The organism is Parachlamydia acanthamoebae, from assembly GCF_000875975.1.
Lineage (GTDB): Bacteria > Chlamydiota > Chlamydiia > Chlamydiales > Parachlamydiaceae > Parachlamydia > Parachlamydia acanthamoebae.
On the sequence record NZ_BAWW01000007.1, the window covers coordinates 57,672 to 115,342 of the forward strand.

Below are 57,671 nucleotides of genomic sequence, written 5' to 3' on the forward strand. Positions count from 1 at the left end.
CATCAGATAACATAACATTTTGATAATCACCTGCGGTAAAAAGCGTGAAGATACGTATCACTGATCAACAAAAAGTTCTCAAACTTCCCAAAACCTCTATCAAAAAAATTGTTCAAGAGGTTATACACCTGGAAAATGAGCTGTGCCACGAAGTCATCATCCACTTCATTTCAGACAAAAAAATGCGTGAATTGCATGCACAATATTTCAATGACCCCTCTCCAACGGACTGCATCTCCTTTCCCCTCGACGGCCCCGAAGAAACTCATTACAGAGTTTTGGGAGAAATTTTTGTCTGCCCAGAAACAGCCGTCAAATACACTGAACAGCATGGGGGAGATCCGTATACCGAAACAGCTCTGTATACAATCCACGGCCTTTTGCACCTTATGGGATATGACGACATAAAAAAAACGGACCAAAAAGCAATGAGAGCCGCAGAAAAAAAACATCTCGAGCATCTTGCTGCACTAGGCTTACTGTTAACATCTATTCAAAAGTGATTTCTTAGGAGGAATCTTGTCCATTGCCATTACTTTAACTCTCTCGTTGATTTTTTTAGCCGGAGCTTTTTTTTTAACCGCTTTAAATAGCGCATTGAGACGCATTCACAAAAGTAATAGCGAGTTCGAAGCCATCTCTTCTCATTTTTTCTATCAACGCTTCCATGAATATGCGTTTCCTAAACAACATGAAGATGCGTTGTTTTTTGCTGTGACAAGCGCTCAAAATCTATGCCGCTTTTGCTATGCTTTTTCAATCCTCCTTTTCATTTTGGAAGCGTTCCCACAAAGCTTTCTCTCTTTATTTACCGGAAACTTTTCTCTTTTTGCACTTGCTTGGATTATTCCTCTTGTTTTTTTGTTTTTGTTTTTTTCCTTTCTGATCACAGATTATCTTCCACGCATATTAGGCAACCGCTTCCCTCACTCTATGTTTCATCTTAGCGCTTTTGTATCTTCGATTTTTCTCTTTCTCGCATTCCCCATTTCATATGTCTTTTTAAAATTTTCTGAGAGACTATCCCGCACGGTGTATTTTAATCATTTACAAGAGCCCGCCACCAAAGCAAAACAAGAAATCATTCAACTCATTGAAGAATCACAAGTGAGCCCCTCTCTCGATTTAGAAGATAAAAAATTGATTGAATCTGTTTTAGAATTTAAGGAACGCATCGCCAGAGAAGTCATGGTGCCACGTGTTAATATTTTTAGCCTGCCCGTTGACACCACCATTAAAGATGCCATTAAGCTTTTGGAAAAAGAAGGATACAGCCGCATCCCCGTCTATCGCAATACAGTGGATAACATTGTAGGAGTCCTCATGTATAAAGACTTAATGGCTAAATATATGGAGTATGAACAAAACAACAAAAATCAAAATATCCTTGACGCTCCTATTGAAACCATTCAAAAAAATGTCCTATACTCACCGGAAACAAAAAAAATCTCTGCGCTATTACAAGAATTTCGAAAAAAACAAGTCCACTTAGCCATTATCGTTGACGAATACGGCGGAACAGAGGGAATTGTCACCATTGAGGATATTCTTGAAGAGATCGTGGGTGATATTGCCGATGAATACGACGATGAAGAAGAGCTATTCATCCCCCAGCCAGATGGATCCTGGATTATCGACGCGCGCATGAGCATCCTTGACATTGATGAGCAATTAGATATTAAAATTCCTCAAGAAGGAGAATACGATACGATCGGTGGCTATATTTTTCATTGCGCCGGATCTATTCCTTCAAAAGGATTTATCATTCATCGCGATAATTTTGAAATTGAGATTCTGCAATCCAATGATCGATGCGTCGAAAAAGTCAAATTGCGTCCTATCCCTCATTTTAAAGATATTTCCTCTACTACATAAACATCATGACTTGGCGTTACAGGCTTGCCGAAAAACTCACTTTATTAGAGAATACCCATAAGTTCTTTGAAAATATGTATAAAAGGCCCGTCATATGACGTTTGACTCTCCCTTATTCGTGGCGTCGTCCCTTTTTGCTTTTGGGATATGCCTGGGTGCTCTAATTGTTTATTGCATCCATCGCATAAAATCAGGAAATTACAAGCAAATCGCTCAAAATATTCTCCACCAGGCCCAGCAAGAAGCAATCAACCTAAAAAAACATGCAGAACTCTCGATTAAACAAATGCAACTAGAGCATCAGCGCGAACAAGAACAGACTTGGCAACAAGAAAGAAAAAAAATTCAACGCGAAGAAGATCGTTTAAAATCCAGAGAAGATAAACTGGAGACCCGCTTGAATTTGGTTGAAAAGAAGCTAACTGACATTGAAAAACGAGAAGCTGTTTTAATTGGAAGAAAAGCCCAATTAGAAGAAGAAAAAAAACAGCTGAGCGAAACCCATCAAAAACTCATACATGAACTAGAGCAGCTCTCCGGCTTTACTTTGAATGAAGCAAAAGAACTGCTTATGAAAAAGATTGATCATGAGGTCAAAACAGATGCAGCCAATCTGATTCGTCGCTTAAAAAAAGAAGCGGAAGAAAATGCAGAACAAGAAGCAAGGCGCATCATTGCAACAGCCATCCAACGCCTAATTGTTCCTTGCACCTCCGAAACAACCGTCAGCACCATTTCAATCCCAAATGAAGAGATGAAAGGAAGAATCATTGGACGCGAAGGGAGAAATATCCGCGCCCTTGAAAGCGCAACAGGAGTCAATGTCATTATCGATGACACCCCCAAGGCAATTGTCCTATCGGGCTTTGATCCAATTCGCCTTCAAATTGCCAAAATAGCCTTGTCCGATTTAATTGCCGATGGACGAATCCACCCAACACGCATCGAAGAGGCTGTTGAACAAGCTACCCTAGCCATACAAAAGAAAATTAAACAACACGGGGAAGATGCCGCCCTTCGAGCGGGAGCGATCTCTCTTCATCCTGAACTAATTTTACTTCTAGGCAAATTAAAATATCGCTATAGCTATGGGCAAAACGTTTTAGATCATTCCTTAGAAGTCTCCCATTTAATGGGCATGATGGCTGCAGAACTCGGACTGGATATCCGTTTAGCTAAAAGGATTGGACTTTTACATGATATTGGCAAAGCTGTTTCCCACGAATACGAAGGCACACATGCCCTCATTGGACGTGACTTTGCATTAAAATATGGAGAGAGCCAAGAAGTTGCCAATGGAATTGGTTGCCACCACTTCGAAATTGACCCTATCACAATTGAAGGAAGCCTTTGCAGCGCGGCTGATACAATCTCTGCTTCCCGGCCAGGTGCCAGAATTGAAGCGGTAGAAGAATACATGAAACGGTTAAAAAAATTAGAGGAGATTGCGGCTGAATTTCCAGGTGTTGAAAAAGCTTACGCTTTACAGGCTGGCAAAGAAATTCGCGTAGTCGTTCTTCCAGACATCATCGATGATGATGCCCTTCTGAATTTGGCCAGAGATCTTACAAAGAGAATTGAAAAAGAACTAACTTACCCCGGGAAAATTAAAGTCACCCTCATTCGTGAAAAAAGAATTATCGAATACGCAGCGTAATAAGATTTTTAATTTTTCTTTAAAGAGATTCTTGTCCCTTGAAAAAGAAACAAGAATAAGGCAAACTGCTGACTCACTCATTTATAATGGAGTTCCCTGACATGCGTCGATCTATTTGTTATTGCGACCCTCATCATGCTTTTGCTGGGGAAGTCAATACTTGGAAGTTTATTTACACAACGTCTGTAGCGTTACCAAAAAAAACCCGTCTTAAATTTGATTTGATGAGCGAAGGACGTGACATCGACTGGGAAGTCCCCTCAGCAAATTTAAAGAAAGGGAAAAATGTGATCTATGCAGAGCTTGAAAATGGAAAGCTCTTAACAGCCACAGAAATTGAAACTCCCGAAAGATTTACACCACAATTTGAATTCACTCTGCCTGATAAAGTTGAAGCAGGTTCCAATATTACGATTATCGTCGGATCCCCAAAATTAGATGACGATTCTCGTTATAAAAAAGGCACCCGCACCCAAACAACAGCGCAAAGACGACGCTCTTTCCTCCTTTATGTCGATGCAAGTGGCAAAGGCCATTACGAAGATCCAGAAATTTTCTCCATGGATATTCGAGGAAACGTGCTAAGTACGCTAAAAGTCATCACCCCTTCATTCGTTACCCGAAATAAACGCTTTGATGTCATTGCCCGTTTTGAAGACCAGTTTGGCAATTTAACAAGCAATGCCCCTGAAGACACCCTGATTGAGCTTTCTTACGAGCAACTACGAGAAAACCTAACATGGAAACTCTTTGTTCCTGAAACTGGCTTTATCACACTTCCTAACCTCTATTTCAATGAACCTGGCATCTATACAATTCAGCTCTTGAACACAAAAACCAAAGAAGTTTTCAAATCTTCACCCATCAAGTGTTTCTCTGAAAGTAACCAAAGCCTTTTTTGGGGATTACTTCATGGTGAATCAGAAAGAATTGATTCAACAGAAAATATTGAAAACTGCTTACGCCATATTCGCGATGAAAAAGCTTTCAACTTTTTTGGAACATCCTCCTTCGAAAACATCGAAGAAACTTCAAATGAAGTATGGAAACTGATCACACAAAATATTGCCGAATTTGATGAAGCCGATCGCTTTACTACTTTTGTGGGCTTTCAATGGCAAGGAGAGCCAGGCGAAGAGGGCATTAGACAAATTGTTTACGCAAAAGAAGGCAAGCAAATCCTTCGTAAAAAAGATGTTAAATATAGCTCTTTGAAAAAAATCTATAAAAGCTTTTCTCCGAAAGAGTTAATTTCTATTCCTTGTTTCACAATGGCAAAGGGATTCGAATTTAATTTTAAAGAATTTGATCCAGAGTTTGAACGTGTTGTGGAAATATACAATGCCTGGGGATCTTCCGAATGTACGAAGAAAGAAGGAAACCCCCGACCTATTCAATGTCAGGGAAAAGCTGGCGTTCAAGAAACGGCAGAAGGATCTATCCAAAAAGCCCTGCAAAACAACCATCGTTTTGGATTTGTAGCAGGCGGACTAGATGACAGAGGTGCCTATTCAGATTTTTTCCGTGGCGACCAAATGCAATACTCTCCTGGTTTGACAGGGATTATTGCGCAAGAGCACTCGCGCAATGCCTTAATTGAAGCCTTGTATAAGCGTTCTTGCTATGCCACAACAGGGGAACGGATCATTGTCGGACTCTACCTGGCTGGTATGCCCATGGGGAGTGAAATGGACACATCCGAAAAACACGGTCTGATTGTGAACCGACATATCTCTGGCTATGTCGCAGGAACAGCGCCTTTAAAATCGGTTGAAATCATTCGGAATGGAACTGTCATTCATACATTGAAATCTGACACCTATTATCTCAATTTCACTTATGACGACATGACAACTTTAAGCAAGGTGTGCTTCACTCCTAAAGATAAAAAGCCCCCATTTGTTTATTACTACTTACGTGTGATTCAAGAAGATGGAAACATCGCATGGAGTTCCCCGATTTGGGTTGATCTCGTGCCACTGAAACCTTCTCCTAAGAAGAATTCAAAAGCTCTAGTCAAACCATCTAAAAAACCCATCATCATTGAAGATGACTTAGATGAAGAAGATGAGGATGATTTCGACGATTTTGATGACGAAACAGAAGAGTAACAAAAAAACAATAAGAGGAAACAGATGTCTGATTTTACCACCACTTTAATCATCGCATTTTTTGCAATCATCGTCGCCCTCCTCTTATTGGGTTTAGGATGGCTTCTGACAGGAAAATCAAAAATTAAACCAGGATCCTGCGGAAGAGACCCCACACAAAAGAAAGATAATGAGTGTGGGGACCAATTCAGCTGCACACTTTGCGACAAAAATGATGAGAAGAAATCATGAGCAAATATACCAAAGAGAATCCTGAAAGTATTCAGAAAATGTTTGGAAGCATCGCTCAAAATTACGATAAAACCAATGCAATTCTCTCATTTCAAATGCATAAAAAATGGAATCAGGAATTAGTGCGCCATGTAGGCGGCTATGACGAATCAGAAGTCCTGCTCGATCTTTGCTGTGGAACTGGCGATATCGCGTTTACCTGCCTAGCGCAGTCGAAAAAAAAGCGCAAGGCCTATTTGCTCGATTTCTGCCAAGAAATGCTTGATTGCGCAAAGGAAAAATCTTTAGTGAAAGGTTTTCAGCGACATCAAATTTCTTACCTGCGAGCAGATGCACAAAAAATTCCTCTAGAGTCTGAAACAGTGTCTTTGGCTACTTTGGCCTACGGCATTCGAAACATTCAGCAACCTCAAGAATGTTTTAGGGAGACTTATCGCGTGCTCGCTCCAGGAGGAAGATTTGGGATTTTAGAATTGACAAAACCTCAGAATCGCTTGCTACGATTTGGGCACCAAATCTATCTAAAAACGATTCTTCCACTTCTCGGAAAATGGCTAACCAATAATCGTGAAGCCTATCAATACCTTTGCTCTAGTATTCACAATTTTGTTCCACCGAGTGAGATTTCACGCATGCTTAAAGAGGAAGGTTTTCAGCAAGTTACTTTGTCTCCTCTATTTGGAGGCATTGCAACCTTATTTATTTGCCAAAAACCCTTTCTTCACACAGAATCCCAATAATTGCTTATTTCCGCTCGCTCTTCGCACTCTTCAAAAGAGCTTTAATGGAAGAATGCGTGCGATATTCAGCCAGCTCTTGGGGGGTGAATGGCCCTCTTTCAGGATCAGCTAATAAATAAAGAGCCTGTGCTCTTTCCTTCAAAAGCGTTTCCATTTTATCACTGAGAAAACCAGGCAATCTGTCATTAATTGAACTAATCATTTGCCCCACTTGTATCGGAGTTAAATGAGAGCGAAGATCATTCAAAAGCTCAGAATCATATGCATAACCCGATATTTGAAAATTACGCCATTTATATTGATTTCTCGCTGCAACTTTGATCCCAAATATATTTTTTTCCGGAAAGCTATTTACATTGTCAATGGCTTTAATATCATTAACCTTTCCCTCTTCATCCAGCTTTACCAGCCAATTCTCATGATGTCGATCGAGATTCCCAATCAAGTAATCAAAAAGTGTCATTTGTTGAAATTGTTTCCAGCCTTGCGGTGTGAAATTGTCCTGATTTTGCAATAAATAGCTAACCTGCTCTGCTTCTTGATAACCATTTAAAAATCGCTGCATGGTTCCTGTTTTATCCCCTAGCTTAACGACTCTAGCCCCTGGTGATATGGGAAAATCCAAAAATTTTGAAACTTCAAAAGCAGCAGCTTCCGATTTTGATTGAGCTAGCTTCTTTGTATTTAAGTAGTAAAGTTGACCAAAGAACAGTTGCTTAAATTTGTTTTTGATACGAATTGATAAAGAGGTCTCTTTATTGCTCAGCTTAAAAATCCCAATTTTTTTAAACTCTCCCTTTCCATCCTTTGAAACCCATTCCACAAAGTGAGCACCAGTTTTTCCTTTGCCAACATTGGTAACAAGACCAAATTTTGCCGCTAATTTCGCCTTTTCAATTTGCCTTGTTAGCTTCTGTGATTCTTCTTCTCCTGTCAGCTTAGGCAGCTCAAAGCTAGAGTCTTCTGATAGGTCTGAATCTTCTCCAAGTTCTTCTTTGAGGAGATTCTTTTGCTGACGTAATTCTTTTAATTTAGGATTTAAAAAATTATGTAATTCTTTATTCGCTAACAAAGAACGCAATTTCGGGTTGTTTTTGACAAACGGCTTTAATTTTTCCTCGAACAGCTCCTGCATATCATTCTCGAATTGTCGGATCTGCTTGACTTGTTCTCTTGAATAGCCCTTATCCTCAAGTTCTTGATCTGTAAGGATTTTATCTCGATTCTCTCTCTGCCAGCCTTCTATCGCTTGGACACTAACTTTTACAATATATGCAACACGGGCATTCACTTCTTTTTTGCTTTTTGCACTGGAGAATCCCCAAAAATTTGATTTTGCTAAATTTCCTTTTGAAAGGGTCAGTCGGGAAGGATCTGAATTTAACAGAGCCTTAAAATCTGCATTCTTATTCAACAGATCTATTTGTGGAATAATTCCATTCGAAAATCCAGTGTCTAAAAAATCGCGCAACTTGGCATTATTTAATAAAACCTGTAATTCAACATCATTTTTTACTAGAGGAGTTAACTTCTTCTCGAAAATCTCCTTTACATTTTTTTCGAACTGCCGAATCTCTTTAATTTGCTCTTTTGAATAACCTCTACGAACTTCAAGCTCTCGATCCGTAAGTTTCAGGTCTCCATTTTCTTCTTTCCATTTTTCTATCGTAGAAATACAAACCTTTACAATATTTCTAACCCGTAGATTAACTTCACGATCTCTTTTTTTACGCGAAAATATCCCAGAATTCGATTTAGTTAAATTACCACTTTTAGATAAAGCCAATTTTGAGGCATTTTCTACACTTAAAAGAGCTTTAAAATCATCGGAATTATTTAAATCCCCAATTCTTGGAATAATCCCAGCCATACAACCTCTGCTTATAATGATTAATTATATATATAATTATATTATATTAAGTTTTTACTTTAAATCCGAAACCCACAATTAATTGATTAAATTAAAATATTTTATGAGCTTTCAATAATATTAACTAGATTTCCTCGTAAAAGTTTACCTGTGGCCGAACGAGGCAGAAATGGAAGGCAATGAACTTTTCGAATTTTTTCATAAGGCAAAACAGAAATATTATATATTTCTACTAATTGTCTAACCTGCTGATATTCCGCATCTGTCACAAAATGAATGACATGACCTAACCGCTCGTCAGGGAATGGAATAAGAGCGACATCAAAGCAAATTTGAAGCCGCATCTTCACTTGTTCTAGGATTTTTTCTAGATTTGCAAAATCAACACTTTCTCCACCAATTTTGAAGAAATTTTGATCTCTTCCGAATATTTCTAATGTTTGGCCAACGATCGCCCCGCGATCTTCTGTTTGAAAAAGGCCATCACGCTTGGGATCTATAATCCGAATATCTCCCCTACTCGATTCAAGATAGGCTGTCAATAATGAGGGGCTTTTTAAAGCAATTCTATCCGCATAGATCGACGCTTCAACATGTGATAAAAGTGAAAGAGAAGGATAATGCATGGACTTTAAACTATCTAAACCTGCTGTGGCTACTTGAGAAGCACATTCTGTTAACCCATAGCTAGGTAAAACACACCAACCCAGACTACGGGCTTGCAGATAAAGTGATTCCGTCAGTTTTCCTCCACCGACCACTATGGCACGTAAGCTTGGTGGGGCCGAAAGCTTATGCATAACAAGATCAAAGATTTGCGTTGGAACTAGAGCCGTAAGTGTTCCCGCATGCTTCACAACACATTCATAAAAAGCAAAAGGATTCCATTTTTCTTGAAATATGTGCACGCGCGCTTTTGATAGCAGGCTTCTGGCCCAAATACCCAAGCCTCCTACATGAAAATCAGGTAAAGCATGGATCCATCGATCACTTTGATTCGCTTCTAGATGGAAGTTCACGGCTTGCGCAGAAATCAGCACACTTTCCTTAGCCAGCAAAACCATTTTGGGAAATTCACAGACCTGTGCAGTTGAACCCGAAGTAGCCACACAAATGTGACTCTCTAAATGGACGTTATTCTGAAGGGCTGCCGCAATTTTCTCGTGTATCAATTTAGAATATTTAGGATTAATAAGAATTTCATTCTGAGGAGAAAACCAATCAACCAACATACTTATCTACAAAAACTTTATATTAAAAGGCTTATTTATCATGATGAAGTTTCGGTTTAGAATCAAGAAGTGTATTGGATTTTTTGCTTTGCTTCTGTTAATTTGAGTATATACACCCGGAGCATCCCCATGATTACGAAGACTAAGGTCATTTGTACAATAGGCCCTTCTGTTAATTCCTTAGAAAAAATACAGGCACTCATCCAAGCTGGCATGAATGTGGCGCGTTTAAATTTTAGTCACCAAACGCATAAAGAGCATTTAGAAACCATTCAATTGCTCAAACAAGCACGCACAAATCTCAATACACCTCTCGCCATCATGCTGGACACAAAGGGCCCTGAAATACGACTTGGACGTATTAAAGATCAAGAACGCCTCTTAAAACCAGGTCAAAAATGGCTTCTTGTTAAAGAAATCATCGAGGGTGATAGCAATCAAGTCACCATCACACCGCCCGAAATCATTGATCAATTAACTGTTGGCATGCAGGTTCTTTTTGATGATGGCTATATTTCTTCACGCGTTGTTGAAGTGACTTCCAATGGCGTCTTGGTTGAAATTTTTAACGGAGGACTCATTCGCTCTGGCAAAGGGGTCAATATCCCTAATACCTCGCTAAACCTCCCGGCTTTAACAGACCATGACATTGCGGATATTCGATTCGGATGTGAACAGGATATTGATATCATTGCAGCCTCCTTCATCCGATCTGCTGAGCATGTTTTAACCATTAAAAGATTGCTTGAGCAAGAAAAAAAATCATCCATTCTTATTATAGCCAAAATTGAAAATAGTGAGGGGGTTCAAAACTTTGACAGCATTGTGAAAGTAGCTGATGGAATCATGATCGCACGCGGTGATTTAGGTGTGGAAGTCCCTTTAAGTCTAGTCCCTAAATTGCAGAAAATGATGATTAGGAAATGCTATATTGCTGGAAAGCCCTCTGTAACAGCCACACAAATGCTTGAATCTATGATTCATAATCCCCGTCCTACGCGCGCGGAGGTATCCGATGTTGCGAATGCAATATATGACAGCACCTCGGCAGTCATGCTATCGGGAGAAACCGCAATTGGACATTACCCGATCGAAGCTGTCACCATGATGAAAGAAATCATTAAAGAAACAGAAGAAGATTTTGACCACTACCATCACTTTAGCATGCAGACACCTTACATCAGCAATGATGTCCCAACAGCTGTTTCCTTGGCTACAGTGAAGATTTCTCATACTGCCAATGCAAAAGCTATCTTCACGTTTACAAACAGCGGAGGCACCGCTAGATTGCTTTCACGCTTAAGACCTCCCATGCCAATCATCGCACTGACTCCCAATGAAAAATGCTATAATCAAATGGCCCTTAATTGGGGTGTCATTCCTTGCAAAGAGGCTGAGCCTGTTAAAAACATTCAAGATGCATTTAAACAAATCAGCTCATTTGCCCTAGAAAAAGGACATGTAAATTCTGGAGATCTTGTCCTAGTTACAGCTGGATCTCCCTTTGGATTTACTGGAACGACAAATATGATGATCGTCGAAAGCATCGGCGATGTTCTAGTACGTGGAATGGTTGGATTTGGCCCACGAGTTCACGGAAACATTTGTTTTGCTTTATCAAGCGATTCTAAAGAAGTATACGAGGTTAAAGGTAAGTTGCTCGTTATCACCAACTGTGATGAATCTTATCTCCCATTGATTAAAGAATCTCTCGGTGTCATTTTAGAGAATTTTCCGAACGATAAAACGTCTGAACAGTTTCTTAAAAAAATGATGGAATCCCTTCATAAACCCTATCTGTGCCAAGCAGCCCATGCCACACGGATTTTGAAGGAAGGGGGAATGGTCACTTTAGACCCTGAGAAAAAGATCATCTATAAGGGAATTGTTTTGAATGTGTGATTATGAGCCCCAAAGAAGCCACAAAAAGTCAAGGAATCGCCATTTAATGAAATTAGCAATTCTTGAAAACAGCTTAGCACGACCTACTCACCGCTGATTAAAAGAGTAGTTAGGATTTTCGAAAGCTCTTGGTTCCTTCAGGATGAGGATCCTTTCAAATCTGAAAGGATCCTATAAGCCAATCTACGGATTTCGTTGTGGATTGCGTTGAGGTGGTGGGGGAGGAATATAGTAAGAATGGGGTTCTTCAAACCAACTTTGAAATGGGGGGCTATCTCCCGGAGTAGCGGTCGTAGAACCAGGTGTCACCGTAGTAGATCCCGGCGTGACCATCGTGGAACCTGGAGTTAAATCACCCGCACCCACAGAACGTGAATAACGCCCAACGGAAGGTGAAAATTCTCCTTGGGTTCTCGAATCCCAGCCGGCTTGGGGAGAATCCCATCCTGCATATTTGGACCCCTCTCCAACAGAAGGACTATAATAGCCTTGGATTTGATCGGTTGACCCAGGAGTAATTGTGGTCGATCCAGGTGTAATGGTTGCGGCACCCGGAGTTACCGAATCTTCCCCTGCTGTTTTTGAATTAGCACCAACTGACGGAGCTTCATTGATAATGTATCCTTGTGCAGGATACCTTGTAGGATAAGCAGCTTCACATAGGCAAGATGCACCTAAAAGAAATGCAACGGCCCATTGTCTTCTCATCTTCATGACTTTTTCCTTTGTTTAAAAACTTAAACATGGAGTCGCTGTTGAGTGATTGCACAAAGAGCTGCTATTGCGGCTGTATCGGTTCTTAAAATATGGGGGTGAAGCTTCACCCCTTCAACATCCAATGCTTGAAGTGTTTTTTCTTCTTCATAACTGAATCCACTTTCTGGTCCAACAAAAAAAATAACACCATTCTGAAAGCGCTCTTGCTTAAGCTTTTCAACACAAGAAGGTGCATCTGGTTGAACATTTCCAAAAAGGGCGGGCAAAGGAAGATTCCTTTCCCATTTTTCTAGGGGTGGTTTCATAAGAATCGTAGGCAAATAAAAACTGCCACATTGTTTCATCGCTGCAATTGAAAGGGCACGCATCCGCTCAATTTGATGCTCTGTAAGCTGTTTGCGCTCCCCACGCTGTGAAGGGAAAAGCCAAAATTGTGTCATGCCCAATTCTGTCCCTTTCTCAAGAATAAAATCCAAACGATTAATTTTTGGAATTGCTTGGGCAAGAATAACTTCGAATGCTGGCTTTGGATGTTGAACGGTCTCTTCAACACGAAAGATAGCCCTCTTTTTTTCAAGGTGCTCTAAAACGGCATGCCCAAATCCGCCTTCCCCATTGACAACTTCGACACTTTCCCCAACTTGCGTACGCATCACATGGACCAGATGGTGGAATTCCTGTCCTTCTATAATCAACTCAGATCCTTTCTGAAAAGGTTGAGGAATGTAATATCTTTCGGCTGGCACGCTATTTTCCTATTTGGACTTTAATTTGGTGGTCATCTAAACGACTATCTAGCAATAGTTTACGATCAGGAGTTACATACAAAGCTAAGCGTTGCACATATTCTCTAAAACGTTCTCTTAAAAGAGTTTCTTGCCTTTTTGAAGATAATGCCGAAACGTTTTTGTCTTCAGGTAAAGCACTAAGGGAATAGGCCACATAGGTATCTTCTAATGCATGTGCATCAATAATTTCAATGCTCCACTGCAGAATCTCTCTTTCATCTTTTGGAGCAGCAATCACGACAATCTGCAAATTATCGCGAATAATATCGAGAAATAAACGACTGACATCTTTCACATAAAGTGGAACAGAGAAGATCGAAATCCCATTTTTTTCAATGATCGGACCTTGAAAAGACAAGGAATAGGTATGAGGGTTAATGTCAGAGCTATTTTTAAAAGGATAAAAAACTTGCACAGGAAGTTCTTGTTTTAAAGGCAAAAGCTTTTTTCTCAAAAAGTCTATCCGCAAATTAGCCGCTTCTGGGTCATTAATCTCCTCCATTGCATACTGGCGAAAAGGAATCGCAACCTGCTTCCATTTTTCGGGGACAGGAAAACTAATTTCATCATCATATGTATGTGAGGGATCATTACTTAATTTGTCTAAGTCAGCTGACGCAATTTTATCCAGGTTAAATGTCAGCTTTAAGCCTTTATTTTTTAATCGTTCTATTTCCTCTCGGGGTCCGCTCAAGGTTTGCATGAGTTTTTGCGGCCAAACGTCCAAATATTCATATCCTTCAGGAGGATTTCCTACCGGCGGCATTACTAAAATAGGGATCTTCGCTGTCACAAGCTTCGTCAGCTTAATCACAAATTCAGCGTGATCAACAGCCGTAATGTGTTGTAAAAGGTTAATAGCGGGATTCAAACTAACCAAATTTTTCTTGGATATGCGCACAACCCAGTCGTCGCTATCTGCTGTTGAAGCATCTAAAAGAACTTGAACATCTCCGGGTTCCAAATCTTGAATAACATCCTTCGTCCCAGTCAACGTCAAAGTCATTCGTCTCTCCAAAATTCCATTGGACAACAAGCCAAGCACTGTTTTATCTGGGGCCAGATTGACAATTTTAACGGGAACATTGGGGATGGTTTTCGTTTCAAGAATCGAATGATTCACAAAAAACCAAATGATGATGGCAGAAATGACTGCAACAGCTTTACGGCCCCAATTATGAAAAAAAAAGTCTTTTACTGATTCCATTGTTTAAGCTGTCCTATCAAATCAAAACCTGATTCCACTTTAGTTTTAGGAGGGGTGAATACGCTGCGGATGATTCCTTTAAAACGGTCCATTTTAACTCCTCGAGTCATAATGCCTTCTCGAGCGATGGATACTTTTCCCGTTTCTTCAGAGACAACAATAATAAGCGCATCCGTAATTTGGCTAATTCCAAGACCTGCACGGTGCCTTGTTCCCATCGATTTGGAAAGCTGTGAACTATCATCAGCTAATGGCAAAATAGTTGCGGCTGACAAAATTGTCATTCCTCGAATAATTACGGCGCCATCATGCAAAGGCGTTGTCGTTGTAAAAATGGATTCGAGTAATTCAGGAGAAAACTGGGCATTTAAAACGACGGCTTTATTGGCAAACTCATCTAATGAATCCTGATTTTCAAGCAAAACGAGAGCGCCAATTCGCCTTTCCGACAAGCGATAAATAGTTTGAGCAGTACTGTCGAGAAACTTATCGAATTCGGTAATTTCCCGATATTTCTTTCCCTTAACGCTCATTTTAGAAAGCGCCAGTCGTAACTCTGGTTGAAAAATAATTAAGACGGCAATTACCGCTACGTTGATGAAATACCACATAAGCTTTTGGAGAACAGGAAAGTCAAGCCATTTAGCTCCTGCATAAACAGCAACAAAGGCCAGCAAACCCAAAATCAAATCCATCGCTCGTGTATTCCAAAAAAACGACAGAAGGTTGTACACCATTATAGCAATAATGATGATTTCCAATCCCGGAATCATAAAATGAAATACATTCATCAATCCTGACCTCGTTTAAACAAATCTCTCCATGAGATCTATAACTCCACGATGTTCTTTTACATCATGCACACGAATTATGTCGACACCCTGCTGTAAACCTATGACATTGACAGCGATCGTCTCCGACAAAACATCCGCAGAGGATTTATTCACGATTTTGGAAAGAAAAGACTTGCGTGATGCTCCCAACAAAACACGAAAACCCATCGACTTGAACAAGGATAGATTTTGTATAATTTGAAGATTATCATCAACCGTTTTTCCAAATCCGATGCCAGGATCTAGAATAATTCTTTCTTCTTTTACACCATTTTTTTTTAATTCATTCACACGGTGTTCAAACCAGTGCATCAAATGAGGCACTACGCCCTCTTTATAAGCAGGATTTTGTTGCATCGTGCGAGGCTCACCTTGCATATGCATCACACAAACGTCCACATCAAAAGAGGCTGCAATTTCTCGCATGAGAGGAATGCCAAATCCACCCACATCATTGATAAGAGATGCCCCTGCCTCGATAGCGGCGGCTGCAATCAGAGGTTTCATGGTGTCGATCGACAACACACATTTTGTTTGTAAACGAAGAGCTTGGATAACAGGGACAACGCGAGCTAATTCTTCTTCTTCAGAAACAGATAAAGACCCGGGACGAGTGGATTCTCCTCCAATATCTAAAATATCAGCTCCATCGTGCTCCATTTGCAATCCACGGGCTATGGCTTTCTCTGTATCTTTGTATCTTCCCCCATCAAAAAATGAATCTGGAGTCACATTTAAAATTCCCATTAATTTAGCCTTAGACATCCGTAATTAACCCCAACTCTTTTAAGACAGTGCGTTTTTTTTCACACGTTTGTTCAGCACAAATCGCTTTAATTTTTGATTTTTTAATAGGCAATGGAGTACCTGCAATTAACAGATCTTTGAGAATGACCTTTAAAAAATCAGGATTTGTAGATGGCATATGTTTGATTAATTTGGCTAAAAGAAATGCATCAATATGTGACTTACATAGAGATAGATTACATTTAAAACCGGGCACTTTTGCCGTCTTTACCCTTCTTACACGATAATAAGCTATAAAAGCTTGCTTTTTATACGCATAAAAACTTTCTTTAAAAATCCCCTTTAGGGCCTGCTCCATGTAGCAAGATGCCTCATCCAAAGACAGTATGACAAAAAGAGACATGAAAGAACTTTCGCTACTTTCCTTCTGACTAATCACATGGACTAAGTGACGTGCATAATCCATTTTGCCTTGATTACTTAAAGCGCTGAAGATACTTTTTAACTCTTCGGAGTTTCCAGATTTTATTAGCTCTCGAGTTTTCAATAAGCTAAGATCTATTTTGAGCCAGTCATATTCAGTAAAATCACATTTTTCTAAAACATCGGGGATTCTATTTCCAAAAAGAACCGAAATCTTGTTTAAACGTGCTTCTCTATCCGGAAGGTGTTGAAATTGTTTACAAAGTAGTCTCTCATGATTGTTCAGCACAATGTCATTCTTTAAAAGACCGACTAATTCTCCCAATTGGATATCATTCATCATTAGAGCACTATTTGGAAGGGCTTTAAAAATGTCTCTTAAAGCAAATGGTTCCCTTCCCACTTCTCTAATGAAAAGTCTAGCGCTTATTTGTTTTTTTTCTTTGGGCACAATTTTTGATAAAAAAGCGTTTGCTGAGGAGCTTGCGAGATCTCCACTTTCTAACCCTTCTTCGATTAGCTTTTCCCACACATCCAATCCAATAGAGGAAACAATTTTTTTAGCAATATCCTCTTCAGAAAGAAGGATGGAGTCTAGCAAAGCAAGGGCCTTCGCCAATTCCATGTATTTAAAACACATTGAAATGAGACAATTGGAAGATGGATCGGATTTATCCTGAGCTTTTTCAAAGATTTGATCTATTTCTTCTGTACTTAATTTCTCAAAATACCTTTCCAACTGATCCTGATTGCCATTTTTTACAATCTTGACCACATCATAATAAAATTCATCACCTGGCGGAACTAAAAATGGCTTCTCTTCCACAGCTTCGATAGAAGCGGATATAGATTCTTTTTTAAAAGGATCAATCGCCTCTTTTGCAGGCGTTGTTGGCAACTGATAGGTTTTGAAAAGGTTTGATCGGCACAAAAATGCCACAAGCTTTGGAAGTATTAAATATCGCAAACATCTTAACCATTTAACATTGTGTTTTTCACAGACATTTTGCAAGCGAAATTTTAAAGCCGCGATTTGAAAGTCTTGAATCGTATGATTCACTTGAGACTGATTAAAGAGAGGGATAATTTTATCTAAGGTAAATAAAAAGAGAGGATTTGATTTAGATTCCTTTATTTTTTTTTGCCATGCAGTTTTATCATAAACTTCAAGTTTATACGTATTTTGCTTGTGAGTGACTTGAGTGATGACAAAATAACCAGAATCTACGCATTTCCAATCAACGGAAGTCAAATCTAAAAAAGAATGCATAACACACCACTACCTTCACTCATATTCAGTTTCATTTCACACGAGGCTTTCTTTTCAAATTGGAAAGGCTAAGGTACGCTGTCAACCAATCCAATAAATTCAACCAGTTGGATGAATTTTCCATGAATCTTACTGTAATAAGTTTTTGTTGACAATGCATTCAATTCATTTATGACTTAGCATCCAAGGTTGTAAGAGTAGAGCAGCGAAGCGCAAAATTAAAATTTTTCATCTCATTTCAAAAGAAATAAAAAGTATCTTTCTAAAAAATTCACAAATTCTTTAGAGTGCTTTCTTTAGCTTATTTGTTTTAGGAGATCGCTATCAATGGACGTAGAAATACTCGCCCGCTTTCAATTTGCTCTTACTATCATGTTTCACTATATCTATCCACCTCTTAGCATAGGTGTAGGCTTATTCTTGGTTTGCGTAGAAGCCACTTATCTGAAGACAAAAAATCCTATTTACCTGCAAATTGGAAAGTTCTGGACACGCATTTTTGCATTGACATTTGCGATTGGTGTAGCCACGGGCATTGTCATGGAATTCGAGTTTGGTACAAACTGGGCAACCTATTCACGCTATGTTGGAGATGTATTTGGCAGTGCATTGGCTGCGGAAGGAGTCTTTGCTTTCTTTCTCGAATCCGGTTTTTTAGCAATCATGCTTTTTGGATGGAATCGCGTAAAACCTAAAACACACTTTTTTGCAACCCTCATGGTTTGCTTGGGAGCACATTTTAGTGCCGTGTGGATTGTAGTGGCTAACTCTTGGATGCAAACGCCTGCCGGTTATCATATTGTCGGGGAAGGCCTAAATGCGCGTGCTGAGATAGTTGATTTTTGGGCGATGGTTTTTAATCCGTCATCCGTCGACAGGCTTGCTCATACACTTGTTGGAGCATGGCTTGCGGGAATGTTTCTCGTGATCAGTGTTTCCGCCTACTATTTGCTCAAGAAAAAACACTTTGATTTTGCAAGATGCTCCTTGAAAATCGCCTTAAGTATCGCTTTTGTTTCCTTAATTCTTCAACTTATCTTAGGTGACATGAGTGCCAAAGGGGTTGCACAAAATCAGCCAGCTAAACTTGCGGCTTTTGAAGGACTCTTTGAAACCCAAAGCGAAGCTCCCCTAACTCTTTTTGGAATCGTCAACACCCAGGAAAGGCGTGTTGACTATCAGATTGCGGTTCCGAAACTTTTAAGTTTTCTCTCTTTTGGAGATTCTTCAGCCATCATTCAAGGCCTTGATAAAGTTCCCGAAAAGGATTGGCCAAATGTAAAGGCTGTCTTTCAAGTATACCGCTTAATGATCGCCATGTGGGCGTGCATGTTTCTTTTAACGGTTATCGCCATCTATTTGTGGTGGAAAGGGACTTTATTCACAAATGTATGGGTACTTCGGATCATGACCTTTTCCGTTCTTTTCCCACAGCTTGCCAATGAAGCGGGTTGGGTTGCGGCAGAAATGGGGAGATATCCATGGATTGTACAGGGCTTACTTCGCATATCTGAAGGCTTATCAAAATCGGTGACTGCCAATCAAGTTTTTGGATCCATTGTCATGTTTTCGGTTGTGTACTTCTTCTTATTTGTCATGTTTATTTATTTGCTCAACGAAAAAATCAAGCACGGTCCCACTGACGAAGATCTCACAAGCCCTTATCACAACCTCCTCACCTACGTAAAGGAACTATAACATGATTAATGCTTCTTCTCTCGAATTTATCTGGTTTAGTGCCTTTGTTGCCCTCGTTACAGGATACGCCATTTTAGATGGCTTTGATTTAGGTGTGGGTATGTTACATCTTTTTTCCAAGAAGGATGAAGAACGCCGTTTAATGCTAAACTCTATCGGTCCGGTATGGGATGGAAATGAAGTATGGCTTGTTACAGCTGGAGGAGCTCTATTTGCAGGCTTTCCAGATATCTACGCAACATTGTGCTCTGCTTTTTACGTTCCCCTTATGATTCTTTTAGGAGGACTAATCTTTCGAGCTGTTGCCATCGAATTTCGCAGTAAACGCCCTATGCCTTGGTGGAGATGGATGTGGGACGTGCTGTTTAGCTTAGCAAGTTTGATTATTGCCTTAGCACTGGGCGTTGTTTTGGGAAATCTCATTAGAGGGCTCCCACTTGATGCTCAAAAAGAGTTTACAGGAGACCTATCTTCTCTACTTCATCCTTATGCTCTATTAATCGGAATTATGGCCGTTGCGTTATTCTGCATGCATGGTGGTATTTTCATTTTGATGAAAACAGAAGGAGAATTACATGATAAAATCCGTTCATGGATAAATCCTTTTATCATTTTCTTCATTATCACCTATTCCTTAGTCACTATGGCCACACTCATTTACATGCCACATATGATTAAAACGATCCAGGAACGCCCCATTTTCTTTCTGCTTGCCGTGGGAAATATGCTTTCCATAGCAAACATCCCCCGTGAGATTAACCAAGGAAAGGATTGGCTCGCCTTTGTCTCTTCCTGCTTCAATATTGTGTTCTTAATGCTACTCTATGCTGTCGGAACTTACCCAGAGGTTGTACGTGCGATTAATGATCCAAGCTTAAGTCTGACGATCTATAATTCAGCTTCTTCTGAAAAAACCCTGGAAATTCTGATTATCATCGCCTTGATTGGAATCCCCTTGGTGCTAGCTTATACGACAGCCATTTACTGGATCTTTCATGGAAAAGTAAAATTGGATTCGTCAAGTTACTAGCTCGGAGGTAAAAATTGAAATTAAAATTTCAAGCTAACCAAAAGGATGATTTTTTCACCGTAGTAAAAAAAAGAGTTGAACAGGATTTTGCAATACAGGCCAAATCCTGTCATGCAAACTGGCAGATGTGGTTAAAGACCCTTCTGCTCCTTGTGGCATATGTCACTTGCTATGGAGCTTTAATTTCGAATAGCTTTTCATTTAACGGAGTTCTTCTACTCTATTGCGGACTTGGCATCATCAAGCCCCTTATTGGTTTTAATGTGACTCATGATGCTCTGCATGGAGCTTATAGCCATCATCATAAATTGAATCGCTTTCTGGGCTATTCTTTTGACATCAATGGAACTAGTTCTTACATCTGGAAAATCACACACAATGTGCTCCATCACACCTATACGAACATTCCAGGACACGACTCCGATATTGACAAAGCGATCTGGCTACGTCTTTCCCCGAAAGATGAGGTCTATTGGTTTCATCGATACCAGCCGTACTATGCCCCCTTTTTGTATTGTCTCACCAGCCTCAATTGGATTTTATTTTTTGATCCTGTTTGGTTTTATCGTGGTGCCATTAATGGAAAAGTGCCACCCAAGGACACCGCTATCTTTACCACTCTAAAAATTTTTTCATTATTTTTTTTCATCGGCCTTCCTATGTATCTACTCAGCCTATCTTGGTGGCAAGTACTATTGGGATATTTTTGCATGCAATTTGTGGGAGGATTTATGATAGCGCTCGTCTTTCAACTCGCGCATATTGTAGAAAGTGTGGCATTTCCAGAGCCCGACTCCGTTGGAAGAATGGCGAATAATTGGGCAACCCATGAGCTATTAACGACATCAAATTTTGCAACCCACAATCGCGTGTTGTCCTATTTTTTAGGTGGATTGAATTTTCAGATCGAGCACCATCTTTTTCCTAACGTCTGCCACGTACATTATCCACATATTTCAAAAATTGTCAAAAAAACGACTGAAGAGTTTGGGCTGCCTTACAATGAACAACCCACTTTTTTTCAAGCGATTGGTTCCCATTTTCGTATGCTCGGAAAATTAGGTCGAGGAGAAATCCTTTCTAATCCCGAAGTTCGAGAGGATCTATAGGCTCACTAATTCCTAAAGCCATGCGGGCATCGCGCATGATATAAAAAGTCCCACAAATCAGCACAATTCCCCCGTCTTGAGAAGCATTTTGCATGGCCAATATCACGGCCTGTTGAATACTTAAATGCGAATGAATTTCTTCGGGAAGATGTACAAATGTTCGAATAATCGCTTCAAGCTGACTCACGGGAGCGGCTTTCTCTCCTGTCGAAGAAACCAGATAAATGTGCTTTGCTTCTTGGGCAATTAAATGCAAACATGTTTGCAAGTCTTTATTTCGTGAGAAACCGCAGACGATATGGAAGGGAACTCCTGAATAGTCTTTTCTGGCCCTTTTTAACAACCCTTCTACGCCTGCAGGATTGTGTGCAACATCAAGGAAAATGGGAATATTTGTCTGAATTTTTTCATATCGGCACGGTAAGCATGCCAAAAGACCTTGCTGAATATTTTCTTCCTGTAATTGCAGGTGTTGCAATGCCCTTTCAGCAATCGCACAGTTTTCTTGCTCTGGATTAAAAAAAGTTCCAGAAACTGAGTAAAGAGGGCTTTTTAGTTCGTCAGCAATTGGTTGTATGATTGAATGAGGAACCGAAGGCCCAATTAAAACAGGGACATGCGATTTAATGATCCCTGCTTTTTCTTTCGCGATTTCTTCTAATGTATGACCCAGTATTTCTGTGTGATCAACCGAGATAGACGTAATCACCGAAAGAATCGGATGCACTATATTTGTGGCATCCAAACGTCCACCTAAACCTGTTTCGAGAACGGCAATGTCTGCTTTTTTCCGTGCAAAAAAGCAAAAAGCGAGTAAAGTTGTGAGTTCAAAAAATGTGGGAGATATCTTTTCTCTATCCGCAACTGCAAATAATTCGTTTAAGATTTCGACAACTTCAGCCTCAGAAATCATTTCACCATTAATGCTCATTCGCTCTCGGAATGTCGCGATATGGGGAGAGACATATCTTCCGACACGATAACCCGCCGCCTGCATCCCTGCTGCGATTTTTGCTGTCACAGATCCTTTGCCATTTGTCCCCGCAACGTGAATAGATTTGAATGAATCGCAAGGACGTCCCATGGCATGATGAAGCCGAAGACAATTGGATAAACCGAGCTTCATGCCACGCGTATTTGTTTCTGCAAACAAGCGCTTCACCAACTTGACATAACTCATATATCCTCCCTTAAATTGGCCTGAAAATGGCTATAAAACGGATTAAAAAGTTCCTCATTAACCCAAGAATTTCCTAAAGAAATATTCGGCTTAATCGCTCCATGAAAATCGGATCCACCTGAGATCAGCCAATTTTTGTTACGTGCCATCTCAAGCCATTTTTCATGCACATGTGCAGGAAATTTTCCGTAATAGCATTCAATACCATCGAAATTCATTTCTAAAAGACGTTTTGTGGTAGGAACATGATCGATCAGATGGGGATGGGCAATAACTGCCAATCCTTTCGCCTTGTGAATTACATCTAGGGTTTCCTCTACAGAAAAAGGTTTACCAGAAGCGAAGCAAGATTTTCCATCCCCTAAATACTTTTTAAAAGCTTCTTGTAAGGTCTTTACATATCCATAATTGATCATCGCTAAAGCGATGTGTGGACGGCCAATTGTTCCGAATGGCGATAAATCGATGACATCCTGCTCTTTAATGGGCATCCGATGCATCCGTAAAAGATCCAAGATTTCACGATTTCTTTCCACACGACGAGCCGCATGTTTTTGACAAAATTTAGTTATCACAGGATTTTGAAAAGCAAAAGCGTAGGCAAGGATGTGAACATTGACGGAGTCTTGTTCAGCAGAAAACTCCACACCAGAAAGTAATTTTATTCCAAGTTTTGCAGCGGGTTCCACTGCACTCTGATAAGCTTCTACACTATCATGATCTGTAATTGACAAACCTTTTAAACCACTTTTGAAAGCTATATCAACTAATTCCTCAGGAGAGCATGTCCCATCCGAGCACGTTGAATGGCAATGCATGTCAGCACGGAAATCATCCATGTTTTCTCTTTTTATATGCTTTTTGGAAGGCTGGAGATGTAACGAACTTCACTCTCAAGCTCCACGCCTTGTTGTTTTAAGACTTCCTCTTTGATATGAGCAATCAACTCTAAGACATCTTGTGCACGCGCATTTCCATCATTCACAATAAAATTTGCATGCATACTCGATACCTTAGCACCCCCAATGACTTGTCCTTTAAGCCCAGTCTGCTCAATCAAAGCTCCAGCATGGCCGGATTGAGGGTTTCTAAAAATACAACCAGCAGATTTTTCACCATAAGGTTGCGTTTTTTTGCGATAATCTAAAATTTCAAATTGTTTTTGTCTAGCAGAATCTAAGCGGGATAAAAAAAATGAAGCTGCAACAACAGCTCCTGACATATTTTGAAAGGGAGAAGTTCGATAAGAAAATGGAAGATTTTCTTTTGAAAAAATGTAAAGCTGTCCTGTTTCATCGACATATTCAACTTCGTATAGGGAAGCACAGGTTTCACAACCATTAGCACCCGCATTCATGAACACAGCACCACCTACACTTGCGGGAATTCCAGAGGCAAATTCTAAACCTGACCATCCCTCTCGAGCCGTTTTGACACCTAAAAGAGAAAAGCTGTAGCCAGCTCCTACTCGAAAAAGTTCAGGACGTGGATTTTCAAAGAAATCAATCTTGTTATGAATGACCAAGCCATCGAAGCCCGCATCATCAAATAAACAATTGGATCCTTTTCCTAAAATAAAAAAAGGGATGTCATGTGCGGAACAGAATGCTAGCATCTGTTGCATGGAAGGGATGTCCCGCACTTTGGCATAGTAACGCGCGGGACCTCCGATACCAAAAGTACTCAATCCGCTAAGCAACTTATTTTCTTGGTAAGCAAATGGAAAATCCATTACTCCTCACTATCGTTTTCTTCCTCAATTTCTTCATGAGAAGACGCACGCACAACGTCTCCTCTTTCTGCTGCTTCTAAAAATGCTTGAACAACGACATCATTTTGGGCCAAAACAGCCGCGCTTTTTGCGATCGCCAGATCATCGCTGACTTTGCCCTCTTTGGTCTGATAAATGTGATCAAGCAAAGCATTCACAAATGTTGCGGATTCGGGAGTACTAAATTTCCGCGACAACCGAATGGCTTCTGCAATCGCAACTTTTGGGGGAATGGAGTCATCAAACAGCATCTCGTAAATCCCTAACCGTAAAACGTTTTTTTCTACGGTTTGAATTCTTTCAAAGCGATATTCACGAGATGTGTTTGCAATAAGATCATCAATTTCAGCTTTTTTTTCGAGAACAAGTTCTACTTTTTCCAAAGCAGAATAGGCTGTCTTTTTAGTAACAGCCAATTCTTTCATTACAAGCTCTACAAGCTCTTGTTCACTCACTCGGCCACAATCTTGGCTATAAAGAAGTACGAAAACGACTTCTCGAAATTTTTTTAGGGGAATGGCCATACTTAGGTCCTTTCGGTTAGTTAAGGAAAAGATTATAGCCCTTTTCCTCTTTTCTACCAATAAGAACCAGCCACTCTTTCACTATCAAGCTTTCTAATGCTTTATCCTTGTTTTTACCGCACTATTTACAGCCTATTCTGCTCGTTCCCGATCGTTCAGATATTCTTTCCCTAAACATCCCCTAAAAAATGATTGGCGAACCAAATTGACGCGATTATCTATTTTGATGGTGTCATCATGATATTTTTTTAATATGAAAAAGTAAGTAGATTGATTCAAGACTACCAAAAAAATCACTTGGTACACACTTATAAATCCCCTCAAAATGAATTTAAAAATCGCCAAAAATACGCAGGTTTGTAATATAATGATAATTGAGACTATTTTTTATTGTTAAAACAGAGGAATTAAATATGAGTGGTTCTAATCTAAATCTCTCAAATATTGTTGAGGCTTATAAAGCCTACGAAAATAGGGATGCTGATCGAGAAACTGCACGAGAATTTAAACCACCGACCTATCTTTTTAATGGAAAAACCATTAAATGCATTGGTGTTGATGAAAAAGCAGAGAAAGGATTCAGCAAAATCTCTTCTGCAAAAATTTTGAATGCTATTAATAGTGGAATAGAGAGAAAAGATGCTGCTGTTACTGAAAATATAGATAGATTAAAAGATATTATGAAGCCTATTCGAGAAACTAAATATTCTATATTAGGCAAATGGATTTCAAAAATCAAAAACCTATTCATTAATAAAAGTTTTATCACATCTTCCCAATATGCTGAAATAGTCGACCTTCAATTGGATAAATTTTAATAGAAAGAAATAGTACGATTAATGGATTTTTTAATTACGGATGTGTTTCCAAAATGACTTTCAATGCATGTTGATTGGCAGCGTCAGCAAATACTTCGTATGCTTTTATAACATTTGTTAAATCAAAATGATGGGTAATTAATACACCTGGTTTAAGCATACCAGCAGCAAAGGTTTTTAAAAGAATCGAAATACTGAAAGTATCCACTAAGCCCGTTGTTATGGTGATGTTTTGATTCCAAAGCTTTTCTAAATGCAAACAGACACTTTTCCCATGCACACCCACATTGGCAATGTAACCACCTGGAGCAACAATAGCCTGACAAGTTTCGAATGTTTCTGGTTTTCCTACAGCTTCAATAACGATATCAAAGCCTTTTTGATTAGTCATTTCTAAAACGCGCTCGATTACATCATTACCGTCACCATTAATTGTTACTTTAGCTCCCAGCAGCTTAGCAACTTCCAATCGAAAATTATCTTTATCAACGACAACAATTTCTGAGGGTGAATAGAACTGAGCCGTCAGTAAAACAGCTAAACCAATAGGACCTGCCCCTATAATCGCAACTTTATCTCCTAATTTGATTTTTCCCTTCAAAACCCCTGTTTCATAACCTGTTGGTAAAACATCACTAAATAGACAAATGAGATCTTCGTCAACATTGGAAGGAATGGCGTGAAGACTTGTATCGGCAAATGGAATACGCACATATTCTGCTTGCGTGCCATCGATTTTGTTTCCGAGTAACCACCCTCCAACCTCACATTGCGAGTACATTTGTTTCTTGCAATAAGCACATTTGCCACAGGAGGTAATACAGGAAATTAACACTTTATCATAAACCTGAAAATTTGAAACTGCGTTGCCCACAGCCTCGATGGTTCCCACTCCTTCATGGCCTAAAATACGCCCCTTTGCGACTGTTGGTACTTCGCCTTTTATAATATGAAGATCCGTTCCACAGATTGTCGTTTTTGATATTTTTATAATACAATCCGTGGATTTTTCAATTTGAGGTTTAAGCCTTTCTTCGAGACTAATTTTATTTGGCCCCTTATACACTAAAGCCTTCATAATTTCTCTCTCATGTCTAATTAATTAGAGGACGGCTAAAAGAAAAGGGCAGGCTTTACAGCCTGCCCCATTATTGACATACACACGGTTAACTAAAATTAGTTAACAATTGTGCTTTCTTGCTGAACGATCGGAGTCTTGATAGAATCCGAAGATACTTCAGCAATGATACGTGCATCACCAGATTCTTTTGCTCTCGCGTCGATTCTGAATTTCAATGTTTGTCGAGGTGCGAAGTTAGCTACAGGAGCAAAAGTAACTGTTTGACCAGATACTGTGCCTGCTGAATCGCCAACTGCAGCAGTTGGAGTCACTTCTTTAGGGAAGCGTACGACAACAGCTACATTACTATCTGCTTCAGAGCCTTGGTTTGTGACTGTGATGCAATAGGTTGTTGATTCACCAATGCAAATTGGATCTTCAGTATCTGTGATGCACATGTTGAGTGCAGGACGACCTCTCCAACGAGTTGTTGCTTCTGCGCAAGCTGTGCAATTCTGACAGTTTGTTACAGTCACACGGTTTGTCCAGCATCCTGGTGTGCATGTAGTTAAAGTGATTGGGAGTGTAACCTTCTCACCTGGTTTAAGTTCCTTTAATCTCCAAACAGCTTGATTTCCACGGATTGTTGCACCATTAGCTGAAACAATAGATGTTGAGCTTGGAGCGCAATCTGTGATTGTCACTTCTGTCAGATCTTTATCACCTGGGTTTGTCACAGTGATTTGGTAATCAGCATTTTTGCCGATTGGAACTTCTTTTGGACCCACTTTTGTGATCTCAATGCATTCTTTGCAAACGTTTGTGCACCATTGGCAAGATACTGTATCAGCATTGCATGCTGTTACAACCGCTGTGTTGCACACTTGTCCACGCTTTACAGCTGTAAAGCATAGATTAATTTTTTTCGTTTGGCAAGGTTCTAGCGTTCCTAGCTTATAGCAAAGAGTACGTAGGCAGCTGCTGTGCTCAAGTCCTTCCGGTACATTATCTGTTACAACAACATCTTCTGCTGCGCAGCTTCCGCGGTTTGTTACAGTTATTGTATAGTTGACTTGATCACCTGGGCAAACTTCTTCTGGTCCACACTTATGGCAGGTCAGAATAGGTTTAGCACAGAGCAAAGAACAGAATCTGACTGGAGATGCTGTTGCACAAAAACATGCACAAAGCTCACCTTCACATTCACATTTCACCCATACTTTTGCTGGGACGCACTGCCCTTTTTCCATTGAGCCAATTTCCCATACGAGTTTGTTTCCATCCACTTTCGCTTCTGGAACGCTACGTACAAAAGAAACGCCTTCTGGTAAATGAGTCGTGACAACCACATTGCAAACATCATCGCAAGCTTGAATGTCAAATTCTAAAGGATATTGATCCCCTAGCATACACATTTTAGGATTGCGCGCTGTTACAGTAATCCCATCGTGGCAAACCAATTTATTTTGATTTCCATGACGGCAAGGTGTAATCGTTTTGCAAAGAGGCTCCTCGCAACACGCTGGCTGTGGAGGAACGCAAACAGGCTTGCACACTGGAGCAGGTTGTGGACATGCTTGTCGTGGTGCAGGACATGTTCTTGGTTGCGGACAAGCAGGCTGAGGGCAAGCTTGTCTTGGACGAGAAGACTGCTCGTAAGCAGGTGCGTAAGAACCTTGCGGACCTGGAGCATATGATTGCTCATAGCCTTGACCGTAAGATTGTTGCTCGTCAACGGGATACCCACCACCCCAACCATAATTGTTTGGGCTAGAATGAGCAGCTCCTAGAAAAGCAGTTGCGCACAAAAAAAGCAACGAGGTGATCACTCCTAGTTGTTTTCTCATTATAAAGACTCCTTTTTTAACGTCTTTGGTAGATTTTTCAATCTGTTTGCAGTCATTTTCACTGTCACCTTTGCCGCATTTTGAATTTGCTCTTGGTTGGTGAGAATTTGACCTTAATTTTTGATTAAATTGGGGCTTTGTGTTACTTCCTAGGCGCATCGCCTAAAAAGGAACACAGGCGCCCTATTTAAGCAAAATGAATTTCATCGAAACGATTAATATTCGTAATTGCCTGGATTGCAGCAGCAGTTCTCCCAAATATGAGGACGTGGGCAGCAACCATTTGCTCTTGGCTCAGGACATGGTCTGCAGCTATCGCTAGGGTACGAATCGCAGCATGGATCATAATCACAGCAGCAGCTTGTTAGAGCTATCGCAGCAATTCCTGATGCTAAGAGAGATGTTAATACTTTTTTCATACTGTCTCCTAAGGCTTGAAATTTTCTTTTGCAGAACTCGAAGTTCATATTGTCTTGCGAAAGCTTTTCGATAATTTCATTAGCAGCAATGATAAAAAATTATCATTGCTGCCACAGAAACGATTAGTAGCCGCTTTCACATGGTGCTGGGCATGGTCTTGGCAATGGCCGTGGGCAGCATGGTTTTGGACATACAGGACGTGTATAGCAAGGTTTTGGACAAGGATCACAGCAAGGATCATTGTTGCAGCAGCAGCTTGTTAAAGCAAAAGCTGTTAAGCACAAAGCCAAAACTGATGTAATTTTCTTTTTCATACGACTCTCCTTAAGTTAGAGTTTGGACTTGATAAAGTTCATTATCATCTTTAACACCTTCTCGACCAGTTTTTGCACAGTGCACTTGAAAGTTTACCGGCCATGCCTGATTGATAAGAAAGGTTTTACCTCTTTTAAATACGAGTTGTGCATTAATTCTGCCACAATAATTTTTCAAAAATGCAAACTTTTGTTTTTATTTATTTCCTAACCAATTGCTTTCTAGGTGGTTAAAAAAATCATTTTTTAATTATTATTTTAGAAATAGTCGGAAATCTTTCACTTTTTTAAAGACAAGCGCTCAATTTTAAAAATTGTTCTGATCATTCTCTAAGAGAATTTTTGATTAAAGAGATAAGAAACCCTCAGGATATTAGGCCTTTAATTTGCCTGCCCATCCGAGCTTAGTTCTTAAAGTAGAAAAGTAGTCATGATTTCGTAAAGAAACCAAACGAAAAACACGAGGGGATAAGCTAACACGCAAAACTTCACCTGTTGCCATGGTGAAACGAGTAAAGCCATCGAAAATGATTTCAACTGGAGCATATTCACTAAGGTATTGAACTTGAATATCTTGATTAGACGCCAAAACAATTGGGCGATTAGAAATAGTATGCGGACAAATAGGAGTTAACACAAATGCATTTAAGTCGGGCGTTAAAATGGGGCCCCCAGCAGCCAAGGAATAAGCCGTTGATCCGCTAGGAGTGGAAAGAATTAATCCATCCGCAGAAAACGTATTCAAATAAAGTCCATTGACGTGGACACCGATATCGATTAGTCCAGGATTTTGAGCTCGATGTACGACAATCTCGTTCACAGCAAAACACGTTTCATTATGCATGGATTGTCCTTGCATCATGATTCTTTCTTGGATCTGGAAATTTCCGTTAAGAATGTCTTGTAAACCAGGATAAATCTCCGTCACGGGAATATCTGCCATAAACCCTAAACTGCCTAAATTAATCCCGACAATGGGAGCCATTAGATTAGGATGTCGATGCATTTGACGTAAAATAGTTCCATCTCCCCCCAACGAAATGATAAAATCGACCATTTCAGGATTGATACTGGAAAGGGGAATAGCTCCGATTTCTTCAGCGACTTCGTCTTGAGTGATGATTGAGACACCTTGTGCCGTTAGGTATTCACGGATGTTAATTGCAATGTTTTTAGAATGTTTTTTTGCTGTATTTGGAAACAATGCAATGTGCATATAGCCTCTTTAAAACTCTGACATGTGCGTCAAGTTAGTGTTAATTCTTTCCCGCAGAACGGGTATCAACAAATTCTGAACAATCTGGATTTTTGAGAGAGAATTGAGTCATCACGCTTTCAGCAATTTGACTTGCTGTCAAACCAATCTCTTTAATGATGTCTGCATGGCTTCCATGATCCAAAAAGGCTTCGGGGATTCCAAAATTTAATACCTGAACATGGCTATAACCATTCGTCATGAGAAAATGATTCAATATAGAGCCAAGACCTGAAACCACCGAGTGCTCTTCAATCGTCACAACACGCTTATGCCTTGTGAGTAAATCGCATAAAAGTTCGGAATCTAACGGTTTAACAAATACAGGATCTAATACGGTAGCGTTGACTCCAACCGTCTTTAAAATCTCCCTAACAGCCAAAGCTGTTTGATTCATATGCCCTAGGGCCATAATTAGAATCTCTTCCCCCTCTACAAGGACTTCCCCTTTTCCTAGCTCACGATAACGCAAAGGCTTATCCGAGACATCCGTTGCCATATTGGGATAACGAATGGCTGCGGGACGCCCCCAAGAAAAAGCTGATTCCAAAAGTTCTTTTAAAACATCCCCGTTTCTAGGTTGTGAAATCACCATATTCGGCATCGCATTCAAAAAAGAGATATCATATACCCCATGGTGGGTCGATCCATCTGGACCTGAAATCCCCGCACGGTCAATCGCAAAGACAACAGGAAGCTCTTGTAAGCAAACATCATGGAAAAGATTATCCAAACCACGCTGTAAAAAGGTCGCATAAATGGAAGAAACAACTTTTAACTCTCTTCCATAGGCTAAACCACCACTAAAAGTCACCGCATGCGCTTCTGCAATTCCGACATCATGACATCGGTCTGGAAATTTCTCCATAAATTTATCTAAACAGGATCCTGCCGACATCGCAGGAGTCACAGCAACAATAGAAGCATCTTCTTCCGCCATCTTCAAAAGATGAGAGCCAAAGATATTAGGGAACGTGGGTTTAGAAGATGTGACAGGATGAAATTTTCCTGTATCTAAACAAAAAGGCTTCGCTCCATGATAAGACACAGGGTTTTTAATGGCTTCTTCCATCCCCTGCCCTTTTTTGGTCAAAATGTGAACCACAACTGGCCACTGAGAAGTCTTTAAACCTTCAAAAACATCGATCAGCTTTTTAATGTCATGCCCATCGATTGGCCCAATATAAGAGAGGTCATATTGTTCAAAAAAAGCAGCTGGGCTAACTAAGTTTTTCAAAGACTCTGTGATTTTGTGTCCTTGCTTTGAAAGAGTCGCACCATAGCTTGGGATTTTAGAAACAATGGTGTCAAGTTCCTGGTATAATTTGTTTGTGGTGGGATTACTCAAAAGACGACTTAAAATCTGTGTAATCGCTCCTACATTTTTTGAAATCGACATGTTGTTGTCATTTAAGATCACAATGAAACGCTTTAAATCTCTTGAGATATTATTAAGAGCCTCTAAGGCCATTCCACAAGTCAATGTAGCATCTCCGATAATTGGCACAACATAGTCATCTTTCTGCAGTAAATCTCGACTTTTAGCCACTCCAAGACCTAGAGAAAGAGCTGTTCCTGCGTGACCTGCATGAAAATGGTCGTAGGGTGATTCTTTTGGATGACTGAAGCCACACAATCCTTTATATTGACGGATTGTATGAAAATTTTCTTGTCGGCCTGTCAATAATTTATGCACATATGTCTGGTGGCTAACATCCCAAATAAATTTGTCGTCGGGAGAATTAAAAACAGCATGCAAAGCAATGGTCAGTTCTACCACACCTAAATTTGAAGCTAAGTGTCCCCCGTTGATAGAAAGGACTTCTATAATCCTTTGTCGAACTTCTGATGCGAGAGAATTCAACTCTTGCAAAGAAAGATGTTTAATATCATGCGGACTTTGGATTTTAGAAAGAATAGGGAAACTCATTAAGGACTCATTAATTTTGTTGTTGAATTGCCATTTCCAGAATCGGAAAAGTTTTGCACCTTAGGATTTTGATTGGGATCGAGCGAGAGATCTCCTTGTCTATTTTTAATTAAGACTTCAATACGTCGTTCCGCATCATTCAATCTTTGCGTGCAGGATGCGATTAAACGATCCGCCTCTTCGTAAAGGAGTAGAGATTCATCCAAGCTAACAGCACCTGAATTCATCTTCTCAAGAATTTCTTCTAAACGTGCAAACGCCGCTTCAAAATTCTTTTCTTGTTTATTAGAGTTTGTTTCTTTTTCCACTGCAATTAACTATTTTGAATAGATTTCGTTTATTTGTGCAAGAGCTTCACCATCAGATAATAACATGCGTATTTTCTGATCTTTTTTTAACATACGTACTGAGCTTATAACGGATTGATCTTTTTCCGAAAAGAGAATAGTATACCCTTTTGTTAATAAATTTCGTGGATTTATCGATTTTAATGCGTCTTCTTTATTTTTTAAAAGCTCACGCAAATGCTCTAGTTTAACTTTCCACCTTTGATCCATTAGAATTTTCTCATCTTTTAGCTGAATCGCTTTTCTTAATTCATTTAGTTTTTGCAAAACGAAGAAATCGATCGCTTTGCGCAAATTGACTAATTTTTCCTTCAGATGAAAAATTTGCATTGTGGGCTTTAGGGTTTGCAAAATTTTTTCTCGCGATTCTAAAGCAAAGCGATGCTGCTTGAGCAATCGAAAAGTCGATTGATCCAATTCTTGCCGAAATTCATCCGCTTTTTGCATCCAAGATCCCAAGATGGCATAAGGACTGGCTAATAAAGGCTGCTTTAAAATGGTTTTTAAACAAAGACGATGATGATGAAGTGTCTGTCTCATGCTGTGATCGAGACGGCGTAAAATCTGCTGAAAATGATGCAATTGCTGAGCATTTTCGGTGATCACAATTTCTGCCGCCGCCGAAGGTGTTGGCGCGCGTACATCTGCGACATAATCGGCAATGCAATGATCCGTTTCATGTCCGACAGCCGAAATCACAGGAATTTGACTATTAAAAATGGCCTCTGCGACAATCTCTTCGTTAAAGGCCCAAAGGTCTTCAATGCTTCCGCCACCTCTCCCAACAATCATGACATCGACAAGATTAAAGGTATTAAAATCCTGGATAGCTTTTGCAATTTCTTGCGCAGCCCCAGGTCCCTGAACTTTCACAGGATTCAAAATTAAGTGAAAGCCAGTGGCCCGTCTCGTTAAAATATTTAAAATATCTTGAATAACAGCCCCTGTGGGACTTGTCACAACCCCTATTCGCTTAGGAAATTTGGGCAAGGCTTTTTTATGCTCTGCCTTAAACCACCCTTTTTTGTGCAGTTTAATTTTAAGCTCTTCCAATTTAAGCAACAACTCACCAAGACCAGCTAACCGTAACTCCCGAACAACGATCTGATATTTTCCTGTTGGGGGATAAACATTCAGCTGCCCCTGAACAATCACTTGATCTCCATCTTTTGGAATCATTTTTAGACTGGAGGCATCCCCCCGAAACATCACGGCCGCCACTTGTGCATGCGCATCCTTTAAAGAAAAATAGATGTGACCAGAGGATTGCACTTTACAATTGCTCACTTCTCCCTGTAACCAAACAAGAGAAAAGGTCGATTCCAAACTATGCTTAATTGCAGTGGTCAGCTGTGAAACTGTTAAAATAGGAGCTTCGTGCGGCATGATCGTTATTATTTTCTTTTACGCGGACGACTTTTTGATGGAGATTTGGAGGGCTTCTTTTTCGCGCTTGTAAAATTTTTTCCCTTTCGTTTCGATGATCCCTTTGGAGATTTTTTTTCTGTTGGCTCTGCCTGAACAAAATGCCACTTACTTTCCAGAGTGATAAAATCAATCTCCTTTAAAATCACAGAAATTTTTGTTCCAGAAGTAAAACCCTGACCCGTTCGTGTTCCTTTAAGACTTAAAGAAGGCTCATCATATAAATAGTAATCATTTCCGATTTCAGAGACATGCAAGAATCCCTCAAGCATAAAATCAAGAACTTCAAAAAAGAAGCCAAAATTTTTGACGCGTGTGATCACAGCGTCATATTGTTTATAAGGATCTTGCTGCTTGATTTCTTGGAGAAGACGGTATTTCTTTAATAAAACAACGCTTCCTTCCGCTTTAGCACTTAACCGTTCTTGTTCTGAGCACTGCGCTGCAACCATCTCTAAATGAGGAAGGTCTGCCTCTAAACCAAATAAAAGACGATGAATAATCAGATCCACATAACGGCGAATAGGGCTCGTAAAGTGGCAATAATGCGTTAGTCCTAGCCCATAATGCCCAATATTTGCTGGAGAATAAACAGCCAGACGCATGCGCCGGATGTAAGAAGTCGCTAAATACTGTCCATAGGGAGTCTCTAAAGCTTCATCAAATAGTTTTTGTAGCTCGGAAGGCGTAGGCGCTTCAGACAAATGAAAACCAAAGGCACTTGTCAAAAAGGAAAAATCGCGCATGTTTTCAGAAGAAGGCACATCGTGAATTCGGTAAGGGAGATTTTTTCCTTCTTGATCAAGATGCAGAGCAATTACTTCATTCGCTTTCAACATAAATTCTTCGACAAGCTGGTGCGTAATATCATAAACAACCAGGTCTAATCCTTGTGGAACACCGTTTTCATTTACCTTAACCACGAGATCTGGCATCGCAAATTCAATGCTACCTCTTTCATAACGTTTGCGTTTGAGTTTGTAACAAAGCTCAACCATCAGCTGCAAAGTCGGTTCATAAGGACTTTTTTTCTGACCATCCAAGATTTGCTTAGCTTCTCTATAAGTCATCCGCTTTTTGCTTTTGATCACAGAGCGAGAAATGCGGTAGTCCAGCATATTCCCTTCCGGATCAAAGTGGATATGTACGGAAACAGTTAGACGATTCACATTTGCTCTTAAACTGCACAAATTGCTAGACAATTCGTGTGGAAGCATTGGTAAGCAATAGCCTGGAAAGTAGGTTGAGTTCCCGCGACGGCTTGCCTCAAGATCCAATGCCGATCCTTGTTGCACATAGTGGGACACATCCGCGATATGTACGCCTAAATGAAAATGCCCATCTTCACTCTTCGCAAGACTCAAAGCATCGTCAAAATCTTTTGCTGTATCGGGATCAATTGTAAAACATTCAACATCTCTTAAATCTTCTCGATCGACCAGATCTTTTTTCGATACAACCTTCCCAAAATCTTTAGCTTCTGTCAAAGCTTTGGAAGGGAAATCTGCTCGAAGCTCGTACTCTTCAATAGCTGCAGGAATATCGCATGCGGGATCGGAAATGTGCCCTAAATAGTGAGACATGCGACAGGTCGTTTCATTCTTTTTATCTCCCCAGTCCACGACTTCCATGATCACGCGATCACCAACTTGCAAAGGTTTGCCCTCTGCTTGTTGAACGACAACTTGTTGAGACGTCCCAAGTAAAGGCACATAGGCATAAACGGCGCCATTGGGATAAACTGTTCGGATAATTCCTGCAATGTGTGTCCGACCGCGTTCAACAATCGCGATAACTTTGCCTTCTGGTCCTTTTTCAGAAATTGCAAGTGTATCGATGACGACCTCAACCTTATCGCCATCCACAGCATTTTGTGTATGAGGACGAGGGATAAAAATATCTTGATCGCACACCGAAGGATCGTCGGGTTGTACAAAACCAAAACCACGGGGATGCATATGAATAATTCCGCTAATCACATCTGTATGTGTTTTTTTGGCAATGTACTTTCCTTGAGAAAGCTGGGTGACCCCTTTTGCAACTAGAGCATCTAAAACTTCTTGAAATATTTCGATGTGCTGGGGATGAATTTGAAGCTTTTGACTTAATTCAGAAAAAGTCGCAGGAAAAAATGCTTTTCCTCCAATAAACTGTTCGACAGTTTTAAGGAAATTTTGAAACAGCTTTTCCTCTTTTTTAGATTTTTTAGGTTTTTTAGAGATGGAGACGACTTTTTTTTTGTCACTTGAGACTTTTTTTGGCATTGAACTCTTAAATTGGTAAAGGTTTTTAATTAATCAAACTCTTTAACTCTATCATAATTTTTCGTTTATACATACTAAAAACTCAAATACCCTGTGAAGGTATTTTGTTCCAGAATCATACTTATTTTTTCGTAAGGATGGTAAACACACCCGTCTTCGCTGACAGGGACAAATTCAAGAGATTTATTTCCTATCTCATCTAAAAAAGGATCGTGAAATTCTTTAGGCAGCGCAATCAAAAATGGAAGCCACCCTCTCACATAATCTTCGAATCCCTTCTTCCCATGAAATTTTGCCGCATGACTAGACGTTTCGATATGAAGCATTTTCAATCCAGCTTCTTGCACTACTTGAGAATAAGCATTTTGATCTAAAAATTCATAAGGACGTGGATCTTGAAGAAAATAATTACGCCATTTTGGATGATCGGCAACTGCTTCGATTGGATCCCAAAAAGTGAGGCAGCGAGGAAACGTCACAATAATCGCTTTTCCTCCATAGTTAAGGAGTTGTTTCATTTGCTGAAAAACAGCCTTTTGATTTTTTACCCAATGTAAACAACTAAACGAAGTAATGAGATCAAAACTTTGTTCAAATGGTAATTGAACGGCATCTTGAATTTGAAAATCTAAATTTGGATATTCTACATTTGAAAATGATTGCTTAGCCAAATGAATCATTCCGGGTGATTTATCAATTCCAATCGCAAAACCGTTGGGAATTTTTTTGGCAATCTCTGCTGTAATTTTTCCATCACCACATCCAATATCTAGAACGTTTTCATTTCCTGTAAAAGGAAAATAATTCAAGGGGTCCTGCGCAAGAGCATACTGTAAAATAGAATTTTTTTTATAGTGTTTTGCGTCTAAATCGCCTGCAGCTACCATAATCAATGCCTTAAAATTTCATTTACTTAAACAAGCTATCATGAAGGTAGATTTTTGCAAAATATTGTAATAAAGATTTCACCTTGCATTCAAATGCATATTTTTAATTTAATCCAAAACAGATAGATCTACACATTCAAAAACAAATAAATTAGCTCATCTATTTTTTAAAGGAATTGAATGGCGGACATCTGGATTTTGGCAACACTATGGATAGGATTAGCTCTTATTTCCACTTTTATTTCTATCAAATTGAGGATTGCAACAGCCCTATCTGAAATTTTTATCGGTATTGCCACACAAGCGATTGTGATCACTTATTTCGCGGGATTTTCCTTAGGAGCAAATCAACCTTGGATTGCATTTTTAGCGGGCTGTGGAGCCATTGTTTTAACTTTTCTTGCAGGAGCAGAACTTGATCCTTTAATTTTTCGTTCGAAGTGGAAAGAAGTCAGCTTGATTGGAATAATCGCCTTTTTTGTCCCATTTTTTGGATGCGCCGCCACCGCTTATTATATCCTTCATTGGGATGTCATGGCAAGCTGGCTATGTGGCGTAGCTTTATCCACAACATCAGTGACGGTCGTTTATGCCGTCATGCTTGAGCTGGGACTTAATCGAACAGAATTTGGAAAAATTGTGCTCGGAGCATGCTTTATCAATGACTTGGGAACTGTGATTGCACTGGGACTCCTTTTTTCTCCATTCACCATGAAAACCCTGATTTTTGTGATCGCGAGCATTGCTCTGTTCATTTTTTTACCTCATGTCACCCAATATTTTTTCCAATTATACGGGGATCTCCCTGCCGAAATTGAAACGAAATATATTTTACTTGTACTATTTGGCATGGGCGGATTAGCCACTTGGGCTGGAAGCGAAGCCGTTTTACCAGCTTACATGATTGGTATGATTTTAGCTGGAACGGTTGGGAAAAACCTCGCCTTTATTCGACGGATTCGCACATTAACTTTAGGCTTTTTAACCCCTTTTTATTTTATTCGAGCAGGCTCACTTGTCTCACTATCGGCATTAATAGCTGCCCCTTTGGCCTTTGTTGTTTTGCTTACAGCAAAAATGCTTACAAAAATTTGTGGCGTCTACCCAACTGCTAAGTTAATCAAATACCCTCACCTAGAGTCAATGTACACAACATTATTAATGTCGACTGGGCTAACTTTTGGGACTATTTCGTCATTATTTGGATTAACTCATGGAATTATTAACTCAGAACAATATTCCTATTTAGTTGCGGCAGTCATAGGAACTGCAATTGTTCCAACTATCATTGCTAATGCTTTTTATCTTCCTAAGCATCTTCTTCAAGAAAATGAACCAAAAATAAAACCACCAAAACAATAGCTAAGTTCAAAAGGACGATTTTATGATAAAAAAAATTTTAGTCGCTTACGATGGAGAACAATCCCATTCTGCATTTCTTTTTGGCTTGGATATGGCAAAAAAATTTGATGCTGAAATTGAAATCCTATCAATAGTGCGCATCTTAGAACCACCAGAAGATGTTGAAACACGCGATAATTTAGAAAAAGGAAAAGATCACTATGAGAAGTTTTTTAAACTTTTGAGACATGAAGCCCGTTCCCATGGTTTACGTATTAAAACTGAAATTGCGCTTGGTCATCCAGCCGAACAAATCATTCATTGGGCTGAAAAGAAAAAAGTTGATGTAATCATACTGGGGCCCCAGACTAAAAATACATTGGGTCAGTGGTTACTAGGATCTATTCCTGACCGAGTCGTTCATCATGCTCCTTGTACGGTTATTGTTGTAAAGCCAGATCATCATAAAAGTTAAAAAACATAGAAAATATTAGGAATAATCTGATAATCAGCAAACCTTTTATCATTCCCGAAATTGAAGTCATTCCGATTGCTCTTAATCTGCAGTAGACGGTAAACTATTATCTTGCGGGCAAAACCCCTCCCTTCAAATATTATTTTTTAATCATAGAGAATTGTTTCTTCGTTCTACCTCCAATGAAGTACATTGTCTGTTGAAGTTGTAAAATGGATAAAAAGATGCAAAAGTACAATCACAAGCAAATTGAAAAAAAATGGCAGAAATATTGGCTCGATCATAAGACATATAAAGTTGAGATCGATCGCGCAAAGCCAAAATATTACGTGCTGGACATGTTTCCCTATCCGTCGGGATCAGGTTTACACGTGGGACACCCTGAAGGATACACGGCAACAGATATTCTCGCGCGTTATAAAAGACAAAAGGGATTTAATGTCCTCCATCCTATGGGTTGGGACAACTTCGGACTTCCGGCTGAACAATATGCGATTCGTACCGGCACACATCCCGCTGTTACGACAAAAAAAAACGTAGAAAATTTCAAACGGCAACTTCAGTCCCTTGGTTTTAGCTACGACTGGGATCGTGAAATCAGTACAAGTGATCCTTCTTATTACAAATGGACGCAATGGATTTTCACAAAGCTTTATGAAAAAGGCTTAGCGTATGAAGCTGAAATGTCTGTTAACTTTTGCCCTGCACTCGGAACTGTTTTAGCCAACGAAGAAATTGAAAATGGACGTGCCAAAGAAGGTGGCCATGTTGTAGAAAGACGCCCCCTCAGACAGTGGGTGCTTAAAATCACAGCTTACGCAGAAAGGCTCCTGCAAGATCTTGACCTCCTTGACTGGCCAGAAGGATTGAAAAAATTGCAAGCCAACTGGATCGGTAGAAGCGAAGGCGTTCAAGTCGATTTTTTAATCGATGGAACGGATGAAAAAATCACAGTTTTTACCACCTGCCCCCATACTCTCTTTGGTGCGACATATGTCGTCTTAGCTCCTGAACATCCGTTGATCAAGCAAATCACAACGGCTGCTCAAAAAGATGCGATTGAAGGCTATCAAAAAGAAACTGCTTCGAAAAGTGATTTCGATCGTACAGAAATGGCCAAGAATAAAACGGGTGTTTTTACTGGGGCTTATGCCATCAATCCCGTCAATCAACAAAAAATTCCGATTTGGATTGCAGACTACGTCCTGATTAATTACGGAACTGGAGCTGTCATGGCGGTCCCCTCCCACGATGAAAGAGATTTTGAATTCGCAACGCAATATGAATTACCATTCGTGCAAGTGATCGATCCAGAGCTCACTGCTGAAGATGAAAACCATGATCAAATTCAACAAGCAATCGCATGTGGAAAAAAATGCTGGACAGGTAATGGAAAAGCAATCAATAGCCAACACAATGACTTTTCCATCAATGGTCTAACAACTGAACAAGCCAAAGAAAGCGTGGCGAATTGGCTAGAAAGCAACCAAAAAGGTCGAAAAACGATTAGCTTTAAGCTAAGAGATTGGCTGTTTTCAAGACAACGTTATTGGGGCGAACCCTTCCCGCTTCTTCACTTTGAGGATGGCACCATTCGTACATTAGATTTCGATGAGCTTCCTTTATGTCCACCTCAGATTAGTCAGTACAAACCCGCAAGTGATGGAAGCAGCCCTCTTGCGAATGCCCCAGAATGGGTGTTTATTACTGATGTAAAAACAGGAAAAGCTGCACGTCGCGAAACCAATACAATGCCACAATGGGCGGGTTCGTGCTGGTACTATATTCGTTTTTGTGATCCACATAATGATGTAGAGGCATGGAGCAAGGAAGCAGAACAATATTGGCTACCTGTAGACTTATATGTCGGAGGCGTTGAACATGCCGTGCTACACCTATTATACTCCCGTTTTTGGCATAAAGTTCTCTATGATTGTGGTTTTTTAAGTACTTCAGAACCTTTCCAAACATTGCGTAACCAAGGGCTTATTACTGCACGTTCTTTTCAAAACAGTTTAGGAGCTTATGTGGCACCTGAAGATGTTCAGGAGAAAGAGGGTGAATATTTCCATCGCGAAACTGGAGAAAAACTCAAAAGTCAAATCGAAAAAATGTCTAAATCAAAACTCAATGGTGTTTCACCTGATGAAATCATTGAAGAATTTGGAGCAGATTCCCTGCGCTTATATGAAATGTTTATGGGCCCTTTGGAAAAAGAAAAAGTATGGAATACCGATGCTGTTTCGGGATGCAGACGCTTTCTCGCACGCTTTTATGACCTAGCCGTTTCGCCAAAGCTCACACAAGAGACGACTGTGGAAGCCTTAAAATTAGGTCATCGCCTTGTAAAAGGAGTGGAAGAAGATATTGTCGCTATGCAGTTTAATACGGCTATTGCCAAAATGATGGAATTTATTAATGACTTCTCAAAATTAGATACCTATCCAGCATCCGTTTTAAAAATGGCGGCACAAGCTCTTTATCCTTTTGCCCCCCATTTGGCAGAAGAAATTTGGGAAATCTTAGGAATCAAAGAATCTCTCAGTTATACCTCCTATCCGCAAGCGGAACAATGTTACCTAGAAGATTCCACGGTTCTCTATGTTGTACAAGTTAACGGTAAATTGCGCGGACGTTTTGAACTCCCCAAAGATCAAACAGAAGAGCAAATCGTAGAAGCAGCTAAAAAAGATCCAGGCATTCAGCGCCATATTGCAGGCACCGAAATTATAAAGGTAATTTTTGTCCCCAACAAGCTTTTAAATTTTGTTGTCAGACAATAAATATTCTACTTAAGTTAAGGAAGGGCATGGTTTCAATTATGAAACCATGCCACCCACTCAATTAACCTGGAGCATATCCGATTATGCCTGAATTGCCAGAAGTTGAAACAATCACACGAGAAATGCGAGAAGCAAAACTCGAGGGAAGAACGATTGAAAAAGCCCAAATTTTTTGGGAAAGAACCATTGCCACTCCTTCCCCTTCTATTTTTTCTAAAAAAATTGTCGGTCAAAAAATCTTAAACATCAGCCGACGTGGCAAATTCATCATTTTAACCCTTTCAGAAGAGTCCTTGCTGATTCATTTACGTATGACAGGAAAGTTTTTAATTGCGAAAGAACAAATCAAACCTGATTCGCATGAAAGAGTCAGACTTTTTTTGGATGATGGACGCATTTTACGTTATGAAGATCAGCGTAAATTTGGAAAGTGGTATTTAGTAAAAAATCCTGATGAAGTGCTAGGAGCCCTTGGGATTGAACCTTTGTCAGAGAATTTCACCCTTTCTACATTTCAAAAGATTTTAACAGGTCACCACCGACAAATTAAGCCTTTTTTACTTGATCAGCATTACATTGCAGGATTAGGAAATATCTACGTAGATGAAGCTTTATGGGTCTCTAAAATCCACCCATTAAGATCGGTTTCAACCTTAACAAAAAAAGAGATCAAAGCTTTACATGAGGCCATACCGATTGTTCTCCAAACCGGCATCAAGAACATTGGCACGAGTTTAGGGGCTGCAAGAGCAAATTATTTTAGTGTGAGTGGTCGTAGGGGATCTAATCAAAATGCATTAAATGTTTTTCGAAAAGATGGTTTGCCTTGTCCGCGCTGTAACACAACAATCAAAAAAATGACTGTCGGACAGCGTGGAACGCATTATTGTCCAGTATGTCAATCTCAATAAATCCTTATCAAAAAAACCTGTCAATATAATAAACTTTAAAGTATAATAGATAATTAGTCTGTTTTAAGGAGTTTTTTATGAAAAAAATTTTCTCACTATTTTTATTATTAAATTTTATTTCTTTTTTTGCATTCTGTTCTGAAAGTAAAGATTTAAGCTACCATGTAGAGGGAATGGGCATATTTCCAGAAATTGAATATTCTCCTGAACGTTCAGTGTCAATTTCACTTGATATAGTCAATCAAAAGATTACCGATATTAAAATTGATCATATCTCAAAAGTCGCGAAGGAATTGCTCCATCAGTATCCAATAAAAAGCGATTATATAGACAGTCATGATTTTAACATTTATTACTATCATCCTGTCGCAAGCCAGGGAGGCAAAAGCATTGCGATTCATTCTATAAAAATGCCCAATGAGTATCAATATGTAGGCTGGGGACATTATTTAGAAGAAATGCATTGGATTAGAGGCAAAGGGCCTATCGTCATCGGTACAAAAGCTGCAGTGGAGAATTTACAAGCGTTTGAGCAAACTAACACCGATTCTATCTTTCAAGGTGATATTCAATATGACTCAAATAATGGAACAATCGCAATCATTTTTGATCATCAATCAAAACAATTTTCAGGTCATTTATATCTTCATGATGAACAAATAGTCGATTTTCAAGGAGCCTATTCTGAATTAAGTCAAGAAAAATTAACTGGAAAAATTTTTGATTCAGGAAATGAAATTGGACAGCTTGATTTCATGTTTTTCGGTGATAGCAACCCTGAGATTGGAGGAATATTTGACTTTGAGCAAGCATCCTTAGGAAAAATAAAAGGGATCTTTGCTGTACGTGCATTTTAAAGAGGGAAAAGAAGTCTTTAACATGAAATACATAGCTCAATTTTTAAAAAGTTGGATGCGCTATTAGATTTTCAAAACACAACACACAACATTTGACAATATCTCCAAAACAGCTTGCAGCTGCGCCAGCATAATCCATTTCCCCCGAAGAATTTAAGAGTAATGACTCAAACTTATAGAAATTTTAACAAAATATAGAGCTGACGAAAGTATTTTGAATCATTCTAGAAAGCTGTGGAACAGTCTTAGTCGCCTCAATCTTTGAGATGAGGCGACCAAGCTGGACGTCAAAGGTATTTTTAAGATATTACACGGAATGATTTTCTAGGAAAATAGCCGAGATATTTCAAACAACAAGAAGGTACTTCATTATTTTTTTCTACCTTCTTGCAAGTTATCCACATATTCGTCCTTAAGATAATTTAAGCCACTAGCGATAAGAAAATCACCTAAACGTTGAATAATGGGCAAGCCTAACCGCACACCTACAACTTCAGCAAGTACTCCTGCTACAAGCAATGAACAGCCAACTTCAATACGTGCAGATATGAGAATTTCCTCTTCAGGATTTTTAGGATCATTTTTAGATTTTTGAAGAAAATCTAAATATTCAAGCTCTGCATTGTATTCGATACCATAAGCAAGACAATCCTTCATATAGGCATATTTGTGATCAACACGCTTTTTCTTAAGTTTGATAAATTTTTTAAACTTTTTGAAATCTTCCTTTGGGATTTTAATGCCGCTCTTCTTGATTTTCTCCTCAACAATATTCAACATCTCATCCATGTTAATTTTTGCGTTAAGACACGCCTCAGCTTCTTGCTTAAATTCAAACATAGTTTTAATGAGTTTGGAGTTGTCTGAACGATTAGCATATTTCTTCATCTTTTCAGCAAGATTTTGCAGCTTGACCGCGTAGACAACATCGCCGATTGTTATTGGAGAGTTGCTTGGATCGGCAATGTGCTTAGTAAAAAAGAAACTGTCGTACAGTATAAACATACCCGCTTAAAAGAAAGAGAACGTAAAAAATTAACCATTGTATAGCCTTTCGTTTTCGGTTTTCTTCGGTGGATTTCATTTTATTTATAAAATCATAAATAGGAAAAGATAGGGCGTATGAGAATATAATCGATTGAACGATCATGCTTGCTACTTGTATTGCAAATATAAGAAAAAGATTCATTTGTATCTTTGAATTTTTTAAAAAATTTTAACGGTATATCAGTCTGAAAAAAGAAACAAGAGGTATTTGTAACACATTTCTCATTTAAATAATAAGACATCCTAAGGATTGAAAGAACATCCTTTTTTCCATATGACCGATTCTAATTGTCACTTTCTTACACATCTTCTAAATTGGCTCAAAGGAGAAGTTCATATCTTTTGAGATATATTTTTTTAAAGAAAAGTATATAACATTAATTTGAGAAAGTTGAAAACTCTTGAGAGAAGACAAGAGATATTGTCAAATGTTGTATTTTGAGCATCTAATAGCGCATCCAACTTTTTAAAAATTAAGCTGTGTATTTCACGTTAAAGACTTCTTCCCCATCTTTAAACTGCACACCCAAAATCAGTTTGCTAATCAACTCATGACCTTTTAATTTTCGCCATCGCTTTTGTGCTTCCATTAAAAGCTTGTAAACCATGGCAAGTGTAGCTGTTCTGGATCCACAGCCTTTGGTTTCTCGTATGCGATGCCTAATAGTTGCAAATGTTGATTCGATTGGATTCGTTGTTCTTATATACTTATCCAATAGCTCGTGCTGAGCACTTCTACATTTTTTTGTTAAGGCGGTTTTTTCTCTGCTCAATGAACAACACGAAAATTATATATTTTACTTTTATTTCAGATTACTATTTACTATTTGAAAAATTCAAAGAAGGCCATAGCTGTGCAAATCAAAAGACTTATGTTCATTTCATTTTTACTCTTAAATATCGAGTCAGGATTTTGTGCCGATATCACATGGATTGGGAGCACTAGTAATGATGTTTTAACTGCTACTAATTGGAATCCTAATGTCGTGCCCGGAAGCACAGACACAGCGATTTTTTCTGCAAACGGAGAATCCCTTACACCAACGTTATCTGATTCTCCTGCCACTGATGTTAACATGGGAACTCTCCAATTCTCTGATGCAACCTCCTACAACTTTACCTTACAATTTGCAGTTTCCAGACAACTTCATCTTCAACAAATCGGTGTGCTCAATCTAGGAGCATCTAATCAATTTTTTTCCATTAATGGCACAAACTCCATTTTGCGCTTTGAAAACAACAGCTCAGCAGATTCGACGCAATCAGGAAAAGTCTTTTATCATATCACCAATGTGGGACGCGTTCGGTTTGCTAATAGTGCCACGGCTTCTAACGCAAATATCGATCTCGACGCCAGTGGCGGGCTTCTTGAATTCTTCTCAACATCTACAGCAGCAAATGCCCAAATTACAATGACCGGGAATAATGCTACAACCACTTTTTTTAACAATAGCACTGGCGGATCAGCAATGATTGCCAGCACTAATAATGGAAATATTGTCTTTACAAATACTTCCAAAGCACAAAATGTCAAAATATTTGCTGATAAAACGACCTTGAGTTTTAGCGGATCCAGTCAAGCCAATTCAGCACAAATTACAGCAACAAATGGCTCTGTGGTCACCTTTAATGGAAATAGTACGGCCAATACGTCAACCATTCAGGCCAACGCAAGCTCCATTTTATTTTCAGGAGCTGCTTCTGGAGCAGATGCAACAATTAATCTACAAAACCATTCACAAGTTTTTTTTAATCAGAATAATACACTCGCCACTCTCTGCGCTGATTCATCAAGCTTAGTCAATTTAAATTCTTTTCAACTAGTCTTAGGCGCGAATAATGCGAATTCTGTCATTGATGGAATCATCAATGGAATCGGAGGCAGCCTCATCAAAAATGGATCGGGAACATTAACTCTCAACGGAAGCAATTCTTTTACTGGTAGCACCAATATTCTGGGCGGAACTTTAAACGGCTCAGGATCTGTTGACGGGGATTTAAACATTTTCAGTGGTGCAACTTTTGCTCCAGGAAATCAAGCGATTGGGACTTTTAATGTGGGAGGAAACTACACACAAAACGCAGGAAGCATACTTGAAGCTTCTGTTGATGGAACTGGACAAAGTAACTTAGTGCATGCACAAGGCATGGCTAACATCAATGGTACCTTACAAATTCATTCTCCAGATGGACTGTATCGTGTGGGCACGCCTTACCTCATTGTGCATGGAAATGAGGGTAGGACTGGCACATTTTTCAGCAGCAGTGTGGATAACCCTTATTTTTTACCTTCTTTAGAATATGACGCCACAAACGTCTTTTTGACTTTGACAACAGATTTTAGCAACTTTACAGCTAACCAAAACCAAGGCAATGTGGCGAATCAAATTGATCAAATTACTCAACCTGATCTCTCAAAACAAATTTTAATTAATAGTTTAGCGGCATTACCCACAATTCAACTTCAAAGCAGCCTAGCTCAATTCAGCGGAGCTCAATATGTGAGTTTGATACAATCCTGTCAGTTTTCTAATCACCGTTTAATCCGACGTCTAAATGCTTTAAACTTGCTTTTACCTGGTTGCTGTGACTGTGCATCTCCTCTCAACTTTTGGGCACAGTTTGGTGCTGGCCGAGCATTTGTTTCTAATTCTCGTCGTGCGCTAGGCCTAAAGTCTAGTGCCTGGAATATTAATCTGGGTGCCTTTAAATGTTTTAACTCTAACATAACCATCGGGTTGTCAATAGATTATGAATTCACTCGCTTGAATTTCAATCTAGGAGGAGATGCTAAGTATCATCTCACTAAAGGAATCTTGTTCGCCATCTACCAAAATCCTTTATTTTACACCTCTATTGATTTGATCGGCGGGGGTGGCCACTGTCAAGTAAAACGACTTGCTTATGTAGGAAATAAACGCTTGCGCCCAAGATCAAAACCGTTCCTTTCAAATGGAACAGCCTACTTTGAATTAGGCAAAACATTCTGCTTCAGTCAATTCGCCTGCCAACCTTTTCTGGGATTAGATTCGAGCAATTTCTGGCAAACACAAGTATCTGAACGCCATGGACAAGTCTTGAATTTAAAAATTCACAACAAAGACTTTTATGCTTTGGACTCCCTTTTAGGATTTCATTCGGCCGGAAATTTTTATGGGATAGAAATTGAAACGAGTGTGGATTGGCGCCATACCCTCACCCATTCAAAAAATGATATCCGCTTGCATTTCAAAAATTTTGGGGGTTCTTTTAGGAGTCAAGGGACAAAACTCTGCCGTAATTCTGTGGAAGGTTTTCTACAGGCAGGGAAATGGTTACTCCCCTTCATGCAAATTTATGGACAATTATCTGGAGAAAAAGGTTCTCATTTTTCGGACTATCAAGCAAGTGTAGGCCTTGATGCGATTTATTGATTTGATAACTGTCGATTATCCCAAAACTGATGGATCGCAAGATTAGATGTTGAATGAAAAAACTAAAGCCACTTAATATAGCAAGGACAATTCCGATTATCTCTAAATCTTTTTCTTCATATGTATTCCCTATGATTGTGACAAGTATCCCTATGAGCATACTGTACATCCGGCTATAGCAAATGATACCTTCTTCTAGAACTAAGCTTTCTACTAAGGAAAAAGATTGAATCTGATCGATCAAGGGCAGTTATTTGCATAATCTTATTTGTCTGAATAAAAGTGAATTCTATTGATTATACGAAGGCAGGTGCAATACCTGCCCAAAGACTAAACTTGATTAGCAAATTTTGAATAAACAGCTGAAACTGTTTGATGAGGGCCATTTATTTTCATATTGATGGGCTCTGCTCTGGGAATTTTAGAATAGACATATGCAGTGCATGCGACTAATGATAAAATTCCAAGGCCAATTATCATAATTCCTGCGGAAATAAAATCATCGTTATCACTTTGAATTCCAACGTGAAGACTAGTTAATCCACCCGCTAATAGAAGGGTAACGGATGCAATCCCACATTTCATGTTTCCTTTTTCTTCGACATAATGATGTGTGTAATGTCCCTCAAGCACAGGTTGAAGAGCTGTCATACTGACCCCTAATATATTTGATTAAATTTCTTCTAAATGGATGACAGAAACTGGACGTTCTGTCCAACAATTTGTCTGTATGACTGTAAAACAAGCAATCCCTAAAATTGCAAGCGCGCATCCTGTTATCTTAAGATTTTGATCATCTAAAATAGCTCCGGTCGCTGCAATAGAAATACCAGTAAAAAAAGCTACTCCACTCATACATATGCTTGTAATTTTACGTTGGCTATGTGTTTCTGTAAAAATACTTAAATCTTCTATTCTATTATTAGGTCCGATAAGCATCGTAATCTCTTAGGGTTTAATTTATTGAAATGAAACATATACATTTTGTAGTGCTTGAAAGCAAGTAAATTTCAACTAGCTATTTATAAATAAAAAAATAATTAAACAGATAAATTGAAAATTAAATCTATAAATAGTAGATAAAAACTATGACTATGATTAGAGGCGTTCAATGAATTTCAATAACCCTTTTTTTATTAAAAACTGTGCAATCGCAACGATTGCTACGGGTGACAAAGCGAATTCTCTTTCAGAATTGCGCGATAAGTTATTAACTATTAGTCATGATAGTATTTATTACCATTTTTGGAGCCGCAGACTTTTTTCCCAATTTACACATCCTGAATATCCCAATGACTTTTCGCTATGGTCACATCTAAGTTTACATGACGAATACTTAGCTGAGCGACTTAGTATATTAGATCCCACAGACTACGAGAATTTAGAAGATCTTCGTGCTGATCTCATTGATATTATTGAACAGCGCTTAGAAGAAATTCCTCCCGTTGCCTGGGTACAGCGCGGCGATCCCTTTCATTTTATCCGTTCATCCTTAATCGTTTTTGAAACCCCTTACCGGATTGATACTCCATTCGATCTTCCGCAGATGATTCAAAATTTGTCCCCAAACAATATCTTTTATCATTTTATCGATGCGCGTTCACGCACAGAGTCTCGCAGCGACGATTTTAGCACTTGGTTACGTCAGTTTGGCGATGATTTTTTACCCCTCATTGAAAAAATCGAAGCAATCGATCCCTATTTTTTATCTCTTTCCGACTTAAATAATGAGCTGCTGAGTGCCGTTCAAGAGTACTTTAAAACACATCAGCAAGGGGATAAAAAATGACCTCCCAAATTCTAGAAAAGTATGAAGCTGTTGTTGGATCAGAAATTATTAACGAATTACAACAAATAGCTGATCTTTTAAAACACATAAAAATTCTGCACATTAATTCCACACGCTATGGAGGAGGTGTTGCGGAGATCCTTGAAATGATGGTTCAACTAACAAATGCGCTTGGCATTGAAACAAATTGGGAGGTCATGCAGGGTACTTCAGAATTTTTCCAATGCACTAAATTATTTCACAATGGATTACAAGGAGACAAACAGTTAATTGTAAAACCTGAATTACTAAAGGCTTATCAAAGTGTGAATGAAGAAAATGCAGCTCATTTAATGCAACGAGTTGAAGAAGCCGACGTTATTTTTATCCATGATCCACAGCCTGCTGCCCTCATTAACGCCTTTCCTAAGCGTAAAAATAAATGGATCTGGCGTTGTCATATTGACTTGTCCTCCCCTCATCGAATAATTTGGAAATTTTTGCGTAATTATGTTCGTCATTATGATGCAAGCATATTTTCATTAAAAGATTTTGCACAGCCTCTTCCACATCCTATCTACCTAATTCCTCCTAGCATCGATCCATTGAGCGATAAAAATGCAGATCTGCCAGAGGAAGAAATCTCCCAAATTTATTCCCGATTTAATATAGACCCAAATCGTCCCATTATCTTGCAAGTTTCACGATTTGATCAGTTTAAGGATCCTCTTGGAGTCATAAGTTCTTTTCGGTTGGCCAAAAGGTTTAAGCACAATATTCAACTTCTACTAGCAGGGGGTGGAGCTCCAGATGATCCTGAAGGAGAAGCTGTTTTAGAGGCTGTAAAGAAAGAAGCTGCAAAAGATCCAGATATCCATATCCTTTTTTTGCCCTCAGATTCACATCGCACGATTAATGCCTTACAACGAGCTTCTACACTCATTATGCAAAAGTCAATCAGAGAAGGATTCGGACTGACTGTCACAGAAGCCCTATGGAAAAGTAAACCTGTCATTGGGGGAAATACCGGGGGCATTCGCTTACAAGTTGTAAATAATTACAACGGATTTCTTGTAAATACTCCGGAGGGAGCTGCGCTTCGCACTCGTTTTCTCCTTCAAAATCCTGCTATGATTCATGAATTTGGAAAGAATGGTCATCAATTTGTACGGAATCATTTTTTGATTACAAGACATCTACGTGATTATCTGAGTGTCATTATTTCCTTATTGCATCCTCATGATGGAAGAATCGATTTATCTAAAATGAGAACATCATGAATGTACTTGAACGTTTTTTTTCAGAATTATCTGCAAAAAAAAAGTGTCTTTTTCTTTTAGATTACGATGGCACTTTAGCTCCACTTTTGGCTGATAGGTCTCAAGCATTTCCCTATGAAGGTGTTAAAGAGCGACTGCAAGATTTAAGCGACTACAAAAATTATCGCATGGTGATCATAAGTGGACGTAGTTTGGAAGATTTAGAGAGATTCTTAAAGTCGATTGATCCCAGACTCGAACTTTGGGGATCTCATGGGCTTGAACATCTCAACCAAAGTGGACAAAGAAAATGTGAACCTGTTGACCCAAGTATCCAGGAAGGCTTGCAAAAAGCTTTAGAAGCTTGTTTGCTGTACTTTCCTTCTCAGCGTTGCGAAATCAAACCCTTTGGTATTGCATTTCACTGGCGAGGGATTGATGAAAAGGCTAGGGAAAAAATAAAACAGGTCATCCTTCCTGATTGGGAAAAGATCACGCAAGCTTATCCTCTGCATATTTATCAATTTGATGGGGGTTTAGAACTCAAACCTAGGGATCGAAACAAAGGAGACGTTGTCAAAGAACTCCTGCAAAATACACCATCAGACGTACCTGTTGTTTACATGGGTGATGATCAAACGGATGAGGATGCATTTAAGGTCCTAGGAGAAAGAGGGCTCAAAGTTCTTGTTAGAAAAGAATTTCGTCCTACTTTAGCCGATGTTCACCTAGTTCCACCGGAAGAATTACTTACTTTTTTTGATCGTTGCAAATCAATGGCATAGGTTTAATATGGATGATAATCTTGAGAGTAGTCGCTTAATGATCGTTTCCAATCGATTACCGGTCGTTTTTTCACGGGAAGATGGAAAACTAAAATCAAGCCCTGGTTCTGGAGGACTTGTCACTGCTCTAGCCCCTGTATTAAAAAATCGGGGAGGGATTTGGGTGGGTTGGCCTGGATTTGTTGAAGGTGACGAACAAGAAGTGATCCAAGAAATGAATAAATCCCAGAAAGAGGTCGGCTTTTCCTTTTCCCCCGTTTTTCTGACAAAAGAAGATGTTGATTTATACTACAACGGCTTTGCAAATGAAGTGATTTGGCCTCTCTTCCATGATTTACAGTCGGATTGCCGCTTTGATCCAAAATATTGGACAAAAGCTCAAGAGGTCACACACAAATTTGCACTTGCAGTTCAAAAGAAACATAAGAAAAATGACTTTACTTGGGTGCATGATTACCATTTGATTCTTTTAGGTGGAGAGCTTCGTAAATTAAATATTACATCCAAGCTGGCCTTTTTTTTACACATCCCCTTTCCTGCCCCAGATATCTTTTTGAAACTCCCTTGGCGCTTCCAGATTCTACGTGCATTATTGGAATATGACTTGATCGGATTCCAAACCATGCAAGATCAAAAAAACTTTGTCCACTGCTTGCGAAAGCTTCTTCCTGATATCAATCTTACAAGTTCACGTGGCTTACATTTTTGCGAGCTCGGAGAGCGAGAGATTCGAATTGGCTCCTTTCCTATCAGTATTGACTTTAATGCATTTTCAAAATCCGCAGCTAAAAAAGAAATTGCCAATCACGCAAAGATCAGCCACGAAAAGTTGAGTGGGCAAAAGATTATTTTTTCATTGGACCGCTTGGATATCACAAAAGGCATTCCCTATCGATTGGAAGCGATTCGAGATTTGCTTAAACATCATCCAGAACTTCATGCAAAAATTACCTTTATTCAAGTCGTCATTCCTAGCCGAACAGATATTCCTAAGTATCAGAATCTAAAAAACGAAGTAGATCGTTTAGTCGGAGAAATTAATAGCCAATTTACCCAAGCAGGTTGGGTACCGATTGAATATCTATTTCGCCCTCTCACACAACAAGAACTGCTTGCTTTTTATCGCACTTCCGAAATAGTCCTAGTAACACCAGTTAGAGATGGAATGAATCTTGTCTCAAAAGAATTTGTAGCTTCAAATGTGGAAGAAAACGGCGTTTTGATTTTGAGTGAATTTGCCGGGGCAGCTGCTCAATTTCAACATGAAGCCTTTTTAATTAACCCTTATGACATTGAAGGACTATCAAAAGCGATTTTTGATGCCTTGCAACTTCCTAAAGAAGAACGAAAAAAAAGAATGAAAAAAATGCGCAGAAATACAAAACGACATGATATTTTTCGATGGGTGCGCCTCTATTTAAGAGCCGCATTTTCAAAAGACCTTCAAGATTTTCCTGTTATTCAAGAATATGTGCCCACGGAAAATCCACCTGAACAAACTTAATTATCTGATTGATTGTTCTCTAGCTCTTCCAAGCTAGTACTTATTAATCTTACATGCTTGTTAATAAAAATGAGCATAAAATCTTTACTATTAGAATGAAAAACTCTCACAACTTAGCCTTTTCAACACCTAGATTTTTGTGATCATTCTTTCTTCAATTTCAAATGAGACTTTTTTACATTTTCTGTTGATCAAATAAATCTCATCAGTTTTGTAATCCATCAAGAAACAGCCTAAAATCCCTTTTCCCATTTATTTTTTGCTACAAAAAACTAGACAGAAGAATATCCGTGCAAATTCAGTAAAATGGCTTCAATAATGGTTCTATATTTCTATTAAAAGAAAAAATTCAAAAGAATACGCTACCACATTAGATGCTAACAATAAGTATTTTAAAAAAAAGACATTCAATAATCTCAGCCAAATAGATGCTTATCCATTATTTTTTTTGTAAAAAAATAATATGTATGATTCAATCGATTTGAAAAATTATTAAGATATGAAGAGGAAATTCATGATTTTACGTATACTCATCTTAGCGCTGACATTTGCTATCCCTTTATCTGCAATCGAAGAAAATAAAGTGATTGCTAGTACTACAGATCTCACACCCAACAATAAAAGTTGTGTTGGATGCAATAGCTGCCGTCAAAAACCTTCTGCAGCCGAATTGTTGCAATCCATACATACGATTCTAAATAATGAGATATTACTCCTACCACAACTGCAACCACAACTTGTGCAACTATTACAACAAATTGTGAATGAGGGTGGAATAGGAATTGTAGGTCCTCAAGGGCCTACGGGTCCTAGTGGACCTGCAGGTGCTACGGGAGCCACTGGCGCTGCAGGAGCAACAGGAGCTACCGGTGCAGCAGGAGGTGTACTAGACTTTGCAGATTTTTATGCATTGATGCCCCCAGATAACGCTGCAACCGTTGCGGCTGGAGGAGATGTTGATTTTCCAAATGATGGACCTTCGAGCGGCACAGGTTTAATTGCGCGTACTGGTGCTGATACGTTTAATTTGGCAGAAATTGGTTTTTACCAAGTCTTGTTTCAAGTGAGTGTAGCTGAAGCTGGCCAGCTGGTCCTAACCCTTAATTCGGGAGCCGGAGCTCTTGAGCTGCCTTATACAGTTGTGGGGCGTGCAACGGGTACTTCCCAAATAGTAGGAATGGCTCTTCTGGAAACAACTGTTATTAATTCCATACTCACTGTACGTAATCCTGCTTCAGAAAGTACAGCATTAACTATAACTCCTTTGGCAGGTGGAACAGAGCCAGTTTCTGCACATCTAGTTATTACACGAATCAAATAGTCATTAAAGTAGGAAATATCGTATGACATACTTCATGAGAAAGATATATGTAGCAGTAACTCTCTTGTCGATTACTTCATTGGGTTATGCCAACGAAGATTATGATAATTCACTGACCTGTGGAGAAACTGAGAACGACTTTTGCTGCGAACCTATTAGTTGTGGCCTCGGGTTCATCAGTGCTGATCTATTATATTGGAGAGCTTTCGAAAGTGGGCTTGATGCTTGCGTTCCTGGACAAGTTTCCGACATTGTGACATCGGACGGAAAAGTGGTTTCTAGATTCAAAGGAAGGGGTCGAGACCCTCACTTTGATTGGAATCCAGGTTTTCGAATCGCTGCCGGTTATGAACTGCCTTGCAGCGACTTAGATATAGCAGCATCTTGGACGTATTTTCATTCTCGTTCGCATGGCCCGAGAAATCATGGAAATAAAATTCGATGGAATCTCAATTTTGATGCTGTAGATGTTGTAGCTGGCTATGAATCAGATTTCGGTGCATGTTTTGCTCTGAGACCTTTTGGGGGATTGCGTGGAGCATGGATCGATCAAAAGCTACGCATACATGGGACTTCCAATTCAGCAAGTTCTTCTGTAACAAATGACCTGCTTGAGGCCAAAACAAAGAATAAAGAAAATTTCTGGGGAGTAGGTCCTTTAATAGGTCTTGGAGCAGACTGGAACATCGGATGTGGTTTTAGCTTATATACAAGTGCCTCTATAGCTTGGTTATATGGAAACATTGATGTAAGACTTAGGGAAGCTGATGAGACTGTAGATACGGTTAACCTTTGCAGGGTAAAAAAACGTCTCGATGCTAATCTAGCGGTTGCTGATGCTGCATTGGGCATTCGCTGGCAAACATGTTTTTGCAGAAATACTCGATTAATTTTACAGCTAGGCTTAGAGCACCACCGTTATTTTGATTACAACCGAATTGGCGGTTATGGTGATCTGTGCTTTGATGGATTCAATTTTTCTGCTGGGCTTGAGTTTTAAGCCCTGTCTTTCATAAAAACTTGATCTGAATAGAGAGAAGTTTTTGTAACGTAGTTGACGATTCGATTTGGTTCATGATTCCACGTGAACCAAATCCTCCTTTTAGGTTTACAAATCCGTGCCTATGGAGACATTCATCTATAAAATTAACTATTGGAATGATTTCTCTCAAGCTCTTCTAGTTTTTTTTCAAGCTTTTCAATGCGCTCCAAATACTTGCCAATATTACGGGCTTGGACAGATTGGCGGTTATGCTCGGACAGTGAAAGAGCTGGAAATCCCCCATATTTTCCGGGCTTCATCAAGGATTTAGTTACACCTGATTTAGCGGCGATAATCACGCCTGAAACAATCTCTAAGTGTCCTCCAATAGCGGCTTGTCCTCCAATGACAACATGATTCCCAATCTTTGTCGAACCCGCAATCCCTGTTTGAGCGACAACTAAACAATGTGCTCCAATTGTGACACCATGGGCAATTTGGACTGCATTGTTAATTTTGGATCCTTTTCCCACGCGCGTTTCCTTAAATCGTGCTCGATCAATTGTGACATTCGATCCAATTTCCACATCATCTTCAATCACCACAATTCCAATTTGATTAAGCTTGGTATGTTGGCCTCTGGCATCGGTCGTATAGCCAAAACCGCATGCACCAATAACCGCTCCTGGCTGCAAAATCACGCGGTTTCCAATTTGACATCTTTCCCGAACTGTCACGTTTGGATAAAAGAAACAATCATCTCCGATAAAAGAATGTGGGCCAATATAGCACCCCGCCCCTATAGCCGTATTATCACCAATTTGAGCTCCATGGTCAATTACAGCATGAGGTCCAATCGTTACGTTGTCTCCAATAACTGCCGTTTCATGTACAACTGCCGTGGAGTGGATTCCAAAAAAGCCGGATTGACCTTTACTTTCTTCAAAAAAGGCTTCAACCGTTTTTTGAAAGGCACGAGAAGGATCTTCTACAATTAGAACATTGCGATTTTCATCATACGCACTATCGTCCGAAATAAAAACAACCCCTGCTTTCGATTTACGCATAGCTTCATCATAGCGAGCAGTCGTATACTTAGGCTTTGATAAAAAAGAGGCATCATTTTCCCCCGCAGTCACAAGATCAGCCACACCTGTTATGAGATGTTGTGGATTCCCCACAAGCTTCGCTTGAGTCATTTCGGCTAGTTCTGCGAGGGTAAATGCTTTTTGGATCATAAGAAAAACCTGGTATGAAGGGAGTACTGAATGTTTAAGAGAGAACATGGTTACCCATGCTCTCTATGAAGACTTTAGTTTGTAGCAGAAGCTTTGATATCTGCTTCAGACATTTTATCAATGAGATCGATTACTTTATCAGTTAGGTCAAACTCTGGTTTATAGAAGAAGCTGCTTTCTTCATTTAAAACGATGTCTACACCCACTTCTTTTGCAACAGTTTCGGACGCTTTAGCAATTAGCTCTTGCAATTGTTGGACAATCTTCATGTTTGTCTGGCTAAGTGCTTGGTAGTACTGGTTTTGATACTGGGTGATCTCTTGATTAAGTGTACGATACTTATGCTTGAGTTCATTTTCAGCTTCATTAGAAAGGCTATCTACATAGTCCGGATCGCTAAGCTTAGCAGCAATTTCGTTTAAGCTTTTTTCTTTTTCTTGTAGAGAGTTTTCCATCTGTTTTTTCAAAGATTCAAAAACAGTTTGTTCGTGCTTTCCAATTTTAG

At 39.4% G+C, this 57,671-nt stretch carries 50 protein-coding genes and 1 pseudogene (1 of these 51 only partly in view); 23 read left to right on the forward strand and 28 right to left on the reverse strand.

Annotated elements, in window-relative coordinates; genetic code table 11:
* The first annotated feature begins 44 nt into the window (after positions 1-44).
* From ybeY to ubiE, 6 genes are all read left to right on the forward strand, one after another.
* Complete coding sequence (gene ybeY / locus AOM43_RS03730; protein WP_006341626.1) at positions 45-503, forward strand: rRNA maturation RNase YbeY; 459 nt, start codon at positions 45-47, stop codon at positions 501-503.
* A 16-nt stretch (positions 504-519) separates the two neighbouring features.
* Entirely contained in the window at positions 520-1,875 is a 1,356-nt protein-coding gene (locus tag AOM43_RS03735) for a hemolysin family protein (protein ID WP_006341627.1), read from the forward strand.
* 94 nt (positions 1,876-1,969) lie between these two features.
* The gene (gene rny / locus AOM43_RS03740; RefSeq protein ID WP_006341628.1) at positions 1,970-3,532 is read left to right on the forward strand and encodes a ribonuclease Y; all 1,563 of its coding nucleotides are present in this window, start codon (positions 1,970-1,972) and stop codon (positions 3,530-3,532) included.
* Between the two features lie 101 nt (positions 3,533-3,633).
* Entirely contained in the window at positions 3,634-5,643 is a 2,010-nt protein-coding gene (locus tag AOM43_RS03745; RefSeq protein WP_013924723.1) for a DUF3604 domain-containing protein, read from the forward strand.
* A gap of 24 nt (positions 5,644-5,667) precedes the next feature.
* Positions 5,668-5,874: a hypothetical protein gene (locus tag AOM43_RS03750; RefSeq protein WP_006341630.1), complete on the forward strand. Its 207-nt coding sequence runs from the start codon at positions 5,668-5,670 to the stop codon at positions 5,872-5,874.
* Positions 5,871-6,614: a bifunctional demethylmenaquinone methyltransferase/2-methoxy-6-polyprenyl-1,4-benzoquinol methylase UbiE gene (ubiE, locus tag AOM43_RS03755; RefSeq protein WP_006341631.1), complete on the forward strand. Its 744-nt coding sequence runs from the start codon at positions 5,871-5,873 to the stop codon at positions 6,612-6,614. Before AOM43_RS03750 ends, ubiE begins: the two co-directional genes overlap by 4 nt.
* A gap of 4 nt (positions 6,615-6,618) precedes the next feature.
* On the opposite strand, the gene AOM43_RS03760 is transcribed toward ubiE, so the two are convergent.
* Together AOM43_RS03760 and AOM43_RS03765 are read right to left on the reverse strand one after the other, a co-directional pair.
* The gene (locus AOM43_RS03760) at positions 6,619-8,484 is read right to left on the reverse strand and encodes a hypothetical protein (RefSeq protein WP_059359115.1); all 1,866 of its coding nucleotides are present in this window, start codon (positions 8,482-8,484) and stop codon (positions 6,619-6,621) included.
* Between the two features lie 101 nt (positions 8,485-8,585).
* On the reverse strand, positions 8,586-9,716 hold the full coding sequence (locus AOM43_RS03765) for an AMP-binding protein (protein ID WP_059359118.1): 1,131 nt from the start codon (positions 9,714-9,716) through the stop codon (positions 8,586-8,588).
* A gap of 129 nt (positions 9,717-9,845) precedes the next feature.
* On the opposite strand from AOM43_RS03765, the gene pyk reads away from it, so the two are divergent.
* A complete protein-coding gene (gene pyk / locus AOM43_RS03770; protein ID WP_006341634.1) occupies positions 9,846-11,618 on the forward strand; it encodes a pyruvate kinase in 1,773 nt (590 codons plus the stop codon).
* Positions 11,619-11,801: 183 nt separating this feature from the next.
* Here the strand turns inward: pyk and AOM43_RS03775 are convergent, their stop codons facing one another.
* Genes AOM43_RS03775 through AOM43_RS03800 form a run of 6 tightly spaced genes read right to left on the reverse strand, consistent with a single transcriptional unit; the run spans position 11,802 to position 17,603 of the window.
* Positions 11,802-12,332, reverse strand: a complete 531-nt coding sequence (locus tag AOM43_RS03775) for a hypothetical protein (protein WP_059359120.1) — start codon at positions 12,330-12,332, stop codon at positions 11,802-11,804.
* A 23-nt stretch (positions 12,333-12,355) separates the two neighbouring features.
* On the reverse strand, positions 12,356-13,081 hold the full coding sequence (locus AOM43_RS03780; protein ID WP_006341636.1) for an RsmE family RNA methyltransferase: 726 nt from the start codon (positions 13,079-13,081) through the stop codon (positions 12,356-12,358).
* A gap of 1 nt (position 13,082) precedes the next feature.
* Positions 13,083-14,330 (reverse strand): CdaR family protein, encoded by a 1,248-nt coding sequence (locus tag AOM43_RS03785; RefSeq protein ID WP_013924720.1) that lies wholly within the window; start codon positions 14,328-14,330, stop codon positions 13,083-13,085.
* Positions 14,318-15,121 carry a diadenylate cyclase CdaA gene (cdaA, locus tag AOM43_RS03790; protein ID WP_013924719.1) on the reverse strand — a complete coding sequence of 268 codons (804 nt, stop codon included), beginning with the start codon at positions 15,119-15,121 and terminating at the stop codon, positions 14,318-14,320. Before cdaA ends, AOM43_RS03785 begins: the two co-directional genes overlap by 13 nt.
* 15 nt (positions 15,122-15,136) lie before the next feature.
* Entirely contained in the window at positions 15,137-15,928 is a 792-nt protein-coding gene (gene folP / locus AOM43_RS03795; protein ID WP_013924718.1) for a dihydropteroate synthase, read from the reverse strand.
* Positions 15,921-17,603 (reverse strand): hypothetical protein, encoded by a 1,683-nt coding sequence (locus tag AOM43_RS03800; protein ID WP_059359122.1) that lies wholly within the window; start codon positions 17,601-17,603, stop codon positions 15,921-15,923. Before AOM43_RS03800 ends, folP begins: the two co-directional genes overlap by 8 nt.
* A 327-nt stretch (positions 17,604-17,930) precedes the next feature.
* On the opposite strand from AOM43_RS03800, the gene AOM43_RS03805 reads away from it, so the two are divergent.
* From AOM43_RS03805 to AOM43_RS03815, 3 genes are read left to right on the forward strand one after another with little or no spacing between them, the layout of a single operon-like run.
* Positions 17,931-19,301, forward strand: coding sequence for a cytochrome ubiquinol oxidase subunit I (locus AOM43_RS03805; protein WP_059359123.1), 1,371 nt, complete (start codon positions 17,931-17,933; stop codon positions 19,299-19,301).
* A 1-nt stretch (position 19,302) separates the two neighbouring features.
* On the forward strand, positions 19,303-20,331 hold the full coding sequence (cydB, locus tag AOM43_RS03810; RefSeq protein WP_006341642.1) for a cytochrome d ubiquinol oxidase subunit II: 1,029 nt from the start codon (positions 19,303-19,305) through the stop codon (positions 20,329-20,331).
* Between the two features lie 14 nt (positions 20,332-20,345).
* Positions 20,346-21,440 carry a fatty acid desaturase family protein gene (locus tag AOM43_RS03815; RefSeq protein WP_013924715.1) on the forward strand — a complete coding sequence of 365 codons (1,095 nt, stop codon included), beginning with the start codon at positions 20,346-20,348 and terminating at the stop codon, positions 21,438-21,440.
* Here the strand turns inward: AOM43_RS03815 and AOM43_RS03820 are convergent.
* Genes AOM43_RS03820 through nusB form a run of 4 tightly spaced genes read right to left on the reverse strand, consistent with a single transcriptional unit; the run spans position 21,412 to position 24,915 of the window.
* A complete protein-coding gene (locus AOM43_RS03820; protein WP_013924714.1) occupies positions 21,412-22,620 on the reverse strand; it encodes a bifunctional folylpolyglutamate synthase/dihydrofolate synthase in 1,209 nt (402 codons plus the stop codon). The two genes, AOM43_RS03815 and AOM43_RS03820, sit on opposite strands and share 29 nt — an antisense overlap.
* Positions 22,617-23,459, reverse strand: coding sequence for a PHP domain-containing protein (locus tag AOM43_RS03825; RefSeq protein ID WP_059359125.1), 843 nt, complete (start codon positions 23,457-23,459; stop codon positions 22,617-22,619). Before AOM43_RS03825 ends, AOM43_RS03820 begins: the two co-directional genes overlap by 4 nt.
* An 11-nt stretch (positions 23,460-23,470) precedes the next feature.
* A complete protein-coding gene (gene murB, locus AOM43_RS03830) occupies positions 23,471-24,352 on the reverse strand; it encodes a UDP-N-acetylmuramate dehydrogenase (RefSeq protein ID WP_006341647.1) in 882 nt (293 codons plus the stop codon).
* A complete protein-coding gene (gene nusB / locus AOM43_RS03835) occupies positions 24,352-24,915 on the reverse strand; it encodes a transcription antitermination factor NusB (protein ID WP_006341648.1) in 564 nt (187 codons plus the stop codon). The genes murB and nusB overlap by 1 nt, the downstream gene beginning before the upstream one ends.
* A 413-nt stretch (positions 24,916-25,328) precedes the next feature.
* On the opposite strand from nusB, the gene AOM43_RS03840 reads away from it, so the two are divergent.
* Entirely contained in the window at positions 25,329-25,733 is a 405-nt protein-coding gene (locus tag AOM43_RS03840) for a hypothetical protein (RefSeq protein ID WP_059359127.1), read from the forward strand.
* 34 nt (positions 25,734-25,767) lie between these two features.
* Here the strand turns inward: AOM43_RS03840 and AOM43_RS03845 are convergent, their stop codons facing one another.
* The 10 genes from AOM43_RS03845 to AOM43_RS03880 form a co-directional block, all read right to left on the reverse strand.
* Positions 25,768-26,811 (reverse strand): zinc-dependent alcohol dehydrogenase family protein, encoded by a 1,044-nt coding sequence (locus tag AOM43_RS03845; protein ID WP_059359129.1) that lies wholly within the window; start codon positions 26,809-26,811, stop codon positions 25,768-25,770.
* Positions 26,812-26,909: 98 nt separating this feature from the next.
* A complete protein-coding gene (locus AOM43_RS03850) occupies positions 26,910-28,640 on the reverse strand; it encodes an OmcB family cysteine-rich outer membrane protein (protein WP_006341652.1) in 1,731 nt (576 codons plus the stop codon).
* Positions 28,641-28,855: 215 nt separating this feature from the next.
* On the reverse strand, positions 28,856-29,059 hold the full coding sequence (locus tag AOM43_RS13455; protein ID WP_162181352.1) for a hypothetical protein: 204 nt from the start codon (positions 29,057-29,059) through the stop codon (positions 28,856-28,858).
* Between the two features lie 123 nt (positions 29,060-29,182).
* Positions 29,183-29,374: a hypothetical protein gene (locus AOM43_RS13460; RefSeq protein WP_162531522.1), complete on the reverse strand. Its 192-nt coding sequence runs from the start codon at positions 29,372-29,374 to the stop codon at positions 29,183-29,185.
* A 373-nt stretch (positions 29,375-29,747) separates the two neighbouring features.
* Positions 29,748-30,590, reverse strand: coding sequence for an NAD(+)/NADH kinase (locus tag AOM43_RS03855; RefSeq protein WP_006341656.1), 843 nt, complete (start codon positions 30,588-30,590; stop codon positions 29,748-29,750).
* Between the two features lie 40 nt (positions 30,591-30,630).
* Positions 30,631-32,559: a 1-deoxy-D-xylulose-5-phosphate synthase gene (locus AOM43_RS03860; RefSeq protein ID WP_013924709.1), complete on the reverse strand. Its 1,929-nt coding sequence runs from the start codon at positions 32,557-32,559 to the stop codon at positions 30,631-30,633.
* Positions 32,559-32,867 carry an exodeoxyribonuclease VII small subunit gene (locus tag AOM43_RS03865; protein WP_006341658.1) on the reverse strand — a complete coding sequence of 103 codons (309 nt, stop codon included), beginning with the start codon at positions 32,865-32,867 and terminating at the stop codon, positions 32,559-32,561. The genes AOM43_RS03860 and AOM43_RS03865 overlap by 1 nt, the downstream gene beginning before the upstream one ends.
* A gap of 9 nt (positions 32,868-32,876) precedes the next feature.
* Complete coding sequence (xseA, locus tag AOM43_RS03870; protein WP_059359131.1) at positions 32,877-34,292, reverse strand: exodeoxyribonuclease VII large subunit; 1,416 nt, start codon at positions 34,290-34,292, stop codon at positions 32,877-32,879.
* An 8-nt stretch (positions 34,293-34,300) separates the two neighbouring features.
* Positions 34,301-36,595: a ribonuclease R family protein gene (locus AOM43_RS03875; protein ID WP_006341660.1), complete on the reverse strand. Its 2,295-nt coding sequence runs from the start codon at positions 36,593-36,595 to the stop codon at positions 34,301-34,303.
* Between the two features lie 74 nt (positions 36,596-36,669).
* Complete coding sequence (locus AOM43_RS03880; protein WP_059359134.1) at positions 36,670-37,482, reverse strand: class I SAM-dependent methyltransferase; 813 nt, start codon at positions 37,480-37,482, stop codon at positions 36,670-36,672.
* Positions 37,483-37,662: 180 nt separating this feature from the next.
* On the opposite strand from AOM43_RS03880, the gene AOM43_RS03885 reads away from it, so the two are divergent.
* The 5 genes from AOM43_RS03885 to AOM43_RS03905 all read left to right on the forward strand — a co-directional run bounded on the left by AOM43_RS03885 (position 37,663) and on the right by AOM43_RS03905 (position 43,849).
* Entirely contained in the window at positions 37,663-38,844 is a 1,182-nt protein-coding gene (locus AOM43_RS03885) for a cation:proton antiporter (protein WP_059359136.1), read from the forward strand.
* Positions 38,845-38,866: 22 nt separating this feature from the next.
* Positions 38,867-39,298 carry a universal stress protein gene (locus AOM43_RS03890; RefSeq protein WP_006341663.1) on the forward strand — a complete coding sequence of 144 codons (432 nt, stop codon included), beginning with the start codon at positions 38,867-38,869 and terminating at the stop codon, positions 39,296-39,298.
* Positions 39,299-39,522: 224 nt separating this feature from the next.
* Positions 39,523-42,081, forward strand: a complete 2,559-nt coding sequence (gene leuS, locus AOM43_RS03895) for a leucine--tRNA ligase (protein WP_059359138.1) — start codon at positions 39,523-39,525, stop codon at positions 42,079-42,081.
* Positions 42,082-42,164: 83 nt separating this feature from the next.
* Positions 42,165-42,992, forward strand: a complete 828-nt coding sequence (gene mutM / locus AOM43_RS03900; protein ID WP_059359139.1) for a DNA-formamidopyrimidine glycosylase — start codon at positions 42,165-42,167, stop codon at positions 42,990-42,992.
* 77 nt (positions 42,993-43,069) lie between these two features.
* Entirely contained in the window at positions 43,070-43,849 is a 780-nt protein-coding gene (locus AOM43_RS03905) for a hypothetical protein (protein ID WP_006341666.1), read from the forward strand.
* 369 nt (positions 43,850-44,218) lie between these two features.
* On the opposite strand, the gene AOM43_RS03910 is transcribed toward AOM43_RS03905, so the two are convergent.
* Complete coding sequence (locus AOM43_RS03910) at positions 44,219-44,854, reverse strand: hypothetical protein (RefSeq protein ID WP_013924705.1); 636 nt, start codon at positions 44,852-44,854, stop codon at positions 44,219-44,221.
* A gap of 515 nt (positions 44,855-45,369) precedes the next feature.
* Positions 45,370-45,606: pseudogene (locus AOM43_RS03920) on the reverse strand (IS256 family transposase); the annotation flags it as partial.
* 162 nt (positions 45,607-45,768) lie between these two features.
* Between AOM43_RS03920 and AOM43_RS03925 the strand changes: the two are divergent.
* Positions 45,769-48,309 (forward strand): autotransporter outer membrane beta-barrel domain-containing protein, encoded by a 2,541-nt coding sequence (locus AOM43_RS03925; RefSeq protein ID WP_059359141.1) that lies wholly within the window; start codon positions 45,769-45,771, stop codon positions 48,307-48,309.
* A gap of 330 nt (positions 48,310-48,639) precedes the next feature.
* Here the strand turns inward: AOM43_RS03925 and AOM43_RS03930 are convergent, their stop codons facing one another.
* Together AOM43_RS03930 and AOM43_RS03935 are read right to left on the reverse strand one after the other, a co-directional pair.
* A complete protein-coding gene (locus tag AOM43_RS03930; RefSeq protein WP_006340404.1) occupies positions 48,640-48,960 on the reverse strand; it encodes a hypothetical protein in 321 nt (106 codons plus the stop codon).
* A gap of 21 nt (positions 48,961-48,981) precedes the next feature.
* Positions 48,982-49,248, reverse strand: coding sequence for a hypothetical protein (locus AOM43_RS03935; RefSeq protein WP_013924702.1), 267 nt, complete (start codon positions 49,246-49,248; stop codon positions 48,982-48,984).
* 172 nt (positions 49,249-49,420) lie between these two features.
* On the opposite strand from AOM43_RS03935, the gene AOM43_RS03940 reads away from it, so the two are divergent.
* The 6 genes from AOM43_RS03940 (at position 49,421) to AOM43_RS03965 (ending at position 55,946) form a co-directional block, all read left to right on the forward strand.
* Positions 49,421-50,098, forward strand: coding sequence for a DUF5752 family protein (locus AOM43_RS03940; RefSeq protein WP_006340402.1), 678 nt, complete (start codon positions 49,421-49,423; stop codon positions 50,096-50,098).
* Entirely contained in the window at positions 50,095-51,357 is a 1,263-nt protein-coding gene (locus tag AOM43_RS03945; RefSeq protein ID WP_059359143.1) for a glycosyltransferase, read from the forward strand. Before AOM43_RS03940 ends, AOM43_RS03945 begins: the two co-directional genes overlap by 4 nt.
* Positions 51,354-52,121 (forward strand): trehalose-phosphatase, encoded by a 768-nt coding sequence (gene otsB, locus AOM43_RS03950; RefSeq protein ID WP_059359145.1) that lies wholly within the window; start codon positions 51,354-51,356, stop codon positions 52,119-52,121. The genes AOM43_RS03945 and otsB overlap by 4 nt, the downstream gene beginning before the upstream one ends.
* 7 nt (positions 52,122-52,128) lie before the next feature.
* Complete coding sequence (locus AOM43_RS03955; protein ID WP_013924701.1) at positions 52,129-53,625, forward strand: alpha,alpha-trehalose-phosphate synthase (UDP-forming); 1,497 nt, start codon at positions 52,129-52,131, stop codon at positions 53,623-53,625.
* 514 nt (positions 53,626-54,139) lie between these two features.
* Positions 54,140-54,946: a hypothetical protein gene (locus tag AOM43_RS03960; protein ID WP_226987382.1), complete on the forward strand. Its 807-nt coding sequence runs from the start codon at positions 54,140-54,142 to the stop codon at positions 54,944-54,946.
* A 22-nt stretch (positions 54,947-54,968) separates the two neighbouring features.
* Positions 54,969-55,946 (forward strand): Lpg1974 family pore-forming outer membrane protein, encoded by a 978-nt coding sequence (locus AOM43_RS03965; RefSeq protein WP_059359147.1) that lies wholly within the window; start codon positions 54,969-54,971, stop codon positions 55,944-55,946.
* A gap of 146 nt (positions 55,947-56,092) precedes the next feature.
* Here AOM43_RS03965 and lpxD read toward each other — a convergent pair whose 3' ends face one another.
* Entirely contained in the window at positions 56,093-57,166 is a 1,074-nt protein-coding gene (lpxD, locus tag AOM43_RS03970) for a UDP-3-O-(3-hydroxymyristoyl)glucosamine N-acyltransferase (RefSeq protein ID WP_006340395.1), read from the reverse strand.
* A 74-nt stretch (positions 57,167-57,240) separates the two neighbouring features.
* Positions 57,241-57,671: the 3' portion of an OmpH/Skp family outer membrane protein gene (locus AOM43_RS03975; RefSeq protein WP_006340394.1), read on the reverse strand. Its footprint extends 163 nt past the window's final position; 431 of the gene's 594 nt are visible here — the last part of the coding sequence; its start codon lies beyond the right edge, outside the window; its stop codon occupies positions 57,241-57,243.

Bases quoted from the DNA above. Each gene is read 5' to 3' on its own strand.
- rny (WP_006341628.1), top strand. From the start codon at position 1,970: ATGACGTTTGACTCTCCCTTATTCGTGGCGTCGTCCCTTTTTGCTTTT.
- AOM43_RS03745 (WP_013924723.1), top strand. From the start codon at position 3,634: ATGCGTCGATCTATTTGTTATTGCGACCCTCATCATGCTTTTGCTGGG.
- AOM43_RS03750 (WP_006341630.1), top strand. From the start codon at position 5,668: ATGTCTGATTTTACCACCACTTTAATCATCGCATTTTTTGCAATCATC.
- ubiE (WP_006341631.1), top strand. From the start codon at position 5,871: ATGAGCAAATATACCAAAGAGAATCCTGAAAGTATTCAGAAAATGTTT.
- AOM43_RS03760 (WP_059359115.1), bottom strand. From the start codon at position 8,484: ATGGCTGGGATTATTCCAAGAATTGGGGATTTAAATAATTCCGATGAT.
- AOM43_RS03765 (WP_059359118.1), bottom strand. From the start codon at position 9,716: ATGTTGGTTGATTGGTTTTCTCCTCAGAATGAAATTCTTATTAATCCT.
- pyk (WP_006341634.1), top strand. From the start codon at position 9,846: ATGATTACGAAGACTAAGGTCATTTGTACAATAGGCCCTTCTGTTAAT.
- AOM43_RS03775 (WP_059359120.1), bottom strand. From the start codon at position 12,332: ATGAAGATGAGAAGACAATGGGCCGTTGCATTTCTTTTAGGTGCATCT.
- AOM43_RS03785 (WP_013924720.1), bottom strand. From the start codon at position 14,330: ATGGAATCAGTAAAAGACTTTTTTTTTCATAATTGGGGCCGTAAAGCT.
- cdaA (WP_013924719.1), bottom strand. From the start codon at position 15,121: ATGAATGTATTTCATTTTATGATTCCGGGATTGGAAATCATCATTATT.
- folP (WP_013924718.1), bottom strand. From the start codon at position 15,928: ATGTCTAAGGCTAAATTAATGGGAATTTTAAATGTGACTCCAGATTCA.
- AOM43_RS03800 (WP_059359122.1), bottom strand. From the start codon at position 17,603: ATGCATTCTTTTTTAGATTTGACTTCCGTTGATTGGAAATGCGTAGAT.
- AOM43_RS03805 (WP_059359123.1), top strand. From the start codon at position 17,931: ATGGACGTAGAAATACTCGCCCGCTTTCAATTTGCTCTTACTATCATG.
- cydB (WP_006341642.1), top strand. From the start codon at position 19,303: ATGATTAATGCTTCTTCTCTCGAATTTATCTGGTTTAGTGCCTTTGTT.
- AOM43_RS03820 (WP_013924714.1), bottom strand. From the start codon at position 22,620: ATGAGTTATGTCAAGTTGGTGAAGCGCTTGTTTGCAGAAACAAATACG.
- AOM43_RS03825 (WP_059359125.1), bottom strand. From the start codon at position 23,459: ATGGATGATTTCCGTGCTGACATGCATTGCCATTCAACGTGCTCGGAT.
- murB (WP_006341647.1), bottom strand. From the start codon at position 24,352: ATGGATTTTCCATTTGCTTACCAAGAAAATAAGTTGCTTAGCGGATTG.
- nusB (WP_006341648.1), bottom strand. From the start codon at position 24,915: ATGGCCATTCCCCTAAAAAAATTTCGAGAAGTCGTTTTCGTACTTCTT.
- AOM43_RS03840 (WP_059359127.1), top strand. From the start codon at position 25,329: ATGAGTGGTTCTAATCTAAATCTCTCAAATATTGTTGAGGCTTATAAA.
- AOM43_RS03845 (WP_059359129.1), bottom strand. From the start codon at position 26,811: ATGAAGGCTTTAGTGTATAAGGGGCCAAATAAAATTAGTCTCGAAGAA.
- AOM43_RS03850 (WP_006341652.1), bottom strand. From the start codon at position 28,640: ATGAGAAAACAACTAGGAGTGATCACCTCGTTGCTTTTTTTGTGCGCA.
- AOM43_RS13455 (WP_162181352.1), bottom strand. From the start codon at position 29,059: ATGAAAAAAGTATTAACATCTCTCTTAGCATCAGGAATTGCTGCGATA.
- AOM43_RS13460 (WP_162531522.1), bottom strand. From the start codon at position 29,374: ATGAAAAAGAAAATTACATCAGTTTTGGCTTTGTGCTTAACAGCTTTT.
- AOM43_RS03855 (WP_006341656.1), bottom strand. From the start codon at position 30,590: ATGCACATTGCATTGTTTCCAAATACAGCAAAAAAACATTCTAAAAAC.
- AOM43_RS03860 (WP_013924709.1), bottom strand. From the start codon at position 32,559: ATGAGTTTCCCTATTCTTTCTAAAATCCAAAGTCCGCATGATATTAAA.
- xseA (WP_059359131.1), bottom strand. From the start codon at position 34,292: ATGCCGCACGAAGCTCCTATTTTAACAGTTTCACAGCTGACCACTGCA.
- AOM43_RS03875 (WP_006341660.1), bottom strand. From the start codon at position 36,595: ATGCCAAAAAAAGTCTCAAGTGACAAAAAAAAAGTCGTCTCCATCTCT.
- AOM43_RS03880 (WP_059359134.1), bottom strand. From the start codon at position 37,482: ATGGTAGCTGCAGGCGATTTAGACGCAAAACACTATAAAAAAAATTCT.
- AOM43_RS03885 (WP_059359136.1), top strand. From the start codon at position 37,663: ATGGCGGACATCTGGATTTTGGCAACACTATGGATAGGATTAGCTCTT.
- AOM43_RS03890 (WP_006341663.1), top strand. From the start codon at position 38,867: ATGATAAAAAAAATTTTAGTCGCTTACGATGGAGAACAATCCCATTCT.
- leuS (WP_059359138.1), top strand. From the start codon at position 39,523: ATGCAAAAGTACAATCACAAGCAAATTGAAAAAAAATGGCAGAAATAT.
- mutM (WP_059359139.1), top strand. From the start codon at position 42,165: ATGCCTGAATTGCCAGAAGTTGAAACAATCACACGAGAAATGCGAGAA.
- AOM43_RS03905 (WP_006341666.1), top strand. From the start codon at position 43,070: ATGAAAAAAATTTTCTCACTATTTTTATTATTAAATTTTATTTCTTTT.
- AOM43_RS03910 (WP_013924705.1), bottom strand. From the start codon at position 44,854: ATGTTTATACTGTACGACAGTTTCTTTTTTACTAAGCACATTGCCGAT.
- AOM43_RS03925 (WP_059359141.1), top strand. From the start codon at position 45,769: ATGTTCATTTCATTTTTACTCTTAAATATCGAGTCAGGATTTTGTGCC.
- AOM43_RS03930 (WP_006340404.1), bottom strand. From the start codon at position 48,960: ATGACAGCTCTTCAACCTGTGCTTGAGGGACATTACACACATCATTAT.
- AOM43_RS03935 (WP_013924702.1), bottom strand. From the start codon at position 49,248: ATGCTTATCGGACCTAATAATAGAATAGAAGATTTAAGTATTTTTACA.
- AOM43_RS03940 (WP_006340402.1), top strand. From the start codon at position 49,421: ATGAATTTCAATAACCCTTTTTTTATTAAAAACTGTGCAATCGCAACG.
- AOM43_RS03945 (WP_059359143.1), top strand. From the start codon at position 50,095: ATGACCTCCCAAATTCTAGAAAAGTATGAAGCTGTTGTTGGATCAGAA.
- otsB (WP_059359145.1), top strand. From the start codon at position 51,354: ATGAATGTACTTGAACGTTTTTTTTCAGAATTATCTGCAAAAAAAAAG.
- AOM43_RS03955 (WP_013924701.1), top strand. From the start codon at position 52,129: ATGGATGATAATCTTGAGAGTAGTCGCTTAATGATCGTTTCCAATCGA.
- AOM43_RS03960 (WP_226987382.1), top strand. From the start codon at position 54,140: ATGATTTTACGTATACTCATCTTAGCGCTGACATTTGCTATCCCTTTA.
- AOM43_RS03965 (WP_059359147.1), top strand. From the start codon at position 54,969: ATGACATACTTCATGAGAAAGATATATGTAGCAGTAACTCTCTTGTCG.
- lpxD (WP_006340395.1), bottom strand. From the start codon at position 57,166: ATGATCCAAAAAGCATTTACCCTCGCAGAACTAGCCGAAATGACTCAA.